This window comes from Sedimentitalea arenosa (genome assembly GCF_016428585.1).
Lineage (GTDB): Bacteria > Pseudomonadota > Alphaproteobacteria > Rhodobacterales > Rhodobacteraceae > Sedimentitalea > Sedimentitalea arenosa.
The window spans coordinates 1-49,657 of sequence record NZ_JAELVR010000015.1 but is presented as its reverse complement, the minus strand read 5'-3'; the positions used below and the strand labels follow the sequence as shown (position 1 = coordinate 49,657).

50 protein-coding genes and 3 tRNA genes are annotated in these 49,657 nt (G+C 62.9%); 34 read left to right on the top strand and 19 right to left on the bottom strand.

Features of this window, described 5'->3' with window-relative positions:
- Nucleotides 1-174: 174 nt before the first annotated feature.
- Entirely contained in the window at nucleotides 175-468 is a 294-nt protein-coding gene (locus JF290_RS19860; RefSeq protein WP_425503971.1) for a helix-turn-helix domain-containing protein, read from the top strand.
- Between the two features lie 816 nt (nucleotides 469-1,284).
- On the top strand, nucleotides 1,285-1,539 hold the full coding sequence (locus tag JF290_RS18785; protein ID WP_199026438.1) for a hypothetical protein: 255 nt from the start codon (nucleotides 1,285-1,287) through the stop codon (nucleotides 1,537-1,539).
- 130 nt (nucleotides 1,540-1,669) lie between these two features.
- Here the strand turns inward: JF290_RS18785 and JF290_RS18780 are convergent.
- A tRNA-Ser gene (locus tag JF290_RS18780) sits at nucleotides 1,670-1,759 on the bottom strand.
- A gap of 244 nt (nucleotides 1,760-2,003) precedes the next feature.
- Between JF290_RS18780 and JF290_RS18775 the strand changes: the two genes are divergently transcribed.
- The 7 genes from JF290_RS18775 (at nucleotide 2,004) to JF290_RS18745 (ending at nucleotide 8,541) form a co-directional block, all read left to right on the top strand.
- On the top strand, nucleotides 2,004-2,939 hold the full coding sequence (locus JF290_RS18775) for an SPOR domain-containing protein (protein ID WP_199026437.1): 936 nt from the start codon (nucleotides 2,004-2,006) through the stop codon (nucleotides 2,937-2,939).
- Between the two features lie 16 nt (nucleotides 2,940-2,955).
- Entirely contained in the window at nucleotides 2,956-4,116 is a 1,161-nt protein-coding gene (locus JF290_RS18770; protein WP_227364445.1) for a D-alanyl-D-alanine carboxypeptidase family protein, read from the top strand.
- Nucleotides 4,113-4,745 carry a dTMP kinase gene (gene tmk / locus JF290_RS18765; protein WP_328701299.1) on the top strand — a complete coding sequence of 211 codons (633 nt, stop codon included), beginning with the start codon at nucleotides 4,113-4,115 and terminating at the stop codon, nucleotides 4,743-4,745. The genes JF290_RS18770 and tmk overlap by 4 nt, the downstream gene beginning before the upstream one ends.
- Nucleotides 4,742-5,926 (top strand): DNA polymerase III subunit delta', encoded by a 1,185-nt coding sequence (locus tag JF290_RS18760; protein WP_199026435.1) that lies wholly within the window; start codon nucleotides 4,742-4,744, stop codon nucleotides 5,924-5,926. Before tmk ends, JF290_RS18760 begins: the two co-directional genes overlap by 4 nt.
- Nucleotides 5,923-6,732, top strand: coding sequence for a TatD family hydrolase (locus JF290_RS18755; protein WP_199026434.1), 810 nt, complete (start codon nucleotides 5,923-5,925; stop codon nucleotides 6,730-6,732). Before JF290_RS18760 ends, JF290_RS18755 begins: the two co-directional genes overlap by 4 nt.
- Complete coding sequence (locus JF290_RS18750; RefSeq protein WP_199026433.1) at nucleotides 6,729-7,526, top strand: MBL fold metallo-hydrolase; 798 nt, start codon at nucleotides 6,729-6,731, stop codon at nucleotides 7,524-7,526. The genes JF290_RS18755 and JF290_RS18750 overlap by 4 nt, the downstream gene beginning before the upstream one ends.
- A gap of 82 nt (nucleotides 7,527-7,608) precedes the next feature.
- Nucleotides 7,609-8,541, top strand: a complete 933-nt coding sequence (locus JF290_RS18745; RefSeq protein ID WP_199026432.1) for an AEC family transporter — start codon at nucleotides 7,609-7,611, stop codon at nucleotides 8,539-8,541.
- Here the strand turns inward: JF290_RS18745 and JF290_RS18740 are convergent.
- The 4 genes from JF290_RS18740 to JF290_RS18725 form a co-directional block, all read right to left on the bottom strand.
- Entirely contained in the window at nucleotides 8,538-9,224 is a 687-nt protein-coding gene (locus tag JF290_RS18740; RefSeq protein WP_233155577.1) for an aspartate/glutamate racemase family protein, read from the bottom strand. The genes JF290_RS18745 and JF290_RS18740 overlap by 4 nt on opposite strands.
- Nucleotides 9,225-9,409: 185 nt before the next feature.
- Nucleotides 9,410-9,670, bottom strand: a complete 261-nt coding sequence (locus JF290_RS18735) for a hypothetical protein (protein WP_199026430.1) — start codon at nucleotides 9,668-9,670, stop codon at nucleotides 9,410-9,412.
- 182 nt (nucleotides 9,671-9,852) lie between these two features.
- Entirely contained in the window at nucleotides 9,853-14,781 is a 4,929-nt protein-coding gene (locus JF290_RS18730; RefSeq protein ID WP_199026429.1) for a hypothetical protein, read from the bottom strand.
- A gap of 13 nt (nucleotides 14,782-14,794) precedes the next feature.
- On the bottom strand, nucleotides 14,795-15,535 hold the full coding sequence (locus tag JF290_RS18725) for a hypothetical protein (RefSeq protein ID WP_199026428.1): 741 nt from the start codon (nucleotides 15,533-15,535) through the stop codon (nucleotides 14,795-14,797).
- Between the two features lie 179 nt (nucleotides 15,536-15,714).
- Here JF290_RS18725 and JF290_RS18720 point away from each other — a divergent pair, with 179 nt between their 5' ends.
- Nucleotides 15,715-16,278, top strand: a complete 564-nt coding sequence (locus tag JF290_RS18720) for a histidine phosphatase family protein (RefSeq protein WP_199026427.1) — start codon at nucleotides 15,715-15,717, stop codon at nucleotides 16,276-16,278.
- Between the two features lie 53 nt (nucleotides 16,279-16,331).
- Nucleotides 16,332-16,407, top strand: a tRNA-Val gene (locus JF290_RS18715).
- 181 nt (nucleotides 16,408-16,588) lie between these two features.
- Here JF290_RS18715 and JF290_RS18710 read toward each other — a convergent pair.
- Nucleotides 16,589-17,614 (bottom strand): helix-turn-helix transcriptional regulator, encoded by a 1,026-nt coding sequence (locus JF290_RS18710; RefSeq protein WP_199026426.1) that lies wholly within the window; start codon nucleotides 17,612-17,614, stop codon nucleotides 16,589-16,591.
- 237 nt (nucleotides 17,615-17,851) lie between these two features.
- Here JF290_RS18710 and JF290_RS18705 point away from each other — a divergent pair, with 237 nt between their 5' ends.
- From JF290_RS18705 to JF290_RS18670, 8 genes are all read left to right on the top strand, one after another.
- Complete coding sequence (locus JF290_RS18705; RefSeq protein WP_199026425.1) at nucleotides 17,852-18,262, top strand: hypothetical protein; 411 nt, start codon at nucleotides 17,852-17,854, stop codon at nucleotides 18,260-18,262.
- Between the two features lie 141 nt (nucleotides 18,263-18,403).
- Nucleotides 18,404-19,342 carry a Hint domain-containing protein gene (locus JF290_RS18700; RefSeq protein ID WP_233155572.1) on the top strand — a complete coding sequence of 313 codons (939 nt, stop codon included), beginning with the start codon at nucleotides 18,404-18,406 and terminating at the stop codon, nucleotides 19,340-19,342.
- Nucleotides 19,343-19,619: 277 nt separating this feature from the next.
- The gene (locus tag JF290_RS18695) at nucleotides 19,620-19,919 is read left to right on the top strand and encodes a hypothetical protein (protein ID WP_199026424.1); all 300 of its coding nucleotides are present in this window, start codon (nucleotides 19,620-19,622) and stop codon (nucleotides 19,917-19,919) included.
- Nucleotides 19,920-20,012: 93 nt separating this feature from the next.
- Entirely contained in the window at nucleotides 20,013-20,339 is a 327-nt protein-coding gene (locus JF290_RS18690; protein WP_199026423.1) for a hypothetical protein, read from the top strand.
- A 135-nt stretch (nucleotides 20,340-20,474) separates the two neighbouring features.
- On the top strand, nucleotides 20,475-20,777 hold the full coding sequence (locus JF290_RS18685; RefSeq protein WP_199026422.1) for a hypothetical protein: 303 nt from the start codon (nucleotides 20,475-20,477) through the stop codon (nucleotides 20,775-20,777).
- 10 nt (nucleotides 20,778-20,787) lie between these two features.
- Complete coding sequence (locus JF290_RS18680; RefSeq protein WP_199026421.1) at nucleotides 20,788-21,051, top strand: hypothetical protein; 264 nt, start codon at nucleotides 20,788-20,790, stop codon at nucleotides 21,049-21,051.
- Nucleotides 21,052-21,064: 13 nt separating this feature from the next.
- Nucleotides 21,065-21,379 carry a hypothetical protein gene (locus tag JF290_RS18675; RefSeq protein WP_199026420.1) on the top strand — a complete coding sequence of 105 codons (315 nt, stop codon included), beginning with the start codon at nucleotides 21,065-21,067 and terminating at the stop codon, nucleotides 21,377-21,379.
- Nucleotides 21,380-21,485: 106 nt separating this feature from the next.
- On the top strand, nucleotides 21,486-23,831 hold the full coding sequence (locus tag JF290_RS18670) for a tetratricopeptide repeat protein (RefSeq protein ID WP_199026419.1): 2,346 nt from the start codon (nucleotides 21,486-21,488) through the stop codon (nucleotides 23,829-23,831).
- 174 nt (nucleotides 23,832-24,005) lie between these two features.
- Here JF290_RS18670 and JF290_RS18665 read toward each other — a convergent pair.
- The 3 genes from JF290_RS18665 to lon form a co-directional block, all read right to left on the bottom strand.
- A tRNA-Val gene (locus tag JF290_RS18665) sits at nucleotides 24,006-24,080 on the bottom strand.
- 19 nt (nucleotides 24,081-24,099) lie between these two features.
- Nucleotides 24,100-24,450 carry an HU family DNA-binding protein gene (locus JF290_RS18660; protein ID WP_233155571.1) on the bottom strand — a complete coding sequence of 117 codons (351 nt, stop codon included), beginning with the start codon at nucleotides 24,448-24,450 and terminating at the stop codon, nucleotides 24,100-24,102.
- Between the two features lie 144 nt (nucleotides 24,451-24,594).
- Entirely contained in the window at nucleotides 24,595-27,006 is a 2,412-nt protein-coding gene (gene lon / locus JF290_RS18655) for an endopeptidase La (RefSeq protein WP_199026418.1), read from the bottom strand.
- 478 nt (nucleotides 27,007-27,484) lie between these two features.
- On the opposite strand from lon, the gene JF290_RS18650 reads away from it, so the two are divergent.
- Entirely contained in the window at nucleotides 27,485-28,207 is a 723-nt protein-coding gene (locus JF290_RS18650; protein ID WP_199026417.1) for a VPLPA-CTERM sorting domain-containing protein, read from the top strand.
- 123 nt (nucleotides 28,208-28,330) lie between these two features.
- Nucleotides 28,331-28,984 (top strand): cysteine hydrolase family protein, encoded by a 654-nt coding sequence (locus tag JF290_RS18645; protein ID WP_199026416.1) that lies wholly within the window; start codon nucleotides 28,331-28,333, stop codon nucleotides 28,982-28,984.
- 53 nt (nucleotides 28,985-29,037) lie between these two features.
- On the opposite strand, the gene JF290_RS18640 is transcribed toward JF290_RS18645, so the two are convergent.
- Nucleotides 29,038-29,313, bottom strand: coding sequence for a YrhK family protein (locus tag JF290_RS18640; RefSeq protein WP_199026415.1), 276 nt, complete (start codon nucleotides 29,311-29,313; stop codon nucleotides 29,038-29,040).
- A gap of 32 nt (nucleotides 29,314-29,345) precedes the next feature.
- Nucleotides 29,346-30,476 carry a tRNA guanosine(34) transglycosylase Tgt gene (gene tgt, locus JF290_RS18635; protein ID WP_199026414.1) on the bottom strand — a complete coding sequence of 377 codons (1,131 nt, stop codon included), beginning with the start codon at nucleotides 30,474-30,476 and terminating at the stop codon, nucleotides 29,346-29,348.
- 63 nt (nucleotides 30,477-30,539) lie between these two features.
- On the opposite strand from tgt, the gene rimK reads away from it, so the two are divergent.
- The 5 genes from rimK to JF290_RS18610 all read left to right on the top strand — a co-directional run bounded on the left by rimK (nucleotide 30,540) and on the right by JF290_RS18610 (nucleotide 34,441).
- On the top strand, nucleotides 30,540-31,940 hold the full coding sequence (gene rimK, locus JF290_RS18630) for a 30S ribosomal protein S6--L-glutamate ligase (RefSeq protein ID WP_199026413.1): 1,401 nt from the start codon (nucleotides 30,540-30,542) through the stop codon (nucleotides 31,938-31,940).
- A gap of 105 nt (nucleotides 31,941-32,045) precedes the next feature.
- Nucleotides 32,046-32,936, top strand: a complete 891-nt coding sequence (locus JF290_RS18625; protein WP_199026412.1) for an SPFH domain-containing protein — start codon at nucleotides 32,046-32,048, stop codon at nucleotides 32,934-32,936.
- Nucleotides 32,936-33,208, top strand: a complete 273-nt coding sequence (locus JF290_RS18620; RefSeq protein WP_199026411.1) for a hypothetical protein — start codon at nucleotides 32,936-32,938, stop codon at nucleotides 33,206-33,208. The genes JF290_RS18625 and JF290_RS18620 overlap by 1 nt, the downstream gene beginning before the upstream one ends.
- A gap of 468 nt (nucleotides 33,209-33,676) precedes the next feature.
- Nucleotides 33,677-34,039 carry an SUF system Fe-S cluster assembly protein gene (locus JF290_RS18615; protein WP_199026410.1) on the top strand — a complete coding sequence of 121 codons (363 nt, stop codon included), beginning with the start codon at nucleotides 33,677-33,679 and terminating at the stop codon, nucleotides 34,037-34,039.
- Nucleotides 34,040-34,075: 36 nt separating this feature from the next.
- Nucleotides 34,076-34,441 (top strand): HesB/IscA family protein, encoded by a 366-nt coding sequence (locus tag JF290_RS18610; RefSeq protein WP_199026409.1) that lies wholly within the window; start codon nucleotides 34,076-34,078, stop codon nucleotides 34,439-34,441.
- A gap of 1 nt (nucleotide 34,442) precedes the next feature.
- Here JF290_RS18610 and JF290_RS18605 read toward each other — a convergent pair whose 3' ends face one another.
- Nucleotides 34,443-35,360, bottom strand: a complete 918-nt coding sequence (locus tag JF290_RS18605; protein ID WP_199026408.1) for an isopenicillin N synthase family dioxygenase — start codon at nucleotides 35,358-35,360, stop codon at nucleotides 34,443-34,445.
- An 82-nt stretch (nucleotides 35,361-35,442) separates the two neighbouring features.
- Here JF290_RS18605 and tpiA point away from each other — a divergent pair, with 82 nt between their 5' ends.
- Nucleotides 35,443-36,195, top strand: a complete 753-nt coding sequence (gene tpiA / locus JF290_RS18600; protein WP_199026407.1) for a triose-phosphate isomerase — start codon at nucleotides 35,443-35,445, stop codon at nucleotides 36,193-36,195.
- Nucleotides 36,196-36,263: 68 nt separating this feature from the next.
- Here the strand turns inward: tpiA and JF290_RS18595 are convergent, their stop codons facing one another.
- The 6 genes from JF290_RS18595 to JF290_RS18570 form a co-directional block, all read right to left on the bottom strand.
- Nucleotides 36,264-37,640, bottom strand: a complete 1,377-nt coding sequence (locus JF290_RS18595) for a TRAP transporter large permease (protein WP_199026406.1) — start codon at nucleotides 37,638-37,640, stop codon at nucleotides 36,264-36,266.
- A gap of 4 nt (nucleotides 37,641-37,644) precedes the next feature.
- Entirely contained in the window at nucleotides 37,645-38,325 is a 681-nt protein-coding gene (locus JF290_RS18590) for a TRAP transporter small permease (protein ID WP_199026405.1), read from the bottom strand.
- Nucleotides 38,326-38,404: 79 nt separating this feature from the next.
- Nucleotides 38,405-39,406 carry a DctP family TRAP transporter solute-binding subunit gene (locus tag JF290_RS18585; RefSeq protein ID WP_199026404.1) on the bottom strand — a complete coding sequence of 334 codons (1,002 nt, stop codon included), beginning with the start codon at nucleotides 39,404-39,406 and terminating at the stop codon, nucleotides 38,405-38,407.
- Nucleotides 39,407-39,666: 260 nt separating this feature from the next.
- Nucleotides 39,667-40,887 carry a sigma-54-dependent transcriptional regulator gene (locus JF290_RS18580; RefSeq protein WP_199026403.1) on the bottom strand — a complete coding sequence of 407 codons (1,221 nt, stop codon included), beginning with the start codon at nucleotides 40,885-40,887 and terminating at the stop codon, nucleotides 39,667-39,669.
- Nucleotides 40,884-42,635, bottom strand: a complete 1,752-nt coding sequence (locus JF290_RS18575; RefSeq protein WP_199026402.1) for a sensor histidine kinase — start codon at nucleotides 42,633-42,635, stop codon at nucleotides 40,884-40,886. Before JF290_RS18575 ends, JF290_RS18580 begins: the two co-directional genes overlap by 4 nt.
- Nucleotides 42,636-42,697: 62 nt before the next feature.
- A complete protein-coding gene (locus tag JF290_RS18570; RefSeq protein WP_199026401.1) occupies nucleotides 42,698-43,159 on the bottom strand; it encodes an Lrp/AsnC family transcriptional regulator in 462 nt (153 codons plus the stop codon).
- Nucleotides 43,160-43,309: 150 nt separating this feature from the next.
- Between JF290_RS18570 and cobA the strand changes: the two genes are divergently transcribed.
- The 7 genes from cobA to infC all read left to right on the top strand — a co-directional run bounded on the left by cobA (nucleotide 43,310) and on the right by infC (nucleotide 49,000).
- The gene (gene cobA / locus JF290_RS18565) at nucleotides 43,310-44,128 is read left to right on the top strand and encodes a uroporphyrinogen-III C-methyltransferase (RefSeq protein WP_328701296.1); all 819 of its coding nucleotides are present in this window, start codon (nucleotides 43,310-43,312) and stop codon (nucleotides 44,126-44,128) included.
- A complete protein-coding gene (locus tag JF290_RS18560; RefSeq protein WP_199026400.1) occupies nucleotides 44,128-44,442 on the top strand; it encodes a DUF2849 domain-containing protein in 315 nt (104 codons plus the stop codon). Before cobA ends, JF290_RS18560 begins: the two co-directional genes overlap by 1 nt.
- A gap of 62 nt (nucleotides 44,443-44,504) precedes the next feature.
- Nucleotides 44,505-46,169: a nitrite/sulfite reductase gene (locus tag JF290_RS18555; protein WP_199026399.1), complete on the top strand. Its 1,665-nt coding sequence runs from the start codon at nucleotides 44,505-44,507 to the stop codon at nucleotides 46,167-46,169.
- A 5-nt stretch (nucleotides 46,170-46,174) separates the two neighbouring features.
- Nucleotides 46,175-46,924, top strand: coding sequence for a phosphoadenylyl-sulfate reductase (locus JF290_RS18550; RefSeq protein WP_199026398.1), 750 nt, complete (start codon nucleotides 46,175-46,177; stop codon nucleotides 46,922-46,924).
- Nucleotides 46,921-47,325: a DUF934 domain-containing protein gene (locus JF290_RS18545; protein ID WP_199026397.1), complete on the top strand. Its 405-nt coding sequence runs from the start codon at nucleotides 46,921-46,923 to the stop codon at nucleotides 47,323-47,325. Before JF290_RS18550 ends, JF290_RS18545 begins: the two co-directional genes overlap by 4 nt.
- A gap of 69 nt (nucleotides 47,326-47,394) precedes the next feature.
- The gene (locus JF290_RS18540; protein WP_199026396.1) at nucleotides 47,395-48,237 is read left to right on the top strand and encodes a ferredoxin--NADP reductase; all 843 of its coding nucleotides are present in this window, start codon (nucleotides 47,395-47,397) and stop codon (nucleotides 48,235-48,237) included.
- A 265-nt stretch (nucleotides 48,238-48,502) separates the two neighbouring features.
- A complete protein-coding gene (infC, locus tag JF290_RS18535; RefSeq protein ID WP_328701294.1) occupies nucleotides 48,503-49,000 on the top strand; it encodes a translation initiation factor IF-3 in 498 nt (165 codons plus the stop codon).
- 95 nt (nucleotides 49,001-49,095) lie between these two features.
- Here infC and JF290_RS18530 read toward each other — a convergent pair whose 3' ends face one another.
- A complete protein-coding gene (locus tag JF290_RS18530) occupies nucleotides 49,096-49,425 on the bottom strand; it encodes a phasin family protein (RefSeq protein WP_199026395.1) in 330 nt (109 codons plus the stop codon).
- Between the last annotated feature and the right edge of the window lie 232 nt (nucleotides 49,426-49,657).

Below are 49,657 nucleotides of genomic sequence, written 5' to 3'. Positions count from 1 at the left end.
TCACTGCCAGGCGGATGATCTCAGGGCTGGTCTTGAAGTACTTGAAGGGGGAACGCTTGGTCATCTGGAAAGGCTACGAGAGCCCCCTGCCCGGCTCAAGCAAAGTTCCTCTGACAAGACCAGCGGCACAGTGCGGATCATAGTATCGCTCAGAAAGTAGCGGAGTACATTCGATTGCACCTCGGCGACGAACAACTTCGAATACTTGAAATATGCCAGCGCCTTGGCTACCCCGTGAAGAACGTAGAGCGATCCTTCAGACGCACATATGGGATGTCACCGAAGCGGTATCTCTCACTTCAAAGGCTGACCGTCCTTCGACAGCGCCTGAGGTCCAAAGCGGTGTTGCGAAGTCGTCTGACGGATTTATATTTTGATTGCGGGTTGACACATTCTGGCCGTACCGCTGGCGAATATCGCGCCTTATTCGGCGAATTGCCCTCCGAGACAACCGCGCGGTCCGGCTGAATCTCCAAGAGCCGGAGTATTATTTGCATACGCTTTCAGGCGGCCTCGGGAGACTCAGCGCGGAGCGTAAATTCGGCACTGAATTGAACTGGTTCTACGGCTGACGTGTGCTATTTTTCGTAACCTTGGCTCTAACACAAACAATGAGATCAGGAGGAACGCATCGGGCAGCGTCGAAGATGTAATGTTCGGGATACATGCGGTACGTAAGTCCGCTATAATAAAATCCAGGGTTGTGACCGCGCGGGCACCGAACGACCGGTATCCGCCCATCCTGCGAAAGCTCGACATGTGCTGCGCCGCAGCATTCAGAAGTTGCACAGAACCTGCGGGCCAGCGAACGTTCGATCACGGTTCCTTTCGCCAAGTGCGACCCAAATCGAAGTGTTCAGGTCGTCGCAGAGGAAAAACCATGCCTACCAATATCTTATCAAGCTATTCACCAAAATGGCGCAGTCATGAGGTCCGGAGAATATCGGCCCTGAGAGACGGCCTCCTGGCACCCGGGCCAGTGCTCAGCCACTCCCGCATAACCCTCGAAAACAACGGAAAAATCCGGCCGCAGCCGGATCGGGAGAACGCTTTCGCGGGGGCAAGTGGCGGAGGAAGTGCCCTTCCAACTGGACCGTCTCCTGTGACCCTTGAGGAAAATCCGGCAGGCTAACGTGTCTTACGATGTTCTGACGGAAATTGCGTGACCTGACATGGCCTCGGCCAGAAACTCGCTGCAGCATTCAGGCCGCCGTTGAGAAGGCTATCGAACTGCGCACCCGTCTGCGCTCCATCCCCATCCGGGACATCGGAGATGTGGATGCGATGGCCGCGCTCGATGCCGAGTCACGACGCGCGCTGCTCTTGCCGCAGGCTGTGGCCGATGCCTTCGTCGGGATCGTTCTGGCGGAAACGCGCGCGGCCGAACGGGCCGACCGACTGCAGGCCCTCGAGGCCTTGGCCGACGCGGCAGCAAATGGGACCGAGGCTGCGGTGGATCGGCTTCGTCGGGAAGGCGCGGCAGAAGATCCGAAACAGGGAAACACACTCGAAACCGGACCCCCGTCCCAGGCCACCTGAGACACCCGCCAATCTGACCCGGGACCTGAGCAGAAAGGCGCGTCTCCGACCGCGACCTCACCGCGCAACCGACGGAAATCACGCCGAAATTCGGCACAGTCTGGACATGGGAAATAGAGACGATTGTCGGTGGCGGGGAGACAGGGATTCGAACCCTGGGGACGCTCTCACGCCCAACGGTTTTCAAGACCGCCGCATTCGACCACTCTGCCACCTCCCCGCGCGGCCCGGACAAGGGCCGGGACGACCCCGAAGCGGGATGTCGTCGCTGGCACGGTTTAGGCGGACCAGCGCCGTCAGGCAAGCGGTTTCCGGAAAACCGGTACGGTCTATCGCGTGGACTTTCCTTGACGATACGGGCGCGTTATGGTGAGCGCGTTCAGGCGTTGCATGGCAGCCCATCGAGAGACCGGACAATCGGCACGTGACGGAGCTGGCGCCTGCATACAGGCAAGGAACGAGACATGATCCGAACATCCGATGGTCCTGCGAGACTTCGCACGTTGACAGCCATGGCCTTTGTCGTCGGCCTGCTGGGTGCCTGCGAGGAAGGCACCGGGGGGCTGAACACGAACGCGGCCAAGATGGAAAGCACGCGCACCAGCGGGCCGCTTGGCGAACGCGATGTCGAGGCGCCCGAGGTCTTCCAGGTTTCGGAAGCCGCGCTCTGGGACGGGCGGCCGTCTCTCGGCGGGGTCTGGGTGGCACATCCGGACGTGACCGAGCCTCAGCGGGTGATCATCCGCAACACCTCCAACGGCAAGTCGGTGGTCGGCGCGCTTTTCCGGCGCGAGCGCGACATTCCCGGTCCCCGTATCCAGGCGTCGTCGGACGCGGCAGACGCGTTGGCCATGCTGGCCGGCGCGCCGGTGCAGCTCGACGTGACGGCACTGGTCCGCACACCCGAGGAGGAGGCGCCCGAGCAAGAGCCCGACGCGGAGGCGACCGATAGCGCTGCCGTCCTGGCCGAGGAGGTCGACGCGACTGTCGACCAGGCGTCTGCCGAGACCGCTGCGGCGGTGGAAGAGCCGCGGCAAACCGGCTTCCGCTGGCCCTGGCAGCGCAAGGCAGCAGCAGCGACGGCGACCACCGTTGTCGCCTCCGACGCGCTGGATGGCACAGCGCCAACCTCGGTCGACGTCGAAACGCTGGAACCAGCGTCAAGTCTCGACAAGCCCTATATCCAGATCGGCATTTTTTCCGCAGAAGAGAACGCTGACCGCGCCGCGTCGAAAGTCCGAAGCGCCGGGCTGACACCGACGGTACGCGAGCAGGCCGGCAGCGGCACGACACTCTGGCGGGTGCTCGTCGGCCCGTCCCAAAATCGCTCCGAGCAATCCGACCTGCTGGCCAAGGTCAAGGATAGCGGGTTCTCGGATGCCTACCCCGTCACCAACTGACACAGGAGACATTCCCGTGCGTTTCTTCCCTCGCTTTCTCGCAGCCGCGCTGCTGATCTGCCACTTGCCGCTGGCGGCGGCGGCATTCGACACGACGGCCAAGGCCGCAATTGTCCTGGACCAGACCACCGGCACGGTGCTGCTGGAAAAGAACGCAGACGAACCGCTACCGCCCGCCTCGATGTCCAAGTTGATGACGCTCTACATGCTGTTCGATGCCCTGCGCGATGGTCGTGTCAGCCTCGGAGAGCAGTTCAGCGTCTCGACCAAGGCCAAGAACATGGGGGGCTCGACCATGTTCCTGAACGAGCTCGACCGCCCCACAGCGGACGAGCTGATCCAGGGCATCATCGTGTCCTCGGGCAATGACGCCACCGTTGTCGTCGCCGAAGGGCTCGCCGGCTCCGAGGAAGCCTTCGCCGAACAGATGACGGCGATGGCCAAAAAGATCGGCATGACCCAGTCGACATTCGCCAACGCCTCGGGCTGGCCGCATCCCTACCAGCGGATGAGCCTGCGGGATCTCGCGATCCTGGCGCAACACCTGGTCGAGGAATTCCCCGAGTTCTACCAGTATTTCAAGCAGTCCGAGTTCGACTACAAGAACCGCTCGCCGGCCAACCGGTTCAACCGCAACCCGCTTCTCGGACTGGGCATCGGGGCCGACGGCCTCAAGACCGGCCACACGCAGGAAGCCGGCTACGGCCTGGTCGGATCGGCCAAGCAGGGCGACCGCCGGGTGATCTTCGTGATCTCGGGGCTCGACACCCAGGAAGCGCGCACACAGGAAGCGGAGGCGATCGTCAACTGGTCTTTTCGCCACTTTGTCGAGAAAACCGTCGCCACGCATGACGCCCCCGTCGCCCAGGCCGAGGTCTGGATGGGAGCGGAACAGACCGTAGGACTGGTTCCGGCCGAGGACATCAAGCTGCTGCTGCCTGCCCTCAATGACGAAAAGGTCACGGCCGAAGTCGTCTATCAGGGCCCCGTCAACGCCCCTATCACAAAAGGCGACCGGCTGGCGGAACTGGTCATCACGCCCGAAGGGTTACCCGAGATCCGCCGTCCGCTGGTGGCCGCCCAGGACGTGGCCGCTGGCGGCTTCACCGTGAAAGTGCGCACTGCCGCCGAACATCTGATCGCGCGCTTCCTCGCGGGTCCCGCGGAGGCAATGTGACAACCCACCCAGCCGGCCTGTTCCTGAGTTTCGAGGGCATCGACGGCTCCGGCAAGTCCACCCAGGCGCGGCTCCTCGCCGACTCCTTGCGTGAGAGCGGCCAAGAGGTCGTGCTGACGCGCGAGCCCGGCGGCTCGCCCGGGGCGGAGGAGATCCGCCGCCTCGTGCTCGAGGGCGATCCTGACCGATGGTCGGCCGAAACAGAAATCCTGCTCTTCACCGCCGCGCGCCGAGACCACATGGAACGCCTGATCCTGCCCGCTCTCGCAGAGGGCAAGGTGGTCATCTGCGACCGGTTCGCCGATAGCACCCGGATGTATCAGGGCCTGTCGCGCGGTGACTTGCGGGCGTTGGTCGACACGCTCCACGACCTGATGATCGGGCGCGAACCCGATCTGACGGTGCTGATCGACATGGACCCGGACACCGGACTTGCCCGCGCGATCGGACGCGGGGGCGCCGAGGCGCGCTTCGAAGAATTCGGCCCCGACCTGCAACGGCGGATGCGCGACGGGTTCCTGGCGCTGGCGCAGGACAACGCCGCGCGGTTTCGCGTGATCGACGGCAACCGCCCGGTCGACACCGTGGCCAGCGACGTGCGTGCCACCGTGGACTCGGCGCTCCGATGAGCATCCCTGACGAGCCGCCCGTCCCGGATCAGGCCCCCGGCGCGCCGCATCCGCGCGAGACCTCGCGGCTCTACGGGCAGGATGAGGCCGAAGCCGCGTTTCTGACCGCCTTCGCGTCGGACAGGCTGCACCACGGCTGGCTGCTGACCGGCCCGCGCGGTGTCGGCAAGGCAACGCTGGCTTGGCGCATCGCCCGCTTCCTGCTGGCGACCCCGCCCAGGCAGGAGGCCGGGCTGTTCGGCGCCTCTCCCAAGCCGGACACGCTCGACATTCCCAACGATCATCCGGTCATGGCGCGCACTCTCGCCCTGTCCGATCCCGGTCTGTTTCTCGTGCGGCGCGGCTGGGCCGGAAGCACTGAAAGCGATCGCGACAAGGCGCGCAAGGAAGGCCGTCGCTCGGCCGAGATACGCGTGCACGAGATCCGCCAGCTGGCGCGCTTCCTAAACCTGTCGAGCTCCGACGGCGGGCGCCGCGTCGTCATCGTCGATTGCGCCGACGAGATGAATGGCGCCGCGGCCAACGCACTATTGAAGATGCTCGAAGAGCCGCCCGCGCGCACCACGATGCTGCTGGTCTCGCACCAGCCCTCGGGCCTCTTGCCGACCGTCCGCTCGCGCTGCCGCGTGCTGCGCCTCGCCCCGTTGGGCGCCGCCGACATGCAGGCCGCGCTGGCCGCGACCGGTGCCGCCCTGCCCGACACCGCAGACGCGGTCGAACAACTCGCGGCCCTGGCCAATGGTTCGGTCGGCGCGGCGCTGCGGCTGCTGACACTGGACGGGCTTGCCGTCTATCGCGAACTTGTCGCGATCCTCGAAAGCCTGCCCCGGCTCGATCGTCAGCGCGCACTTGCTCTGGCCAACGCCGCCGCGCAGCGCGGCGCGTCGGACCGGTTCGAACTGCTGCTGACTCTGGTCGACACCGTTCTCGTCCGGCTCGCCCGCACCGGCGTCGCCGGCGCCGCCCCAAACCCCGAGGCATGCCCGGGTGAAGCGCAGATCCTGCAACGGCTTGCCGCGACTCCTGCGATGGGTCGCGCCTGGGCCGACATCGCGGCCACGATCACCGCCCGCGCCCGGCACGGGCAGGCTGTCAACCTTGACCCCGCCGCGCTGGTCCTAGATACGGTTTTCAAGATGCAGGAAACCGCAGCACAGGCGCGCCCGAGCCCGATCCCATGACTGAACTGCCCGAGATCACCGACAGCCATTGCCACCTCGATTTTCCGGATTTCGAAGGCCGACTGGACAAGGTCGTGGCCGATGCCGCCGCCGCCGGCGTGACCCGAATGGTCACGATCTGCACCCGCCTGCGGCTGGAACCTTCCGTGCGTGCCATCGCCGAAATGCATGACCGCGTTTTCTACGCCGCTGGCACCCACCCGATGAGCGCTGCGGACGAACCCATGGCGACGGTCAAGCAACTCACCGATCTGGCGCGCCATCCCAAAATGGTCGGAATCGGCGAAACCGGGCTCGATTACCACTACACCGCCGACAGCGCCGCGCGGCAGCAGGAGAGCCTGCGGATCCACATTGCCGCGGCCCGCGAGACCGGCCTGCCCCTCATCATCCACGCTCGCGACGCCGATGACGACATGGCCCGCATCCTCACCGAGGAATACCGCAACGGCGCCTATGCCTGCGTCATGCACTGCTTCTCTTCGACCGCCACGCTTGCGCGCGCGGCGCTCGATCTGGATTTCTACCTGTCGATGTCCGGCATCGCGGCCTTCCCGAAAAGCCAAGAGCTGCGCGACATCTTCGCCGCGGCGCCTTTGGACCGGATCCTCGTCGAGACCGACGCACCTTACCTCGCGCCACCCCCGCATCGCGGCAAGCGCAACGAACCCGCCTTCGTCGCCCATACCGCGCGCAAAGGGGCCGAGGTATTCGGGCTCGAGTACGCCGAATTCGCGGCCCGCACCCAGGCCAATTTCGACCGGCTCTTCGCCAAGGCCGCCGCCTATGAAGCCAACGCCCGATGAGTGAGCTGCGCTTCACGATACTCGGCTGCGGCTCATCCGGCGGCGTCCCTCGCCTCGGCGGCCACTGGGGCGATTGCGACCCCGACAACCCCAGGAACACCCGCCGCCGCTGCTCACTTCTAGTCGAACGCGACGGGCCCGACGGCACCACGACCGTGCTGATCGACACGTCGCCAGACCTGCGCAGCCAGCTGCTCGACACGGGTACCGGGAGGCTCGACGGCGTGGTTTATACCCACGGCCACGCCGATCACGTACACGGTATCGACGATCTGCGCATGATCGTCTTCAACATGCGGGCGCGAATTCCCGTCTGGGCCGATGGCGATACCCAGAACGATCTGATCAGCAAGTTCGGCTATGCTTTCGTGCAACCGGAAGGGTCGCCCTACCCGCCGATCCTGAACCTCAGAAACATCGACGGTCCGTTCCAGATCGACGGCCCGGGCGGAGCGATCCCGTTTCGGCCCCTCCGGGTCGGCCACGGGTCCATCGACGCGCTCGGCTTCCGCATCGCAGGGCTTGCCTACCTGCCGGACGTGGCAGAAATCTACGACGACGCCTGGCAGGAACTCGAGGACCTCGACTGCTGGGTTCTCGACGCCCTGCGCCGCACTCCGCACCCGACCCATTCGCACTTGGCGCAATCGCTTGAATGGATTGAACGCGCCGCCCCGCGCAAGGCCGTTCTGACCAACATGCATATCGACATGGATTACGATACTGTCACGGCAGAGACACCCGACAACGTGATCTGCGCCCATGACGGCCTGGTCCTGCGACTGCCGATGTGAGACGCGCGCCCCCTTCCTTCATCTTCGGCGAAATACTCCCGCCGGAGGCTCCCTCCGCCGGCCAAAGTCGAAAGGGCGGATCATGCTCCAGACCCTGATCGACGTTATCCTCCCGGTCTTCCTCGTGATCGGCGCGGGCTACATCGCCACCCGCGCGCGCTACTTCAGTGACAGCCAGATCGACGCGCTGATGCGCTTTACCCAGCAATTCGCAATTCCCTGCCTGCTGTTTCGCGCCATCGCCACCATCGACCTTTCCGCTGGGTTCGACCCCCGGCTCCTCGTCAGCTTCTATTCCGGGGCCGCACTCTGCTTCCTCCTGGGCATCCTCGGCGCGCGGCTGCTGTTCAATCGCGATTGGGAAGACGCCATCGCCATCGGCTTCTGCTGCCTCTTTTCCAACTCGGTCCTGCTCGGTTTGCCGATCACCGAGCGCGCGTATGGCCCCGACAGCCTCACCGGCAACTACGCGATCATCGCCTTTCATGCGCCGTTCTGCTACGCACTCGGCATCACCTCGATGGAAATCGTTCGCAATCGCGGCGGCGGCGGCACAGCCACCTTGCGCGCCACGTTCCGGGCGATGTTCCGCAACGTCCTGATCCTCGGAATCGGGCTCGGGTTTCTCTTCAACATCACCGGCCTCGCTATTCCCGGCGTGATCGACGACGCACTCGCACTGATCATCCGCGCGGCCCTTCCTTGTGCGCTGTTCGCGCTCGGCGGTCTGCTGGTGCAATACCGTCCAGAGGGCGATCTGCGCACCATCGCCTATGTCTGCATGATCTCGCTGATGGTTCACCCGGCCCTCGTCTGGGGCTTCGGTACCGCACTCTCGCTGAAGCCGGACCTGTTCCGCTCCGCCGTGCTCAACGCCGCGATGGCGCCCGGCGTCAACGTCTACATCTTCGCCAACATGTATGGCCGCGCCAAACGCGTCGCGGCGTCCTCGGTGCTGATGGCGACGGGGAGTTGCGTTCTGACCGTCTGGATGTGGCTCACCCTGCTCGGTTAAAAGCGCACGCAGTTGTCGCGACAGGGAAAGCGTGGAGGGCACAATCCCGACTGGAACCAGCTGACGAAGCCAATGATTGAATGAACCGGCAGTCCCGTCGCCGCCGCGATATCGGCCGCATAGGGCCCCATGTTCGTACATTCCAGAACGATCGCGCCAAGGTCCGGGTGGGCCGCCTGCAGGGCCAGCGCGGCCTCCACGTTGTCCTGCCGGGCAAGCTCGATGTCCATCTCGGTTTCGTTGGACAGGATCGCGCGGGTGAATTCGCGCCCGCCTTCGGTCGACCCCACCGGTGTACCTTCGGGAACATGCGCGCGTGCCAGGTGCAGCGGCGTCAGGGTGGATCCTGAAATCGTCAATATGCCCGCCCGTCGTCCGGGGCCCAGCAGACGGTCGACCATCCCCACCTGCATCAACGAGGAGGTGACAACCGGCACCGGAACGGCCGCCGCCAGTTCGTCCTGAAACAACGACAGGAATCCGCAATTCGTGGTGATCCCATCGACGCCGTCCGTGACCAGCGCGCGCGCGGCGTCGATGAAGGCGTCCAAAAGGCCCTCGGCGCCTTGCCGGACCACCCGCTCGGGCGAGGCATCCCGCACCACCTTGTAATGCACCGGAAACGGCCAGGTCGTGGCATTGCCCATGTCGCCCGGAATCCGCGGAAATCGCGCCTCAAGCATCAGGATGCCGACCGAGGCGCCGTAGAGCGCCCGTCCTCCCCTCACTTTCACGTCACGCCCCTCGCTGATGCCCCGCCTGGGTTGCGGTGACCTGTGCAGGGTTGCCCTTTGGACCCGCCAAGATCAAGCCCGGCTGTCGCACCGAGGTCGGGCCGCCCGCATGTCGGCGGACGGCCATGCGCAGATCAGACCCCCAGCGAAGCGGTCGCGTTTTCACCGGCGAGCCAGATCCGTTCGCCATCCTTCAGCCTCATCGCGCGGCTCTGGAACGGCAAAACCGGGTGACCCTGTTTCACCGTGATCTGCGGCTTGGCATTGGTATCGGTCAGCGACCAGGTCACGATCCGTGCCCCGGTGTTGCTGAGAATGATGTCCGTGTCGCCGGACGCGGTATAGCGGTTCTGCGCGATCCAGTCCTCGACAAGCGAATAAGCGGTCGTGGCCATGTGATTTCCTCCGGTTCTGCGCCTCCAGGAAAGGCAAGTAGAGGCTCCGCCGCCAATGATTGCAGGCACGGCGCCGGGGGAGTCCCTATCAGGCCGAAGCTTTGCAAGGCGCTACTGCGCCGCGCTGCGGATTAACAAACCGATAACCTGCACACGCCGGAGCCGGCGAGGTCTCAAGGAGGCTATTTCGGCAATACGTCAAATCCGATCGCCGTCTCGATCTGCGTCCGAACGCCCGTTCTGAGCGCCTCCAGTTCCTCGGCCGTCATCGGTTCGAGCCCTTCGCGCTGCGGTGTCTGATCACCCGCGAAGAGGTTCGGGTTGCGCACTGGCGCCTGCGACGGGTCGCGTTTCTGCCGCGCCCCGGCTTCATCCAGACGCTGCTTCAGGATCACGGCGACCGACTGGGCCAGGGCTTTCTGCTCGGTCGTGCTCGCCGCCTGCCCCTTCACTTTCTTGGTCGGCTTGATCTCGACCTTGTCGGCCTTCTCCACCAGGCCGGGCAGCGCATCGGCGATCTCCGTCAGACTCATGCCTCGCGTCAAGGCCTTGGCGATCGCGAGGATCTTGTCCGGCGCGAAGGGGGCGGGCGCTGCCTCGGGCTTCTTCAACAGCGACTCCAGGTCCGTCCCGGTCAGCAAGCGCCCCGGCCCTTCGCCATAGGGGAAGGACTCGGCGATCCTGGCCAGCTTCTCCAGTTCCTCATCCGAAGAATCGACCTTCAGCCCCTTCAAGGCGATCTTGCCGCGCCGGTCCATCAGGCGCTCGCGCGTCTCGTTGCTCAACTGGTCCAGCCCGACATCGCGCAGGACGTCGAACAGATCGCAAAACGCGGTTTCGTCCTTCATCGCCGCGAGTTGCGTCGACGCGCAAGAGGCGACGATGTTCGGCAGGAACTGCGCCTCGACCCCGATCTCGGTGCCCTCGGGCAGGTCGAACCCGGCCTCGATCGCCCCGTGCATCCGCGTCGCATCATCAAGCTCGGCCAGCGCGAGACGCAGTTCGGCATCATAGTCCGACATCTTCCGCGCGTGTGCCTTGAGCTCCTCGCCTGTGTCGCCCTTGGGCGGCGCGGGCGCTTTCGGCGGCGGACGGTCATTGGCCTTCAACAGTTCGACCGATGCCAACCGCCAACCGGTCTTTGCACTCTCCAGCGCCTCCAGATACTCGGTATCGTCAGCCTCCTCGGCAGGCGCCTTTGACCCCAGAGTCCGCCGTATCGTCTCACGCCACGCCTGACGGTCGGATTCCTCTTTCGGCACACGCGCGCGCGGAAAGCTTTGCCGCGACAGGGCGAGGCTCTCGACCTGGATATCGACCTTGCGCATCGACACGACCACGGCCAGCTTTCTTCGCAATCCCTCAGGCGTCGTCGCATCCGCCGAGGCGATTTCCTGCATCTTGGCGTCCAGTTCAGCATCCGACGGCGCAAGCACCGCCTTTTCTGCCCGCACGATCTCGTCCGGTTTCAGAACCCCGGCCCGCAGCAGCGCGGTGATCGTCTTCTCGCGCCAGGCTGCGTTGGCCGGCTCCGCGATTGCCAGCTCGCGCAGCGTCCTGCCCTGCGCCGTGTCGAGCCGCGCAACCAGCGTTTGCAGATCGGCAAGGCTCCGCACGTCCAAATCGTCCAGTTCGCCGCTTTCGAACACGCCCTTCGGCGCCGCCTTCAGCGCCTTCAACGCAGCCTCACGCGCCGCCCCCCCGCGGCTTTCCGCGATCTTGGCCAGCCGCATCTTCATCTCCGCTGGGTCCAAAGTGGGGCTCAGCCGGTCCAGCGCCTCTCCCGCCTCCCGTGTCGTCTTGGGCAAGTCCAGGCTCGGGTCGACTTCGCCCACCGGCAGGGGCATGGCTAGCTCCCTCAGCAGCTTCGCGTTTCCCGCCAGCATCGACCGCGCGCGGCGCGTCGTATCGGCCTTGCGCGCCTCGGCCAGAAGGCCCAGCAACCGCCGCAATTCCCCGGTGTCCGGCTCAACCAGATGGTCCTGGGTCTGCGGATCGTTCCATTTCAGCGCCGGCAGGTCCGGCAGCAGGTCTGCATTGTCCAAAAGGCACAGCCCGACCTTGCGGCGCCACTTGTCCTCCTCGTCTTCGCCGAAACTTTCGACCGCCGCGAGATCGCGTTCCTCCTGCGGCACCGGTTGATCCAGCAGCGCCGCCAGCGCCTCAGCCTCGCCCGACAGACGCAACTCCGACAGGGTCCGCTGCGACTCCTTGCGGGCCGCGGACATCTCGCGCACCTGTCCCGTCAGCAGCGCGGTCTTCTCGGTGATCGTCTCGTGGTCGGGCACCTCGATCACGCCGCCTTCGCCGCGTTTCACCTCCTCCTCCTGCAACAATCCGGCCTTGAGCAGTCGTGCGACCGCCACCTTGTCCGCCGCCGCCGGGGCGCGCTCGGCAGAAAGCCCCTTCGCGATCTGCGAGAATCCCTTGTCGGTCGCAACACCCGCCACCTTGCGCACGCTGTCCGCGGTCGCCCGGCCCTCGGGCAGGTAACCGACCTGGTCCTTGTCGTGCTTGGTGTGATCCGCCGACATCCCCGTGGTCGCCAGCATCAGCGTGCCATACAGCTTTTCGACCAGTTCCGCCTCGCTCTCCTGCCCGATCCCGATCCGCATCATCCCGGGCGATGTCGGCAAACCGCTGGTGTTCTGAAACCCGAAGCTCATCCGCGGCTCGACGCCCTGGTTGATCAGCAATTCGTCCAGCAGCCGGTCACCCTGCCCCGACGTGCCGACCGCGACGTTCGAATTGGGCATGGCAATGAATGGCAGCCCCGCGTCATAGGCCATCGGGCTGTCCTTGGGCAGCACGTCCGCCCCCGGCAGGAACGAGCGCACGAAACTCGCGTTCTTCGCCGCGCGGGCCAGCATCTTGCGTTCGACGTCGGATTCATGGGTCAGGAAATGCGTGACGATCTGAGCCTCGTCATTGGCCATGATGTTCTCGTCGGTCTCGGAGGCCTGCGCCGAGGCCCAGGGCTCGCCGGCAAAGGGCTCGCCCGCCTCGGGCCGGTTGCCGATTACCGTCAGCCCGCCCGCCATTGCCTTGCCGGCGCCGAGGCTGGGGTATTTCTGATAGCTCTTGATGAAGATGATTTCGAGGATGCCCTCGTTCACCTCACCCGCGAAGGCGCTGACGACCTGGTTCATCTCCTGCTCCTCGCCGCTGCCGTCGCGTTCCACCGTGGCGTCGATCACCAGAACTGCCGGCTTGGTGCAGCTTTCATGGCGCAGCCGCTCCCCGTGAAAGGTCAGCACCTTGCCGACATTCTTGATCAGCGCCTCGATGGTCCAGGCGGTCTTGCCGGTGTCGACCTCGGGGTTGGTCGGGGTCGACGGGTTCAGCGTCGCCATGATGACCGGCGGGGTGTAATCCTCTTCCGCGACCGCCTCTTTCTTGGTCATGTCGCCGGTGACGGATTCTCCGATCAAGTGACCTTCGACCTCGAAGTAATTGGCGGAATGCGAGTTTTTCTTGTTGCTGTCCACAAGGTGCAGCTTGCGCGAGCCGGTGCGCGCATAGGCCGCCTCGACCGCCGCCGACATCGCGCCCATGCCCGTCGAGACCAGAAAGGTCTTGTGCTGCGCCTTCGGCATGTCGTCCTTGCGGGTGAGGATCGGAATCCGCTCCTCGGTGACCTTGTCGGTGGTCTCGCGGTAGCTGTCGATCGAGTAGGGCTTGCAGGTCGCCAGCACCAGGTACACCTCGTCGACCAGCAGATCGAACAGCTTGGAAAAACGCGGCGTGTCCTCGGCATAGCTGGGCATCACCTGCATCAGCCGCTCGATCTTGTCGAGCGCGCTCTTCACCAGCTTGTTCTGCTTGAACTGCGTCGCCTTGGGGTCGGTCAGCTTGGACAGCGCGTCCTGCATCCCAGACACCATCTTGGCCGAGGCCAGCGCGGTCTGTTTCATCGGGTGCGTGTCGGGCAGATCCGCAAGCCGTGTCGCGCCCTTGCTCTTGGCAATCCGCTCCAGCGCGCTGTCGTTGGGCGGCGCGGTGTCATCCAGCAACTCGGGCTTTGACAGCAGGTCGGTGGCCCGGCTCGGGCTCTCGGCCCGCTCGATCGCATAGGCCGAGGGCGTCGATCCCGAGCCGCTCAGCAGAACATGCTGGAACGCCTGCAACTGCTTGTCGTTCAGACCCTGCTTTTTCATCAGCAAGACGTGGATGTTCTGATCCAGCGTCACGGTCTCGATGTAGTTGGCCTTGAATTTCAGCGCCGTGTCCTCGGGGTGAACCCACTGATCCGTATAGATTTTGTCGAGCCGCCTATCGACTTTGGCACTGTTGACGAAAAACGTCGCTTCCTGCTTGTTCTTCTTCAGCTTGGGCAGGTCGCCGCCCGTGTAGGTGACCTTTGGGCGGTCCTTGCCCTCCTTGCAGTCGTTGTAGATCTTCTTGAGTTTGTCGTTCAGGTCCGATTTCAGAGAATCGCGCTGATAGACCGAGCTTTCGTCATGCACGTTGCGGATACCGCTCAGATTAGCGGTGCCGCCCATATCGGGCGCATCCGACATGTCCTTGATCGTGCGCAGACCATACGATTCAGCGATGTAATGACCACCGGTCAGCGCGACGAGCTCCTGCCGGCGGTCGGTCGAATAGATCCGGTTGGCCACCTGGTCGATCGCCGCGGTCCGGTCCACCGTGCCGCGGTCGCGCACCCGGTTCAGGATCGACACCGCCAGTTCGGTCTGCATCGGATCGTAGGGCCGGGTCAGGTCGTCCTGCCATTCCTTCAACGCTTCGGCCTTGGGATGCTCGCTCCCCAGCGCCTTGGCGATCCGCCCGATCAGGTCGGGCGTCGGCGACGCCGTGTTGAAGCGGATGCGCTCGGCAACCTCCCCGACCTCGCGGACCAGTTCCTCCTGATCCGAAATCGCCTCCAGCAGCGCCTTCAAACCGTCAAGGTTGACCGCTTCGGGATTCTCGAACCTGGCCCGGAACTTCGCCGCCGCTCCGGGGTCCAGCGCGAACAGCGTCTTGGCCACGCGGTCGCGCAGCGCGTCGTCGACGCCGAAGGCCTCCATCTTGCCGCCGGAGCCGACATGGAAATCGTCATAGCCCCATTTCCGCTTGAACTTGCGAAGCTTTTCCAGACGTCCCATCGTGCGTCTCCGTTCAGACCTTTTGCAACGATTGCTCGACCGCGCCGATCGCGTCCGATACCGCCGCCACCGCATCCACCTCGATGCCATAGGGATTGTCTTCGCACTTGCGCAGGTCGGCTGCGTTGTCTTTGATATAGCGCGCCGCCTCGGCCAGCGCCTGTTCCGCCGTCGCGCGCGCCTGCGCGATCTGCCCCTCGTCGCCTGCCCCGACGGCCCGGCGCACCTCGCGCAACGCCGCCTCCAGCGCGTTGGGAATGTCGCGTCCGAGCGCGGCGATCTTGGTACCGATCTCCACCAGATCCGGATCGTCCTCCAGCATCAGTTCCGACACCAGCGCGCCCAGCCCGTCGATCGCCTCCAGCCGTCCGATCCGCCACTCAGACAGGGCCAGTTCGATGGCGCGAACCCTCGTTTTGACCAGGCCCTCCGGGATGTCTTCCGCAGCCTGCGCCGCGCGCGCGGCACCCTTCTCCCCGGCAAGCCGCTCGGCACAGGCTTCAAGCCCAAGCAACGCATCGGCCAGGCCGCCCTCCTCACGCAGGGCGCGTGCCCTCGCCACCTCCTCGAGAAGCGACTCCGCCAGAACCGGGTTGGACCGGGCCAGCGCCTTGATGTCAGCGGGCAAGGTCGACAGGTATCCTTCGACCGCTCCGTCGAGGTCCGCTGCATCTGTCCCCACCGATGGCAGGCGCAGTCCCAGGAAGCGGGTCAGGAAATCGATTTGTCTGGCGTCCAGACTCCACTCTGTCATGCGCGGTCCTGAAAAAGGCAGAAACGATGCCCGACGATACCCGATCCACGCCATCAATGACACCGATAGTTGTGCGCGCGGCCAATCGACTCGCCTCGAACCATCCGTGTTGCCCCTGTCCGAGACGGCTGCTATCCGGGATCGACGCCACGCCGACCCGTCCTGACCCAAGGCCCGTGATGACCCTGCCCGACCTGCTGATCCTGCGCCACGGCGAAACCGAGTGGAACCGCGCAGGCCGCCTCCAGGGCAAGCTCGATTCTCCGCTGACCGAAGAGGGATTGCGGCAGGCCGACAGGCAGGCCGAAATCCTCGCCGCGCTCGACCTGACAGGTTGGAGTGCGCTGAGCAGCCCGCAGGGGCGTGCATTGGCCACAGCCGCGCGCGCCCTGCCCGGCCGATCCGTTCTGCAGGACGCGCGGCTGCGCGAGATCGGGCTTGGCGACTGGACCGGACGCTTGCGCAGCGACCTGGCGGCCGAGCATCCGCATCTCTTTCAGGGCGAGGGTCTCGGCTGGTACGATCACGCCCCCGGCGGCGAGGGGCTGTTGGCGCTCGAAAGCCGCCTGCGCGCCTTTCTAGGCGCCCTGAACGGTCCTGTGGTGATCGTGACCCACGGCATCACCTCGCGCGTGCTGCGCTGCCTAGCACAGGGTTTACCGGTAAAGGCGTTCGAGACCGTGGGCGGTGGGCAAGGCGTGGTCTATCGCGTCAGTGGCGGTCAGAGCGAATTGCTGCGATAATCGCTTGCACGGCCGCACGAGTTTCCTTAAATCGCGCACACGCACCGAAGGTCGGGTGATTAGCTCAGTTGGTAGAGCGCTTCGTTTACACCGAAGATGTCGGGAGTTCGAGTCTCTCATCACCCACCACACTAAGCCGTCGGAATCGAGAAAGAACCGAGACCCCCAGAGCTTTCTGGTGCGCCTGCAAACACTTGCTTGAAGAAACGGTGGCTGGGTGACCGAAACATCCCGAGCGCGTGAACCTGCGTCTCCCGGCTTGTGACCCTTCCGGTCTTGCACCCGCAACCCTTTCTGAAAGAGCGCGTAGCTACTCGATCAGTTCGTCGACCTCGTGACCCACTCCTCTTGCGTGACCGTTCCTTGTGGCGGAGGGCAGTTCACCGAAGCGGAGCCGATAGTTCCGGGAAAACCGTCCTAGGTGCAGGATGCCGCAGGACATCGCGATCTCGGTCACGCTTTGCTCGGACTCCGGATCGATGAGTCGGCGCCGGGCCGCGTCCAGCCGTATCTCCGTGATGGCCTGATGCGGCGTGATCCCAATGGCCTGACGAAAGGCCAACTCGAGGGTTCTGCTCGATACTCCGCATGCATCCGAAACGTCCGCAACGCTGGCAATCGAGTCCAGATGGGCGCGGATATAGCAGAGCGCCCGGTCGACATGCATGTTGCTCGCCGACACGTCCACGCTGGCCTGGGTCTGGGCCCCCATGGCCTGTTCGAGCACTTCGGACAGTTTGTCGACGAGCAGCCTGGCCCACGCCCTGCGCGTGCCCTGCGATTGAATCGCCGGGCCGCCCCGGCAGATCTCTCCATGAAGCAGCGTGGCCAGCGACCGCAATCCGCGCACTTCGGGCAATGCCTCGCCATCCAACCACACCGGCACATCGTTCAACCGGTTCAGGTCACGCGGCGAAGCATCGACCCGAAGCAGGGCCTCGCGGATTTCAGACTGCGGAACCAGGATGGTGATCGCGTCGAACGGGCTGGCTCCGTCCGGAACCACGCGCGTCTGTCGCCTGTTCGGTGGAAAGACCAGTATCCCACCCGTATGCGCCTGCACTTCTGCCGAGCTGGCAGAAGAGATGAGTCGCCCGCTCAGCGGAACGATCACTGTTGTATGGGACACTTCCGAAACGGCCACATCGTGACCCGTCGACCGCACATTCGCCACGGTCAACCGCTCGAGTCCGAACCGACTCACCCGGGCTTCGGCGTTCGGATGGTCGGCGAGTTGAAGCGCATTTCGGCTGCTGAACAGGTGGCCGCGAAACACCGTACGGTTCGACGACCGGTGATGAGCGATCTCGCTGTAGAGACCTTGGGAACGGTCCAAGACGTGGCCGGGTTGAGTGTGCATCGAATTGTGCCAGCCGATTAACCTGCGATTGCGACCAGTCTAGTGAATTCAGCTTGGGCGTCCAGCCTTGATCGGCTGCATGTGAAACAGCGCATCCTCCGGGCAAGCCACAAAAAAATTGGTGGCCTTGCGGAAATCGGACAGGGGTTTCGGTATTCGGATTGCGGCAGCACCCGTCCCCGCTGTCAATAGATGCAAATGGGGGACACCTATATGAAACTCGTCTCAGCACCCGCAGCCGCAGTTGCGCTGGCCCTGCTGTCACAGCCCGTTCTGGCGCAGACCAAGTCCGACGTGCACTTCGAAGCAGGCAACTACGGCACCATGGTCACCGGCACTGTCGTCGGCGACGCATATGTCGACTACATGCTCGGTGCTAAGGCGGGACAGGAAATGTTCGTCGAACTGACCGTGGCAGACACCAACGGCAGCGGCACGGTCTATTTCAACATCCTGCCACCCGGGTCCACCGGAGAGGCGATCTACAACAGCTCGATGGATGGCAACAGCACGGTGGTCGATCTGCCGGCTGACGGTGAATACGCCATCCGCGTCTACCAGATGGGCAACGACAAGGATGCCGGAAAGACCTCGGATTTCCGGATGGATCTGTCGATTCAATGAGGATGGGCATTTGCAGACCCAATGATCGGCCTGTCCGGGAACTGAGCGGCGTGCCACCTGCGGTCAATAAATGCGTTGGACTTACCGCTGAACTCTCGAATGGTTTACTCTTGAGCTAGTCTTTAAAAGGAGCCGGACACTATGGCAGCTTTCACTTACAACGTCACCTTTGATCTGGTCTACAACACACTTTCAGATACTTTGACGGTCGCGAATGTGACCAAGCCAACCGGTACGCTGATCGACGGCGACATGGATGCGCCCGACACCGGCACATTTGCAACCGGAGAAACGCTGAGCGGGCCCGGCACGCAACCGGGCGATGAGTATCTGGGAACCGTCGACATCAACGGTGAGACGGTCATCGTTGTCGGCAATCCCAACGCCTGGGCCAATGATCTAGCTGGTAGTTCATTCACAGGCTTCGTCGCCGCAGCCGATCCCGGAACCTACGATCCGGTGAACCCCGTTAACAACTTTCCAAAGGACAACGTTACTTCGGCCTCGTTCACCGTCTGCTTCGCCGCTGGCACGCTGATCGCCACACCGGACGGCGAAACGAAGGTCGAGGCGTTGAAGATCGGCGATCTGATCACCTGTGAAGATGGCCGCGCCGTCCCGGTCAAGTGGATCGGGCGGCAAACCGTGCACAAGATCTTTACCCCGGCGGAACGTTTCGTACCCGTTCGTGTCTCTGCCGGAGCGCTCGGCAACGGCCAGCCGCACTGCGATCTCGTCCTCACCGCCGATCACGCGCTGATCCTCGACGGCCTGGCGATCAACGCCAGCGCCTTGGTGAATGGCACCACCATCGCTTACGAGCCGATCGACAGCCTGCCGGATCGGGTGACCTACTATCATATCGAAACCGAGAACCACGACGTGATCTTGGCCAACGGCGCGCCGGCAGAAACCTATGTCGACTACATCGCGCGACGGGCCTTCGACAATCACGCCGAGTACCTGGCCCTGTACGGGGAAGAAAACCCGATCCGCGAGATGCCCCTGCCCCGCGTTTCGGCGGCCCGACTGGTGCCGCCAGCGATCCGGGCGCGGCTTGTTGATCGCAGCGCGGCATAGGGACAGGACACCTGCGCGATGGGAGACACGAACATGACAAGGTGCATCGCATCCATCCTACAGACCGGGTGCGGCCACCGAAAACAATCGGCGTTAACCGGGGAATGGCGAAACCACGTCCGGCCAGCCTTTCCCGTGCTCGTTCCACGTGTCGGGCACGCGGGTGGTGAGCTGGTATCACGCCGCGCCAACGGGCTGTCCCATCGATGTGTCGCAAGCCGATCGGTACAAATACCCGGATTGCGACCGAGATTTCATGCCAAGAAGGAGAATACACATGGCATTTCCAAAACTGACCCTCGTGGGCGTCGTGGCACTCACCGCGCTTGCCGGATGTGACGAGGATACCGGAAGCGCAGGAACCCCGGCGGTCGGCAGTTCCTCGGACCTGAGTTCGTTCCAGGGCGCAAGGGCGGGCCAGGCCGAAATGGGCATCCAGTCGCTCGGCTACACGGCCGTCCGCTCGGAGGGCCTGACCACCTGGTGGTTCAACCGCGACACCGGTGCCTGCGCCCGGATCACCACGTCGGACGGACGGTATTCCGATGTCACCATGCTGCCCGCTGGTGACTGCTGACCAATAGTCTTTCCCGCGGAGGGGGGGCCGGATGTCATTTCGATACCTGGCCTCCCCGACATATGAGAGTTTGCGACCAATGAGCCCAAGAACATGAAAACCCACCTTCTCGCCATCGCGACACTAACGATTTCATCCGTATTTCCAGCTCATGCTCAAAGCCCTGAATGGATGGCAGAAGATTGCGCCGTTGCCGTTCAGTCATTTTTCCAGGAGTTCGAGACGCGAACGGAAATGAAGTACGAAGGCCAACGCACGGATGGCACGCATGCCATGAACGGCACAATCTACCTGGAGAACCGCAGCGACGATATACAATGTTCTTATGATGCTGCAGGGACAACGATGGTCGACTTCTTTGCAGATGGGAAGTCCTGGCCGGAATTCGCAAAGGGCGGCAAAAGCCCGTACATGGACTGATGCGACGCAGCAATCGAAGTGATCAGCATCGAAACCCCAAAAACAGAAACGGCGCCGTCCCGGGGTTCTCGAACAGAATTTGAATATCGCGCCTGCGGGCCGAGCCGAACCTTCATCCCGAAGAGGAGAGTAAAGATGGCAGTTCCCAAACTTGTTGTTGCCGGTCTTGTCGCCGCCACGGCGCTCGCCGGATGCGTCGAGGACACCGGGAGCACCGCATCCTCCGGCGCGCCGACCGCGGCTCAACAGAGCTGCCTGCGCGATGTGTCGCGCACGACGGGCAACCCGGACGTGGTCGTCCTCGGCTCGGAATTCTCCGAGGCGGGCACGCTGGTGCGGGTCGGTGTCGGACCGGACCGGGCGCCCTGGCAATGCATCGCCTATCGAGACGGCACGACTGCCGGCATCCAATCCCTCGTCGATGAAGGCTTCCTCTGAGGGCGGATGAATGGCGCGGCTGCTCACCATCGTGTTCTGGACTCTGATCGGACTCTACCTTTTCGCACTCCTGATTTTGGCCGTCGGCACCTTTGGGTGGTTCGGGCAGGAGCGCGACCCGCTGTCGGCTGTGTTTCTCGTTCCACTGGGACTGCCGTGGACCATGCTTCTTGACTTTGAAAGCGAGGCGGCCCGCCCTTGGCTGGCCATCCTCGCCCCCATTTTGAACATCGCGATCGTGGGCGGGCTTGCCCGGCTTCTCGCGCGATCCTGAGAAAGGAAAAACCGTGGGAAAAGCCATCCTTGCCATCCTCTGTCTTGTTGTCGGCCTCGTCATCGGAACCATGTTCGGCGGTATGCTCATCGGCGGCAGTGCCGCCGGGATCGGCATCGCGACCGGTCTTGGTGCCGGTATCTGCTCGACCGTTCAAGCCGCGCAGGAAGAAGGACTCATGACGGCTGAGCAGGTCGATCAGGTTCTCAACCGCGCCGCTGCGGATCTGGCCGAGCTGTCCGGGGCCGGCACACCGGACGCAGTGGTCGGAAGTGCAGCCGAATGTGACGACGTCCTGCAAAGGCTGAAAGCGGCCTCGGAGGAGTAGGAGTGAGAACGGGCGCTCGTACCGCTCGCGCCCGGCCAAAGCGACGGCCAGCTGCAATCCCTGAAGCAGGTGGTTTCCTTGTTTCGATCCGGATACCGAGTTGAAAATGGGCTACAAGAAACACGATCCCGCCCTGCACGCTGCGGACCTTCACCCGCTCGCCGATGAAACCCGGATCCTGCCGAGTCCTCGCACCTCGTTTCCGGAGCCCAATACGTCTTTGTCGGATGACATCGGCACGATCCCAGAGCGCCCAACTGCTCGGACCAGGATCGGACAGGCCCGCGTCCATCTTGCTCAGGGCCGATTGTCCGCTGCCCGGAGGGTCGCAAGACAGCTTCTCAGGAAATCGCCGTCAAGCAAAAGCGCCCACCTGCTGAAAATCGACGCGGCCAAGGCAGAAGGCGATCTGGACAAGATGCTGCGCTGCTGCAGGATCGCGTTGCGGCATCATCCGGATGACAGGACCTTTCTGAAACGACACGTCTATGCCCTGATGCAATCCGCTCGCCCGCAGAAAGCGCTGGCTGTTCTCGAACGCCTTTGTGCCGAGGCGCCGGGGGATGTGTCTCTCATGATCAGGAAAGCGGGCGCCTGTCGTGCGGTCGGCAAGGTCAAGACGGCGCGGCAAATTCTGGACCAGGCCCCACAGACGACTCCTGTGATCCTCGCGCAGGCCAATCTTGAAGAACAGGAGGGCAATAGGACGCTCGCATTGGAACGGCTCGCAAAGATCGTAGAGGCACCTGCCGAAAAGGTTGGCAAATCGGATCTGGCCGTCGTTTTGAAATTCTGCAGCCTCTGCCTGCTGACCGGTAAGGCAGAAAGAGGACGTCGCGCCCTGAATGACGCCGCGATCAAACCCCAGACCCTGGCATCAGTTGATCTCGAAAGGACGCTGCACCCGGCACTCAAGCTGGGCGCCAATGATCTTGCCGCCGCGGCACTGGGTGCCGCGTTCTCTACCGATGTGATCTCTCTGTCCCTTGCGGTTTATATTCTCAGGACAGTGCATTTCATGGGTCGACCTGATGTCACGGAACGCACGCGAAAGAGGCTGGAGCCGCAGGTCTTCCCTGCCCATCGGGCCGCGTTCCGAATAAGATCCGATCTTCTTGCGATGAATGCCGACGCCGCAACAGTGCGCGCGCGCTCCACGCAAACGGCTCAGCGCACGTCCGCCGCCGCACGAGCCTTGGCCGGAGCCCTTCTGCAAGCCGGGACGTATGACCTTCTCCTGAGATACCTTGCTTTCTGCCGGCGCCGTTGGCGTTCGGACCCGAAATTCGCGATCCTCCATGCAGAGGCACTTGCTGAATTCGGGCAGCCGCAAGCTGCTTTGGACTTGATCGAAAGGACGCACGCAAAAAATTCCATGCGAATGGTCAGCCTGAAGCTGAAAATCCTGTACAACAGTGGGAGACTGGCGGAGGCAAGCCGTCTGCTTCGTGAAACGAAGTTCGATCCGCATTCCTTGGCTCCGCCAAAAATGAGGCTCTTCCTGGCCATCGGTGAAGACAGGATGGATGATGCCCTGGACATGGCGCCGGACATCGCGTCCGAGATCAGCAAGGATCATTCCGTCTTGTCTCGGTTCAGTACCACACATGTCGGCGCCGTGCTCAACGAGGCGAAGATCCACCGGTTTGCGAGCCGGCACAACCAGGTCTCTTCGGTTGTGGACCCGCAATCTCTGGACCGATCGTTCTTTGTCCCTGCAAAACAGACGCTTGATCGTCTTTGGCCACAGATCGCGGACAGTATTCCAACCACCGATCACAGCCAAATCCCGAAACAGATTTGGCAATACTGGGACAGAGTTCCCGTTCCCGATGCGGTGTCCGAAACGATGGCCAGTTGGAGGAAATCGTCGGGGTATCGCCACTGTGTTCTGAGCCGAAAGGACGCACGCGATTTCCTTCGGACAGAGTTCGGATCGGCACACGTGAAAGCCTTCAACATGGCGAACAGTGTCACGGAGGAATGCGATTTCCTGCGTCTTTGTCTATTGTTCGCCAAGGGTGGGGTCTACGCGGACGCGGATGACAGGCTGATCGGCGATCTCGAACGTCTGCGCCGGGCCGGGCGCGGACTCCTCCTGTTCCGCGAACCGTTTGGCGCCATCGCCAACAACCTGATGCTGTCCAGACCGGGCCATCCGCTGATGCAGATCGCCGTTAACATGGCGTTGGACTCGCTGCTTGCGCGGGAAAACGACAGCACATGGTCAAAAACAGGCCCCGGGTTGATGACCCGGGCCGCGGCCATCTACCTCAAAGGAACCGGATCCGAAGAGGCCGCATGTGATTTCACCTTGCTGCCCCAGTACCTGGGGCGCCGCGTCGTCCAGTTCCACGTCGATCTGCCTTACAAATCGACCGGGTCATACTGGAACAGCACCAAGGGCGCGCTGCCATCTATCGTCACACAGACGCTCGACCGACATATCTGACGACCTGCTCCGCGGTTTATGTCGTCACCCGAGAGCGCCGCAGAAACAGGCCGCGCACATGGAAGCAGTGGCTTGAATTGAGCTTCGCGCCCAACACTCCGTGGCTACATGCAGACACGCTATCCAGCAATCTTGCCCGAGCGGTCGGGTCGTGGGTCAAACGGGTGTTGAGAATGGTGGGTGATAAGAGATTTGAACTCCTGACATCTTCGATGTGAACGAAGCGCTCTACCACTGAGCTAATCACCCATGCCGCGGGGTTCTAACGTCACTCCTCGGGTTCTGCAAGAGGCTCTTTCGCCCCGGATCGGCCCGTGTTCTGGCGCAGTTTGCAGACGGTCACGCGGGCGTTCGACTTGTCGATGCTGCGGTTGATGCTGAGCTTTCCCATCGGCGGCAGGTTGAACTCACGACCGCTTGCGATGGTTTCTCCCAGAACCGCCAGAACCGCTTCGACCACCGGCTTGGCCGATTTCTTCTTGATGCCCGAACGGGTGACCACCTGATCGATCAGGTCCTTCTTCTTCATCATCTGCACGCCCGAGAGCGCATCCTCCGGCACCGCGGGCATCTCGGCGGCCGTTTTCTGCGTGGACATCGGATCTGCTGGATCGGTCATCGTATCGCCTCACTGTGTTGACTTTCCATGCCTACAGGCTTTGCCCGAACCTGACCAGCGCACAAGTCAGCGCAGTCCAAGGCGCGCAACGAAACAGGCGGCCCGTTGCCGGACCGCCTGCATGTTCAGCACCTGGCCAAAGCCTCAGTGGGTGGTCGCGCCCGAGGCATCCTCGGTCTTGGACAGCGCCGCTTTCGCCGCTGCCGCCTCCTCGGCTGCCTCGTCCCATTCGATCGCTTCAGGCTTGCGCACCAGTGCCTTCTCCAGAACCTCCGATACGTGCTTGACCGGTACGATCGTCAATCCGTCCTTCACGTTGTCCGGGATGTCCGCCAGGTCCTTCTCGTTCTCCTCGGGGATCAGCACCGTCTTGATCCCGCCCCTGAGGGCCGCCAGAAGTTTCTCCTTGAGGCCACCGATCGGCATCGCGTTGCCGCGCAGGGAGACTTCGCCCGTCATGGCGATGTCCTTTCTAACCGGGATCTGCGTCAGAACCGACACGATCGAGGTGACCATCGCCAGACCCGCGCTCGGTCCATCCTTGGGGGTCGCGCCATCGGGCACGTGGACGTGAATGTCCAGCGTGTCGAATTTCGGCGGTTTCACCCCGATCTGCGGGCTGATCGAGCGCACATAGGAACTGGCCGCGTCGATGCTTTCCTTCATCACGTCGCCCAGCTTGCCGGTCGTCTTCATCCGGCCCTTGCCCGGCAAGCGCAGCGCTTCGATCTGCAAGAGCTCGCCCCCGACGCTGGTATAGGCCAGTCCGGTGACGACACCGATCTGGTCTTCCTGTTCGGCAAGACCATAGCGGTACTTGGGCACGCCCAGAAACTCGCTCAGGTTCTCCGGAGTGACGACGACCGAGCTCGCCTCGCCCTTGATGATCCGAGTCAGGCTCTTGCGGGCCACCTTGGCGATTTCGCGTTCGAGGTTCCGCACCCCCGCCTCGCGCGTATAGGTGCGGATGATCGCGGTCAGAGCCTCGTCGGTCAGCTCGAATTCCTTCGCTTTCAGCCCATGATTCTTGATCTGCTTCTCGATCAGGTGCTGTTTCGCGATCTCGCGCTTCTCGTCCTCGGTGTAGCCGGCCAGCGGAATGATCTCCATCCGGTCCAGAAGCGGGCCCGGCATGTTGTAGGAGTTCGACGTGGTCAAGAACATCACGTTGGACAGGTCGTATTCGACCTCGAGGTAATGGTCCATGAAGGTGTTGTTCTGTTCCGGGTCCAGCACCTCGAGCATCGCGCTCGCCGGGTCGCCCCGGAAATCCTGGCCCATCTTGTCGATCTCATCCAGCAGGATCAACGGATTGGTGGTCTTGGCCTTCTTGAGCGCCTGGATGATCTTGCCCGGCATCGACCCAATATAGGTCCGCCGGTGACCGCGAATCTCGCTTTCATCGCGCACCCCGCCAAGGCTGATACGGATGAATTCGCGCCCCGTCGCCTTGGCGACCGATTTGCCCAAGGATGTCTTGCCCACGCCCGGAGGGCCGACGAGGCACATGATCGGGCCTTTCATCTTCTTGCTGCGCTGCTGCACGGCAAGATATTCGACGATCCGTTCCTTGACCTTCTCAAGCCCGTAGTGGTCGTCATCCAGCACCTTCTGCGCCTTGCCCAGATCCTTCTTGACGCGGCTCTTCACGCCCCACGGGATCGACAGCATCCAGTCGAGATAATTGCGCACCACCGTCGCTTCGGCGCTCATCGGGCTCATGTTCTTGAGCTTCTTGAGCTCCGCCTCGGCCTTCTCGCGCGCTTCCTTGCTCAGCTTGGTCGCCTCGATCCGCGCTTCCAGCTCGGCGATCTCGCCCTCGCCTTCCTCGCCATCGCCCAGCTCCTTCTGAATGGCCTTCATCTGCTCATTCAGGTAGTATTCCCGCTGGGTCTTCTCCATCTGGCTTTTCACGCGGGTCTTGATCTTCTTCTCGACCTGCAGGACCGACAATTCGCCCTGCATCAGACCATAGACCTTTTCGAGCCGCTCGCTCACGCTCAGCGTCTCCAGCAGGTCCTGTTTCTGGCCGACCTCGATGCCGAGATGGCCCGCTACCAGATCGGCCAGCTTGGCCGGATCGGTGCTTTCTCCGACAGCGGCCAGGGCCTCCTCGGGGATGTTCTTGCGCACCTTGGCGTAGCGTTCGAACTCGCCCGCCACCGTGCGCACCAGCGCCTCGGTGGTGGTCACGTCGCCCGGCATCTCGGTCAGGTATTCGGCGCGCGCCTCGAAGAAACTGTCATTGTCCAGAAACTCGCTGATGCGCACCCGCGCCTGCCCCTCGACCAGCACTTTCACAGTGCCGTCGGGCAATTTCAGCAGTTGCAGCACACTGGCCAGGACACCGGCCTTGTAGATGCCGTCGGTCTCCGGATCGTCGACGCTGGGGTCGATCTGGCTCGACAGCAGGATCTGCTTGTCGTCCGCCATCACCTCTTCCAGCGCGCGAACCGACTTCTCCCGTCCCACGAAGAGCGGCACGATCATGTGGGGAAAGACCACGATATCGCGCAGCGGCAGCACGGGATAAGACGAATTGAGGGGCTCTTGCATGCTCTATCCTTGTTGTTGGCAAGATGGCTCCAGTCCCGCTAGGCGGCAACGCCGGCCATCTCCGTTCATCGACCTGTAAAGTGGGGCACACAGGGGCCCAATTCAACCTCGCGCAGGCCGAGCTTGGTCAGAATGACCTGCCACTCCCACGAGAGCAAGGTCACAAATACCCTGAAATCATCGCATCGAGGAGTTCGCCGCACGCCCGCTTTCAGTCAACCTTTCGGAATCACCATGCCGCGCCGAGATTGAGACTCACACAATCAAAAGTGGAATCGACCTTGGGCGATCTCTGAAAAAGCAGAACACGCACGCACAAATCCTCATGATATTCGAGGTTTACGCGGCAACTCTCGATTTTCCCCTATCGCAAACGACCAAAAAAAGATAAACTTTAGATGGGAAGACACGGAAACAGATGATGATGCAGCGCTGGTGGTGAAGCTGCTGGCGCAGCGGTAAAGGGAATGGGTAACTCATGAAATTTTCAACGATCCTGGTTTCGGCCGTCTTTGCCGTAACTGCGAATATCGTGCTTGCAGCGCCGGTTGCATTCAGCATCGGCGGCAAGTCCACACAGGGTGTCGGCAACACGGCCGATCAGTACGCGGGGCATTACGACGGTACGACACCGACCGGCGCTGCCTGGTTCGACGGAGGCTTTTCTCCGCTCGGCAATGGCACTTTGACGCCCGCATCGGCCCCGCTGGTCACACCGCCTCCGGGCAGCATCAGCGGCCGCTTCCAGTCGCCGTTCAACAACACCGGTTTGGCAGACACCCAAACCTATTTTTCGATCGGCGGATCGAGCAACGGCAACGGTGGCGGTTCGCCGATGACCCTGGAGTTCGGGACGGCAGTCACGGAATTCTCGTTTCTCTGGGGATCGATCGATTCCTACAACGAGATCGAATTCTTTGACGCCGCCCAAAACAGCTTGGGCTTCGTTACCGGTGCAGGTGTGTTGGGCCAGAGTAAGCCGTCCAACCCGACCAATTTTGAAGAAGTCGTTTTGCTGAACGTTTTCGCTGACCAGACGGTAGGGGACTCGATCAAGTACATCACCTTTGCCTCGATTGACCAGGCGGCCCTCGAAGTCGCCTTCGTGAACCCCACGGCGATTCCGCTGCCAGCCTCGGGTTTCCTGCTGATCGGCGGTTTGGGCGCTCTTTACGCCGCCCGACGCAAGCGCAAGGACTGACACATGGCGCATCGACGCCGGGAAACGGCCGCTGCCCCTGTGCAGCGGCCGTTTTCGTTTGACAGCCGTTGACGGCAGATGCACCACGCTTTCCCGCGACACAGGACACGGAGGCTGCTTCAGATGATCGAAAGCTTTGAGAACGACACGGCACTCCTGCTGATCGACACCCAGAAGGGTGTGCATGACCTCACTCATTGGGGTGGCCCCACCGGCCGCATGAACAACCCCGCGTGCGTCGACAACCTCGTCGCGCTGCTTGAGGGGTTCCGCGCTGCAGGGCGCGCCGTCGCCTTCACCCGCCATGACAGCAACGAACCCGACAGCCCGCTGAAGTTCGCTCTACCCGGCGGCGATCAGCTTCCCGGCCTCGCCCCCCAACCGGGCGACATCGTGGTCGAGAAGAGCGTGAACAGCGGCTTCATCGGCACCCCTCTCGATGACCGTCTTCGCGGCGCATGCCTGCGGCGTCTGGTGATCGCGGGTTTCTTCACCAACTTCTGCGTCGAAACCACGACCCGCATGGCGGGCAACATGGGATACGATACCTACCTCGTGCACGATGCCTGCGCGACCACCAACCGGATTGACCTGCACGGGATCGATCACGACCCCGAACTGGTCCACGACATGGCGGTCGCCTCGATGAACGGCGAGTTCTGCACGGCGATCACGACGGCCCAGGCGCTCGGCCTGCTTCAGGGCGACAACCCCGCGCTCCAGCGTCTTCAAGGCAACGAACCCACTTCGGCCCGGCCTGAAAAACGCCGCGCCTGACGGGACGGCGGGCGGGGCGCCTCGGCCGCGAGGCCGACAGCGCCGTCCCGCCGTCAATCCAGCTTGCGCGCCAGATCCTGGTAATCGCCCATCCGCAGATAGGCCACCTCGCGCACCAGTTTGAGACTGGGCCTGACCCCGAACAGCACCGACCCGACGACGAACAACCACGTCGCCGCATAGGTGGTTTCCTCGCTGAAGAACAGCAGGCTGCCCACCACGAACAGCGCAGCCGCGCAGAAATCCGTCAGTGTATAGGCCAGCTCGAAATAGGCATAGAGCTTCAGGTGCCGCGCGCTGCGGCCACGGTTTTCCGGGTGAAAGAACATCCTTGCCTCCTCTGTCCTCAGCTGCGCCTCGTTCATATCGGCGCAATGTCGCCCTGTGATCGCGCGGCATGAAACCCTTCCTGCCAGGCGGCAAACCGCCCCTCTGCGATTGCCGCGCGCATTTCCCCCATCAGATCCTGATAATAGTGCAGGTTGTGCCAAGTCAGCAGCATCGCGCTGATGATCTCCTGGCTGCGGAACACGTGATGCAGATAGGCGCGGCTGTACCCACGGCAGGCCGGGCAGCCGCAGGCCTCGTCCAGGGGGCGCGGATCGTCCTGGTGCCTGGCGTTCTTGATGTTCAGCACCCCATGCCGTGTGAAAACCTGCCCGGTGCGGCCGCTGCGCGACGGCAGGACGCAATCCATCATGTCGATGCCGCGCGACACGGCGCCGACGATATCGTCGGGCTTGCCCACCCCCATCAGATAGCGCGGCTTGTCCTCGGGCAGCTGAGCAGGCGCGAAATCCAGCACCGAGAACATCGCCTCCTGCCCCTCGCCCACCGCCAGCCCGCCGACCGCGTAGCCGTCGAACCCGATCTCGCGCAGCGCCTCGGCACTTTCAGCACGCAGGTCCTCCTCCAGTCCCCCCTGCTGGATACCGAACAGCGCATGCCCCGGCCGATCTCCGAACGCCTCGCGCGAGCGCGCTGCCCAGCGCATCGACAGGCGCATGCTGGCTTCGATCCGTTCCCGGTCTGCCGGCAGGGCTGGGCATTCGTCGAAACACATGACGATGTCGCTGCCCAGAAGCCGCTGGATCTCCATGCTCCGCTCTGGTGTCAACTCGTGCCGTGAACCATCGATATGGCTTTTGAACGTCACGCCCCGTTCGGTCAGCTTGCGCAGACCGGCAAGGCTCATCACCTGAAACCCACCGCTGTCCGTCAGGATCGGCCGGTCCCAGTTCATGAACCGGTGCAGGCCGCCCAGCCGGTCGATGCGTTCCGCCGTGGGGCGCAGCATCAGGTGATAGGTGTTGCCCAACAGGATATCGGCACCGGTGGCGCGCACGCTTTCAGGCAGCATCGCCTTGACCGTCGCCGCCGTGCCGACGGGCATGAAGGCCGGCGTGCGGATCTCGCCCCGCGGAGTCGCGATCACCCCGGTACGGGCCGCCCCATCGGTCGCGTCCAACGTGAATGAAAAACTCTGTGTCATGCGATGCCCTTTTGCATATCGCCGCCTTCTGCGTCATTCAGACGGAATTGCCAAGGAGAGACCATGACCGATTCAACCCCGAAACCATTGCACTTCGGATGGGAGGAATGGGTGTCCCTGCCCGAACTCGGCCTTCCCGCGATCAGCGCCAAGGTCGATACCGGTGCGCGCACCTCGGCGTTGCATGCCTCCGAAATCGAGGCGTTCGGCGCCAAGTCCAGCCCCAAGGTGCGCTTCTACGTCCATCCGGTGCCCGGACGCGAGGACATGGCGATTCCCTGCTCTGCCGACCTGGTGGATCGGCGCGAAGTCACCTCCTCCAACGGCGAGACCGAGATGCGTTGCGTCATCCGTACCAAGCTCGAGGTCGCCGGACAGAGCTGGCCGATCGAGGTCACCCTGACCAACCGCGCCAGCATGTCGAGCCGCATGTTGTTGGGTCGCCAGGCTTTGACAGATCATATCTCGATCTCGCCGACGGAACGCCATTTGCAACCGGAACTGGGCTATGACGTCTACTCCTCGCGCAAGATGCGCAGCCATGCGCCCAACCGGGCGTTGCGCGTCGCCGTGCTCAGCCGCGAAAACAACTATTCCACCCGCCGGCTTGTCGAAGCAGGCGAGGCGCGCGGCCACGCGGTCGAGGTGATCGACACCACGCGCTGCTACATGGCGATCAACGCACTGGCGCCCGAAGTGCATTACGACGGCAAGCGCCTGCCCCGCTACGACGCGGTGATCCCGCGCATCGGCGCGTCGATCACGCCCTACGGCACTGCCGTGATCCGCCAGTTCGAAACCATCGGAACCTGGTGCGTCAACGGCAGCGCGGGCATCACCGCCAGCCGTGACAAGCTGCACGCCCACCAGGTGCTTGCGCGCCATCGCATCGGCATGCCGACCACGGCCTTTGCCGCCTCTCCCAAGGACACCGGAAACTTGATCGGGCTCGTCGGCTCGGCCCCACTGATCGTCAAGCTGCTGGAAAGCACCCAGGGCAAGGGCGTGGTTCTGGCCGAAACCCGCAAGGCCGCGGAAAGCGTGATTTCGGCCTTCCGCGGCCTCAAGGCGAATTTCCTGGTACAGCATTTCGTCAAGGAAGCCGCCGGAGAGGATATCCGCTGTCTCGTGATCGGTGGCAAGGTCGTGGCCGCGATCAAACGCACGGGGGCCGAGGGAGATTTCCGCTCCAACCTCCACCAGGGCGGTACCGCCAGCGTCACCCGCATCACCAAGACCGAACGCGACACGGCGCTACGCGCCGCCCGCGCCTTCGGCCTGAACATGGCCGGCGTTGACCTCTTGCGCTCCGAGGACGGACCCAAGGTGCTCGAGGTGAACTCCTCCCCGGGTTTCGAGGGCATCGAAGTCGCCACCGGCAAGGACATCGTCGGGCGCCTGTTCGACGAAATCGAACTCCACGTACGTCCCAAACCCGCGCGCAAGCGTCCGGCCACGAGCTGATCACGCGCCCCGTCTCAACCTTGCCCGCGGCCGGTTGGCCCAACGAAATCCTTGATCGCGCCGCGCTTTGACGCCACATGAAGTCAAAGCGCACAGGAGCCCACGATGACCGAAGATCAGCTATTCGTTCTGCTCGGAGACACCGGTCTCTACATTCTCGGCGCGATCCTGTTGATCGTCGTCATCCTCAAGGGCATCAAGATCGTCCCCCAATCCGAAAAATACGTGGTCGAACGCTTTGGGCGGCTGCACTCGGTGCTCGGTCCCGGCATCAACTTCATAGTCCCGTTCCTCGACGTGGTGCGTCACAAGATCTCGATCCTGGAGCGCCAGCTTCCCAATGCCAGCCAGGACGCGATCACGCGCGACAACGTGTTGGTGCAGATCGACACGTCGGTCTTCTATCGCATCCTGCAACCGGAAAAGACCGTCTACCGGATTCGCGACGTGGACGGGGCGATCTCGACCACAGTGGCAGGGATCGTCCGCGCCGAGATCGGCAAGATGGATCTGGACGAGGTGCAATCCAACCGCTCCCAATTGATCGGCCAGATCAAGACCAGCGTCGAGGACGCGGTCGACAACTGGGGCATCGAGGTCACCCGGGCCGAGATCCTCGACGTCAATCTCGACCAGGCCACCCGCGACGCGATGCTGCAACAGCTGAACGCCGAACGCGAACGCCGCGCCCAGGTCACCCGCGCCGAGGGGGCGAAGCGCGCCGTCGAACTCAACGCCGATGCCGAGCTGTACGCCGCAGAACAAACCGCCAAGGCGCGCCGTATCCAGGCGGATGCCGAGGCTTACGCCACCGGCGTCGTCGCCCAGGCGATCAAGGAGAACGGGCTCGAGGCGGCGCAATATCAGGTCGCGCTGAAACAGGTCGAGGCGCTCAACACCCTCGGCAATGGCACCGGCACCCAGACCATCGTGCTGCCCGCCAATGCACTCGAAGCCTTCGGAGATGCCTTCAAGATGCTGAAGGGCGGCCGCTGATGGCGATCTGGACCCTCTGGTGGGGCTGGCTGGGCCTCGCGCTGTTGCTTGCCATCGCCGAGATCCTTGCGCCAGGCTTCATGTTCCTTGGCTTCGCGATCGGTGCGCTGGCGGTCTCGATGCTGCTTCTGAATACCGGCCTGTCCCTCGGCCTGCCCCTGTTGCTGCTGATCTTCGCCGCCCTGTCGCTGGTCAGTTGGCTGATCCTGCGCCGCGTCTTCGCCCTGCGAAAAGGGCAAGTGAAACGCTTCGAGGACGACATCAACGACTGATCGCCCCCAAAGTTGCGTTTGCCCGGTCTGGCACACGCACCGGATTGACAGCAAAGCGATTTCCGATCTTCCGCGCCTCCGGCCACGCATCAACGCGATCGGCACGAAGACCCGAAAACTGTAGTTCGTGCTGATGCTGCTCGGCATCTCTCGGATGGGCGTCAAGGGCTGCTTGGTGGTCGCCAGTCAGTGCTGATGTGCAGACACGGCGGTTCTTCCGCGCGACAGCTCTGCTCGTGACAGCCGCAAGCGCAAATTCAACCTCAGCCTCGCAACCTCGGCTGGAAGAGCGACTTGCAGCCCAGCATGAGACTGGAACGACCTGACAACAAACTCCTTGGTCTAGAAAATCGAACGACGACTTTCCCGCAAGCCGGTCCAAAATGGAAGAAACCGATTGATGCCGCCCACTGGACGCGGCGGCCTATAAAACCTATATAAATCGTCAGGAACAAAGCCGAGGGTCCGATGAACAACGCTTCCCAGCCGCTCGAAGGCACGCCGCTGATCGCGCCGTCCTCAACCGATCATCCGCTGTATGACCAGGTGGTCGAGGCCTGCCGCAGCGTCTATGACCCGGAGATCCCGGTCAACATCTACGAGTTGGGCCTGATTTATACCATTGATATCACGCCCGAAAACGAAGTGAACATCATCATGTCCCTGACCGCTCCGGGGTGTCCCGTTGCCGGCGAGATGCCCGGCTGGGTGGCCGACGCGGTCGAGCCGATCCCCGGGGTCAAGCAGGTCGACGTGCAACTGACCTGGGAGCCGCCTTGGGGCATGGACATGATGAGCGACGAGGCCCGGCTCGAACTGGGTTTCATGTGAAGACCAGATCGTAGAGCATTCAGGAGACACGGAAAGATGTTCGGAATACCCGGCAAGCAAGCCGTCACCCTGACCCCGAGGGCCGCAGCCCGGATAACCCGGTTGATGGCCGACAAGGGCCACTCCGGCCTACGCATCGGCGTCAAGAAGGGCGGCTGCGCGGGCATGGAATATACTATGGAATACGTCCAAACCCCTGACCCCAATGACGAGGTCGTCGAACAGGACGGCGCGCGAGTGATGATCGCCCCGATGGCGCAGATGTTTCTGTTCGGGACCGAGATCGATTACGAAACCAGCCTTTTGGAATCCGGTTTCAAGTTCAACAACCCGAACGTCTCCGAGGCCTGTGGCTGCGGAGAATCCATCAAGTTCAACGAAATGCCGGCCAAGTCGGGCTGATTTAGCCCGCTGGCTTCAAATGCAGATAGGTCTCGTTGAACCGGCGCGACAAGTGATCCCCAGCGAAGATCACCTGATCCGACCCGGCAGGCGCCACGTTCGTATGATAGGACGGGTTCAGGAACAGCGGAACGGAAATTCTCTCCTGCGGTCCACCGACAACCCTGTGCAGCGTCGCCTTGACCCGCCCGCCGGTCCACATCTCGAGCATCTCTCCGAAATTGATGACAAAAGTTCCCGGCGGAGCCGTAATCGCTTGCCATGATCCGTCTGGCATACGCACCTCGAGTCCCGGTGCCCCATCCATTGCCAACAAGGTCAGACAGCCATAATCCGTATGCGCGGCGATGCCAAAGTCGCGCTCGCCCGCCCAGTCCGGCCTCTGCGGATAGTAGTTTCCCCGCAACAGCGCCATTGGTGGGACGAAAGCCTCGGCGAAACTCCCGGCGCTTGCGCCCAAAGCCTCTGATATCGCGGCTAGAATCTGCCGCCCCACGTCTATCGCATCGATGTAGTAGCCCTTGATCTCGTCGCGAAACCCAACGGGTGACTCGGGCCACAGGTTTGGCGCGTAGACTCCCAGGCCGTGCCGCGCGAGAGGATGGCCAACTGGCAATTCGAAACCGCAATCGAAGACTTCCTTGAAATCCGGGTTCGCCGTCGAATCGACCTGCTCGGAGCCCGGCGCCCCCCATCCCCGGTTTGCCCCTGTCACCGCCATATCGACCGCCCGTTTCTGCTCGGCTGAAAGAACGAAGAAAGCCCGGTACATGTCCAGAACGCGCTCCACGCGCTCCGGCGTCAAGGGCGTACCGGTGACGGTCAGGAAGCCGATGTCGTGCACCGCTCGCGCCAAGCGCGTCATTTCGTCCGGCATGCGCTCCAGCAGCCTTGCATGGTCAAGTTGGGGTATCCTCATGGCACGCGCTCCCCATGCCGTCGATTGTCGGCCCCCTCTGTGGATGCTACCACAAGCGCAGTTCGGGGCACAGGAGCAGATGATGCGCAGGAAAATCGCGGCTGGAAACTGGAAAATGAACGGGACTGGAGCGGATATCGCCATGCTCACACACTTGGCCCAGCGCCATTCCGATCCGAGCGTCGACATCCTGATCTGTCCCCCGGCGACCCTGATCGAACGCGCCGCGCGCGCGGTGGAGGGCAGTTCGATCCGGATCGGCGGTCAGGACTGCCACGCCGCCGAGAGCGGCGCCCATACCGGTGACATCGCCGCCCCGATGCTGCGGGATGCGGGGGCCGGCGCCGTGATCGTCGGCCATTCCGAACGCCGACACGACCATCGCGAAACCGACGGCATCGTGCGCGCCAAGGCCGAAGCCGCTCTCACATCTGGCCTCGCCACGATCATCTGCGTGGGGGAGACCCTGGCCGAGCGCGAGGCCGGGACCACGCTCGACGTGATCGGAGGACAGATGGCCAGCTCGCTCCCCGACACGCTCGACGGGAGCGCCACAATGTTGGCATACGAGCCGATCTGGGCCATAGGCACCGGGCGCGTTCCCGATGCAGCACAAATCGCCGAGGTCCATGCCTTCATGCGCAACCGCCTGCGCGAGCGGTTCGGACAGGAAACCGCCGAGGCGATGCGCCTGCTCTATGGCGGGTCGGTCAAGGGTGCCAACGCGGCCGAGATCTTCGCGATCCCCAACGTCGACGGCGCGCTGGTCGGCGGTGCGAGCCTTGCAGCAGACGACTTCTCCCCGATCATCGCGGCCCTGGAAGCGGCCCGCTAAAACAAGCGCCGCCCCGGGAACGGAGCGGCGCCTGCCTGATTTCAATGTCTGGAATACGCGGTAGCGCGCTACCTGACTATGATTTCCGGGCCCATGAAGGTGTTGGGCAGGAAGGTGCTGATGATCGGCACGTAGGTCACGATAATCAGGAACACGAACAGGACAGCGAGGAACGGCAGTGCGGCGCGCACGACCCGCATCATCGGCATGCCCGCGACACCCGACGTCACGAAGAGGTTCAGCCCCACGGGCGGCGTGATCATCCCGATCTCCATGTTGACCACCATGATGATCCCGAGGTGAATCGGATCGATCCCCAGCTCGATGGCGATCGGAAAGACCAAAGGCGCGACGATCACGATCAGACCCGAGGGCTCCATGAATTGCCCGCCGATCAGCAGGATCACGTTGACGATCATCAGGAACACCACCGGGCCGAACCCTGCGGCCAGCATGGAACTGGCGATCTGCTGCGGAATCTGCTCGTCGGTCAGCACGTGCTTGAGGATCAGCGCGTTGGCGATGATGAACATCAGCGTGACCGTCAGTTTCCCGGCCTCGAACAGCGTGTGGCGCGTGTCGCGGTGAAAGAAGGCCGTGATCAGCGCGATGGGCTTGTCCAAAAGCGTCAGGTTGCGCTCGCCCTCCTTGGTCGCGAGCGGGCCCATGTCGCGATAGACGAAACTCGAGATCAGGAACGCATAAACCGCCGCCACCGCCGCCGCTTCGGTCGGGGTGAAGATACCGCCATAGATACCGCCCAGGATGATGACGATGAGGAACAGACCCCAGGCCGCGTCACGGCTGGAGGCGAAGACCTCGCCCCAGCCCAGCCAATCGCCCTTGGGCAGGTTCTTGACACGGGCGATCAGGTAAATCGTCACCATCAGCATCGTGCCGGCCATGATCCCGGGGATGACGCCAGCCAAAAACATCCGACCAACCGACACGTCGGTCGCGCTGGCATAGACCACCATCACGATCGAGGGCGGGATCAGGATGCCGAGCGTGCCGGCGTTGGCGATCACCCCGGCGGCAAAATCCTTGGAGTAGCCGACCTGCCGCATCCCGGCGATCACGATTGATCCGATGGCGACGACGGTGGCCGGAGATGACCCCGAAAGCGCGGCAAAGAGCATACAGGCGAAAACGCCCGCAATGGCCAGGCCGCCCGGGAAATGTCCCACGATCGCAATGGCGAACCGAATGATCCGTTTCGCCACCCCGCCCGTCGACATGAACGAGGACGCGAGAATGAAGAACGGGATGGCCAGCAGAGTGTAATGCCCCGCCATCGCTTGGAACAACGTCTGAGCGATCGAGGCGAGCGACGTGTCGCTGAGGACCAGCAGGAAGATGATCGAGGACATGCCAAGACTGATCGCGATCGGCACCCCGATCAGCATCAGGCCAATGACCATCAGGAAAAGAACGGCAACTTCCATGCGATCAATCTCCCGCGTTCATGTGGCGCACGTCGGCGACCGCTTCTTCGGCTTCATGGCTGACGATCAGGCCCGTGGCGTCACCGCGTGCGATCCGGACCGTGGCCTGGATCAGCCGGAACAGCAGCAAGGCCACGCCGAACGGCAGAATCGCGTAAGGTATGAACCGGGGCAACTTCTCGTAATGCTCGCCCTCGTTCATGATCGGCTCGATCCAGCGCAGCCATTCCGGGAACGGGATGTCGACCACCTCGTACCAGGCCTGGTCGCGCGAGTCCGCGAACCCGGTCGGGAACCAGCGCCCGGTGGTCGCATCAAGCCCGGCGAACGGCGCCCAGTAGTCCCAGGCCCCTTTCATGACGAGCATCGCGTAGATCACGCAAACGCCCGCCGCGATCAGAGCCAGCACTTTCCGTGTTGGCGGCGAGAGAAGGTTCAGAACGGCGTCCACGCCCAGGTGGGCGGTGACCTTGACCGCGTAGCTGACCCCGAAAAGCACCAGCCAGGCGAACAGGAACGACGTGGCTTCGAGGCCCCAGATCAGTCCCGTGTTGAAACCGTAGCGCAAGACGACGTTGATGAAGGTGATCAGGGTCATCAGTCCGAGGATCACCGCGATCACGGTTTCCTCGAGTTCGTTGACCACACGACCAAGCAGGCTGTCCGGCTCGTATCGAGACGACATGGCAAACGGCCCCCAGTCCGGAAATGTGATGAAAGGATGGGGCGATCCGAAAGGGACCGCCCCGGCGCGAGTACCGCGCTCAGTTGGTGGCGTTGAAGGACTGGGCGACGGCGATGTTGTCCGCTCCCACGTCTCCTTCGAACTCGGCCCAGACCGGCTTCATGGCTTCGACCCATGCGGCGCGTTGCTCGGCCGTCAGTTGGCGCACTTCGCCGCCTGCCGCGATGATCGCCGCCTTGGCTTCTTCGTTCACCTTGAAGCTCTCGGCGTTGCGGGCTTCGGTGACTTCGGTGACGATGGTTGCCAACTGGTCGCGTACCGCGCCGTCCAGGCTGTCCCACCAGTCGGTCGAGGTCACGACCATGTAGTCGATGATGCCGTGGTTGGTCTCGGTGATGCCATCCTGCACTTCAAAGAACTTCTGTCCGTAGATGTTGGACCATGTGTTCTCCTGACCGTCCACGACACCTGTCTGCAGCGCGCCATAGACTTCCGAGAACGCCATAGGCTGGGGCGAACCGCCAAGTGCGGCCATCTGCGCCTTGAGAACATCCGAGTTCTGCACCCGGAACTTGAGGCCATTGGCATCCGACGGCAGCAGCAGCGGCTTGTTGGCCGACATCTGTTTCATGCCGTTGTGCCAGAAGGCCAGACCCAGCAGGCCGCGGCGGGTCATCGACTCCTTCATCGCCTGCCCGGTTTCGGAGTTTTGGAACGCATCCACCGCCGCGATGTCCTTGAACATGAACGGCAGGTCGAAGATGCGGAACACCTTGGTGAACTGTTCGAACTTCGACAGCGAGGGCGCCGCCATCTGCACGTCGCCCTGCAGCATCGCCTCGAGCACCTGATCGTCGTTGTAGAGCGTCGAGTTGGGGAACACCTCCATGCACATCACGCCGTTCATCTCGTCGTTGACGCGCTGCTGCAACAGCGATGCGGCGATGCCCTTGGGGTGCTTGTCGGTGTTGGTCACATGCGCGAATTTGACGACGATCTCTCCATCGTCACAGGCCGCGAAGCCAGCGGTTGCGCTTAGAGCCAGAGCCATGGAAGTGGCGGCTGCGGTGATCAGTTTCATCGGTCTCTCCTCCCGATTTGGTCATGATTGACGAGGTCGCGCCCCGAAGTCCGCGCCCTGTCGAGCGCGTTGGCCGGAGTGAAGCCGAACCGGATCGAGTTCTCAACTCTTTGTGATGGCGCAAGGCAACAGAAAGAATAATCTATAAATACCAGAAAGTTGAAATCAAAAGCTTAAGCGATACGATACCTAACCCTTGGCATCTGTGCGAGTTTTCGCACGAGCCTTGGACGTATTGTGCGGAAATCCGCACAGATCACCTAGCGGAATTCATCCGGGCGAATCCCGTGTTTGGTCAGTTTGTCATAGAAAGTCTTGCGCGGCAGTTTCAACGCCCGCGCAGCCTCGCTCGCCCGTCCCCCATGCCTGGCCAGTGCGGCGACAAGCAGCGAGCGCTCGACGCGGGCCATCTGTTCGGCAAGGCCCAAGTCGGTTGCTCCACCCAAATCCTCGGGCACGCCCAGCACGAAGCGCATTGCCGCGCTCATCAAGGCGCGTGCATTGCCGGGCCATTCCTGTGCCATCAGGCCGGCGATATGGTCCGGCGTGATGTCGGGCGGCGTCAGCCCCGCCTGTTCGCTGGCCTGGTCGACATAGCGGCGAAACAGGATCGGGATATCCTCCGGCCGCTCGGAGACCGCCGGAATGCGCAACGACGTTGTCTGCAGCCGATAGAACAGCTCGCTGTTTATGCCCTCCGGGTTCAGCAACACGGTGCTTCCCGCCATCACGCGTGTTTCAGGCCGTGCGTCGAGCACCTCGATCAGTGCCAGCTGCGTGTCCGCCGGAAGATGAGAGATCTCGTCGAGAAACAGAGACCCCTTTTTCGCCGCCGCGAGTGCCTCGGCAAGCGCATCCCGCTGCAACCCGTCGGCTGCGCGTTTCACGAATGCGTTGCGGGCGCGGGGCGAACACAAATGGATGACCTCGGCCACCTTGGACACGCCGCTGCCCGGCGGGCCGGACACCAGCACCGCGGTTTCCGTCTGCGCAAAGCGCCGAACGCGTTCCCGCAATGACTCGGCGAGGTCAGAGACGCCAAAGATCATCCTGGCGGCCGGGTCGCCGGCTTCGGCCTGCCGCCGTTCCGTTCGCGTCTGAAGCACCGACTGCCTCGCCGAGAGGGCGCGCTGCAGCACCGCGACAAGGTCGGCGGGCGCGCAGGGTTTCTCGAGAAAATCGAACGCCCCCTGCTCCATCGCGGCCACCGCCATTGGGATGTCACCTTCCCCGGTCAGCAGAACAACCGGCAGGTTCTCGTCCACATCGCGCGCATGACGCAGGAGGTGAAAGCCGTCGCGCCCCGGCATTCGGATGTCGGACAGGATCACCCCCTCGAAGTCCCGGGTGATGTGATCCTTGGCTGCAACGAACGAACCGGTCGTGATGACCGAGAGGTCGGCCAATTCTAGCGTCTGCGCCAGCGCCTCTCGCACCGCCACGTCATCCTCGACCAAGAGCACCCGCTTAAGGCCAGTCATGCGGCACGTTCCTCCTGCCAGGCCTCAAGTTGAACCGTGAAGACGGCTCCGCCATCGGGGGCGTTCTCTCCGCGGATGACCCCGCCGAAACTCTGCACGATGCCATAGGAAATCGACAGGCCAAGCCCCATGCCTTCGGACGCTCCGACAGCCTTGGTCGTATAGAACGGGTCAAAGACCTTGTCGGGCAGATCGAGTCCCGGACCCGTGTCGCGCACCGTGACGGTGACCGGGACTTCGGTGGACAGCTCGATCTGGATATCGCGGTGCTCAGCGCCGTCCATCGCATCCGCCGCATTGGTGATCAGGTTGACGAAGACCTGCCCCAGGCGGACCTCGCCCCCGCGCACCCAGACCGGGTGGGCGGGGGGCGTGAAATGCAACCGGACACCGTCGCGTTGCAAGCGCGTTTCGGTCAGCTCGATGGCACTTGTCAGCACGCCGATGAGATCAACGCGGGCCGCGGCCTCGCTCTCCTGCCGGGCGAAGGCGCGCAGATTGCGGATGATGCGGCCCATACGCCGAGCAAGGTCCGAGATCCGCGCGAGGTTCTCGGCCGCCTTGTCCGCGCGCCCACGGTCGAGATATTGCGTACCGTTTTCCGCAAACGACCGAATGGCCATCAGAGGCTGGTTCAGTTCGTGGCTGATGCCCGCGCTCATCTGACCCAGCGCGCTCAGCTTGCCGGCCTGCACCAGGTCCGCTTGGGCCTGTTTCAGGGCGGCTTCGGCCTCCTGCCGCTCGGCCACCTCACGTAGCAAGCGGGTGTTCGTGGCCGACAGGGCGCGGGTGCGTTCAGCCACGCGGCTTTCCAGCACGGCATTGGCGGTGGCGAGGGCGCGGCGGCGCTCGGTCGCGAGAAACAGCAAGGCTCCGAACGCCAGGCAGATCGCAGTCAACGCGCCTGCCTGCAAACCGGCAAGCCGCAGCGCCGGAGCCGCGTCGACAAGGATCTCTCCGGTCAGGCCGATCACAGGGAGATCCCGTTTCAGATGCAATGCATGGCGCGGCAGGTAAGGGCCCCAATCCAGTGACCAGATCTCGTGCGATCCGACCATGTCGGCCGAGAAGGGCCGAGCCGCACCGGCCGGTGGAACCAGGCCCTGTCCCGCAGCCGGACGTTTCCAGAACAGCAGCTCGGAGCGGTTCGTGAAGAACACCTCGTCATTCACATCGGTGAAAAAGACCGCCGGAGTACTGCCCGGCCAGGACTGCTCGATGCCCTCCACATCCGCCACGACAATCACCGCCCCGTCGACCCGGCCCGACCGAGCAAAGACCGGCGCCGCGTAGAAATAGGCGCGGCGGCTGAGCGGAGTTCGGATACCGTGATCGCTGCCGAGTGCACCCTGCATGGCCCGCCGGAAATAAGGCGCATCGGACAGGTTTGCCGGGGTCAGCCCGTTCGCCGACGCAAGCACCTCGCCCCGTGCATTGGCGAAGGCGACATCCAGCGCCGAGGTCTTGTCGGCGATTTCAAGAAGCACTGCGCTCAGGTCGGCCATGTCGGCGGAGGTGGTCGCCGCCTCGATCATCGGGTGGTCGGACACCAGCACCGCAAGTTCTTGGTAGACCTTCAACTGGGTGTCGAGCCGATCGCTGGCGAGCGCCAGGTCCGCTTCGGCGCGGCGCGCCAACTGCTCCAACGCCTGCAGATAACCATAACGCCAAACGCCACCCGCCAGGGCCGCCACCGCGAGGATGAAGCCCAGGACGATCCACCGGCGTTTCAGGCGCGACGCTGTCATGTCGACCGTCCTAGCAAATCGATCAGCGCCTTGACCATAGAACATCGCCGCGGCGCCCGAGCCTAAAGCGGCAACATGCTGGTGGACTTGATCTCCTCCATCGACAGGAGCGCCGTGACGTTGTGGACCCGCACCTCCGAGATCAACGCCTGATAGAAGGCATCATAGGCGCGGGCGTTTCGCACCCGCACCTTGAGGATATAGTCGATGTCACCGGCGAGCCGATGCGCCTCCTGCACCTCTGGTCGGTCCCGCAGCGCCTTCAAAAACATCGCCTGCCACGCTGCATCATGCTCCGAGGTTCGGATCAGCACGAAGAAGCAGGCCTCGAACCCCAACGCTTCGGCATCCAGGATCACCGTCTGCTGTCCAATGATCCCGGCCTCGCGCATCTTGCGAATCCGGTTCCAGACCGGCGTCTTGGAACTGCCGACCGATTTCGCGATCTCGTCCAGGGACTGGCTGGCGTCCTTTTGCAGCTCGACCAGAATTTTCCGGTCCGTTTCATCAATCCGCACCGACATTCCGATACGCGCCTCCACCACATGATTTCGTTCCAAAACCGCCATCAGATGGAACACTTTTCCTTTTCTTGCAAGGCATATGGTCAAATGACGGGAAGATTTCCTATGTTGGCAAAGAACCCAAGACCAAAGTCGAAATCCGAGTCACCCATGAAACCGCTTCGACCCCTGTTCAAACGTGCCCGGCGCTCGCCAGCGCCGCAGGCAGGTCATGTCGTCTTCGTCGGCGCCGGCCCGGGTGCCGCCGACTTATTGACCGTGCGCGCGACAGACGCCCTGAAATCCGCCGAGGTCATTTTATACGATCGCCTGATCAGCAGCGATGTTCTCGCCCTCGCGCCCAGACATGCGCTTCAGATCGACGTAGGCAAGACCGCGTTCGGGCCGTCGACGCCGCAGGCGGAAATCAACGACCTCATCGTGAACCATGCTCGCGAAGGCGCCCGCGTAATCCGGTTGAAATCGGGCGATAGCACGGTCTTCGGTCGGCTCGACGAGGAAATCGAAGCCTGCGACGCTGCCGGCATCGCCTGGAGCATCGTGCCCGGCATCACGGCGGCTTCGGCTGCGGTCGCCACCATCGGGCAGAGCCTGACCCGGCGGGGGCGCAATGCCTCGGTGCGACTGCTCACCGGTCACGACACACGCGGGTTCGCCGATCACGACTGGGCGGCATTGGCGCGTCCGGGCGAGGTCGCCGCGATCTACATGGGCAAATCGTCGGCTCGATTCATTCGGGGGCGGTTGATGATGCACGGTGCATCGGGCGCAACGCCGGTTTCGCTTGTGGAAAACGCCTCCCGGCCGGATCAGCGTGTCATCGCGACCACCCTCGCGGACTTGTCCGAATCGCTTGACGCAGCGGCGCTGAAAGGTCCGGTCCTGACCCTGTTCGGGCTCTCGCCGCGCGCGGCGCAGCGCCCCGCCCATCCGACCACCCACCCCGTGCAGAGCAAGGAAATCGCCTGATGCCTCGTGAATTTACCCCCAAGGTCGTCACCGCTTCGGACCTTATGGATGGCGACGTGATCTATCAGACTGCAGATGACGACTGGACTCGCGACCTCGCGAAGGCCGAACTGATCACCGACGAGGCTCACGCACAGTTGCGCCTGCTGAATGCCGAGCGCCAGCCCGGTAAGATCGTCGGAGCCTACCTCGCCGATGTCGCCGCCACCCGCGCTGGGATCGAGCCGGTTCACTTCCGCGAGGATTTCCGGCGCCGAGGTCCCTCGAACTATCCGCACGGAAAACAGGCTGAGCGCCCGGCCGCGTCGACCTGACACAACCAGCGTTTCACCGTTGACAGACCGCCGGCAACGGCGGCCTCCGAAAGGGACTGCTCATGTACACCTATTCCGAATTCGACCACGCCTTTCTTGCAGAACGTAACGCCCAGTTCCGCGCCCAGGTGGAACGGCGCATCGACGGATCGTTGACCGAGGACGAGTTCAAGCCGCTGCGGCTGATGAACGGGGTCTATCTGCAACTGCACGCCTACATGCTACGGGTGGCCATCCCCTATGGAACGCTGAACAGCGCCCAGATGCGCCAACTGGCCTATCTTGCCGAACGTTGGGACAAGGGTTACGGCCATTTCACCACCCGCCAGAACATCCAGTACAACTGGCCAAAGCTGCGCGACATTCCGGACATGCTGGATGCGCTGGCCGAGGTCGGGCTGCACGCGATCCAGACCAGCGGCAACACCATCCGCAACGTGACGGCGGACCATTTCGCTGCCGCCGCGGCGGATGAAATCATCGACCCGCGCCCGGTGGCCGAGTTGATCCGGCAATGGTCGACCGACCATCCGGAATTCCAGTTCCTGGGTCGCAAGTTCAAGATCGCCGTGACCGGCAGCGCGACCGATCGCGCCGTGATCAAGGCGCATGACATCGGACTTCAGATCGTGCGGCAGGAAGACGAGATCGGCTTTCGCGTGATCGTCGGCGGTGGCCTCGGGCGCACGCCGATGATCGGCAAGGTGATACGCGACTTCCTGCCCCGTGCCGACCTCCTACCTTATCTCGAGGCTGTGCTGGGCGTCTACAACCTGCTTGGTCGGCGCGACAACAAGTACAAGGCCCGCATCAAGATCACCGTTCATGAACATGGCATCGACACGATCCGCGACCGGGTCGAACGGCTGTTCGAGCGCATCCGCCCCACCTTCACCGGGTTGGACCAGGCCAAGCTTGCAGAGATCGAGGCGGCATTCGCGCCACCCACCCTGCGAAAGGCTTCGATCACTGCCTACGACGCCGCCTACAGCACCGATCCGCTTTTCCGCAGTTGGGCCGACACCAATCTCGACGCTCATCGCGATCCGGATCACGCCATCGTTTCGATCAGCCTGAAGGCGCATGGGGCGACACCTGGAGACGCCACGGCAGAGCAGATGCGCGTGATGGCCGATCTGGCAGAAACCTACGGCCATGACGAACTGCGCATCAGCCACGAGCAGAACGTGGTGCTGCCTCACGTGCATAAATCCGACCTGCCCGCGCTGCATGCGGCGCTGAAATCGGCCGGGCTGGCGACCGCAAACATCGGGCTTATCAGCGACATCATCGCGTGCCCCGGCATGGATTACTGCGCCCTTGCCACTGCCCGGTCAATTCCTATCGCGCAGCAAATCGCCACGCGGTTCGACGAACTCAGGATCGAGCATGAGATCGGTGCGCTCAAGATCAAGATCTCGGGCTGCATCAACGCCTGCGGGCACCATCATGTCGGCCATATCGGAATTCTCGGACTGGATCGGGCCGGTGTCGAGAACTACCAGATCACTCTGGGCGGCGACGGGTCCGAAGACGCAACGCTCGGCGAGCGCGCCGGGCCCGGGTTTTCGGCAGAAGAGATCATCCCGGCGATCGAGCGGCTGGTCTATGCCTATCTCGACCTGCGCGACGACGCTGAGGAGACATTTCTGCAAACCTATCGCCGGGTTGGTCTGGCGCCGTTCAAGACGGCGCTCTACCCCCCGGAAGCGGTGGCGGCGGAGTAGTGCAGATGCTGGACCTGTCGGACAAAGCACCGGTCGAAAGTGCCGCGCTGCGCAGCCGCGTGGACGCTCTGAACGCCCGATTTCGCCACCACAGTGCAACCTCGGTCCTGCAAGGAGCGCTGCAGGGGTCGGAGCGGATAGCGCTGGTGTCGAGTTTCGGGGCGGAATCCGTGGTGCTGCTGCACATGGCGGCGGTGATTGACCGCGCGACACCGATCCTCTTCATCGACACCGAGATGCTGTTTACCGAGACGCTGGTCTATCAGACGGAGCTGGCCGAACGGCTTGACCTTCGCAATCTGCGCATCATCCGCAGCCAGGAGATCATCACGCGCGATCCTGATGGAACCCTGCACCGGAGCGATCCCGATGCCTGCTGCGCCCTGCGAAAGACCGAACCATTGAACCACGCCCTCGGCGACTTTGACGGCTGGATCACCGGGCGCAAGCGGTTCCAGTCGGGCAGCCGCGCGGCGCTCCAGTTCTTCGAGATCGAGGACGGCACCGGGCGGATCAAGATCAACCCGCTGGCGCATTGGGCGCCCGAGGACGTGCAGGCCTACATGGACGAGAACCGCCTACCACGGCATCCCCTGGTGGCGCGGGGATATCCTTCGATCGGGTGCGCCCCCTGCACCTCGCAGGTCGCCCCAGGCGAAGACGCCCGCGCCGGGCGTTGGCGGAACCAGGACAAGGACGAATGCGGCATTCATTTCGTGAACGGACGCATGGTCCGCACAGGAGCAGAGACATGACAGTGATCGTAACCGACACCGGGTTCGGCAAGGACGACTGGACCCGCGGCTATTCCACCCTCGGCGAGACGGCGAACGACGTTCTGTCTCTCGACCTTGCACCGGATACCGACCCGGCGGAGGTGCCACTCGCCCCGAGTCTCGCGATGATCCGCGTCAGGTTCCCCGGTTTCGCCGACGGGCGCGGCTTTACCATCGCGCGACAACTGCGCCTGAGAGGGTACACGGGCCGCCTGCGCGCCGCAGGACACGTTCTGGCCGACCAGTACGCGATGGCACGCCGGTCAGGCTTTGACGAGGTCGAGATCGAAGACGATCTCGCCGCCCGTCAGCCCGAAGAGCAATGGCTGGACCGCGCCAATTGGCGAGACCACGATTATCAGGCACGCCTGCGCGGCTAAGTCCCCTTTCCCTGACCTGAGTCAAAGATTAACCAGAGGTGTCGGTTTATCTGACCGGCAGAGAAATAGATGACAGAGATGACACCCGTGACCCGAGCCGCGACCGACGCCACCCCCGTCAAGACGCCCACCCTGCCCGACGCCCAGACCGTGACTGAGGTCAAACACTGGACGGACCGGCTGTTTTCCTTTCGAGTGACGCGCCCGCAGAGCCTGCGTTTCCGTTCGGGTGAGTTCGTGATGATCGGGCTTCTGGGCGACAACGGCAAGCCGCTGCTGCGTGCCTATTCCATCGCAAGTCCCGCTTGGGATGACGAACTGGAGTTCTACTCGATCAAGGTGCAGGACGGCCCCTTGACCAGCAAGCTGCAGCATATCCAGCCCGGGGATCAGATCATCTTACGCCCAAAGCCGGTCGGAACGCTCGTGCATGATGCCCTGCTGCCGGGCAAACGGATCTGGTTCTTCGCGACCGGCACGGGCTTTGCGCCCTTCGCCTCGCTTTTGCGCGAACCCCAGACCTACGAGGATTACGACGAGGTCATCATCACCCACACTTGCCGCGAGGTGGCGGAACTCGAATATGGCCGCCAACTGATCGAGGATCTCAAGTCCGACGAGATGATGATCGAATTGCTGGGGCAGGAGAATCTCGACAAGATCCGCTATTACCCGACCACGACCCGCGAAGAGAGTCCCGTCATGGGCCGGATCACCGACCTGATGCGCTCGGGCAGGGTCTATGCCGATCTCGGGGTAGAGCCCATCAACCCGGACACCGATCGCGCCATGGTTTGCGGCAACCTTGCTTTCAACCTCGAGATCAAGGAGCTTCTGGAAGGCTATGGGCTCGAGGAAGGCGCAAATTCCAAGCCTGCGCAATACGTGGTTGAAAAGGCGTTCCTGGATTGAGCAGCGCGTGGGTCGGAGCGTCGGTTTTTCGCCGCTTCCGACGCGTGGCTTGGCCGGACCGGACTGAATGACATCGCTCCTCCCCGGTCTACAGCCCGATCACAGCCAACCAGATGCCAAAACCCGCGATTCACAGTGCATATCGCTTGAATCGCCGACTGCGCCGGTCTACGGTCCGGCGTCAAAACCCTGAAACAGCCAAAGGATCAAAACCATAGCCCGCAGACCCCACAACGCGCCGCCGACCCGCGATACCGGCCCGCGCGTGAACGAGAATATCCGCGCCCCGGAGATCCGACTGATCGGTGCCGATGGCGAAAACGTCGGTGTCGTATCACCCGCCCGTGCAATGGACCTCGCCGAAGAAGCCGGCCTCGACCTTGTCGAGATCTCGCCCAACGCCAATCCGCCGGTGTGCAAGATCATGGATTTCGGCAAGTTCAAGTACGAGACCCAGAAGCGCGAGGCCGAAGCACGCAAGAAGCAGAAGATCATCGAGATCAAGGAAGTGAAGTTCCGGCCGAACACCGACGTGAACGACTACAACGTCAAGATGCGCAACGTCTTCAAGTTTCTCGAGAACGGAGACAAGGTCAAAGTCACGCTGCGCTTCCGGGGCCGCGAGATGGCACACCAGAATCTGGGCCGTGAATTGCTCGAACGAGTTGCGGAAGACACAAAGGAAATCGGCCGCGTCGAGAACTTCCCCAAAATGGAAGGTCGCCAGATGATCATGCTGATCGGCCCGCTACCGAACAAGTAGACCACCCGGCTCACGGTACGTGAAACCACACGCCCGACCGACAGGCCGGGCGTTTCGTTTTTTTGGTTCTAACAGACGGTGCGGGACGACCGCTTCTACTCGTCCGGTTGCGCCTGCAGGCCCGCCATGTCGATCATCTTGCCGGTTTCCTCGGTGTACTGGTCGATCGCCGTCTGCAGGAACTCGGCCTGAACGTGCTGCATTTCCTCGATGGTCTTGCAATGCAGCAGCCTGTGCTGAAGCTCGACATCCTGCTTCACACGTTCCGACAGAAACGCAAGCGCCTCGCTGTTCAGATCGCTCATGCGTTCGACCCAACCGGCGCCCATCCAGTTCATAGATTGCAGTCCAAAGCGCTGCATCTGCGCGATCGCGTCTGCGATGGTGGCGGCGGTTTGCGGTGTCTGTCTCTTGTATTCGGCCATCACGTTCTCCCCAAGTTGATACTCATGGGGAGTCTGAGTGATGGCGGGATGCCTGTCCTTGACCCGCATCAACATCCCCGCCCGAGTCCGAGCGGGGATGATCTTTACACCGCGCTCACGAGATATTTTTGACGGCGCGTTGTGTCATGACTTTGACGATATGTGCGCGGTAGTCCTTGGTGCCGTGCAGGTCGGCGATCATGGTGTCGGGCGCGATGGCGAGGCCGGTGAG

Bases quoted from the DNA above. Each gene is read 5' to 3' on its own strand.
- JF290_RS18785 (WP_199026438.1), top strand. From the start codon at position 1,285: ATGGCCGCGCTCGATGCCGAGTCACGACGCGCGCTGCTCTTGCCGCAG.
- JF290_RS18775 (WP_199026437.1), top strand. From the start codon at position 2,004: ATGATCCGAACATCCGATGGTCCTGCGAGACTTCGCACGTTGACAGCC.
- JF290_RS18760 (WP_199026435.1), top strand. From the start codon at position 4,742: ATGAGCATCCCTGACGAGCCGCCCGTCCCGGATCAGGCCCCCGGCGCG.
- JF290_RS18755 (WP_199026434.1), top strand. From the start codon at position 5,923: ATGACTGAACTGCCCGAGATCACCGACAGCCATTGCCACCTCGATTTT.
- JF290_RS18750 (WP_199026433.1), top strand. From the start codon at position 6,729: ATGAGTGAGCTGCGCTTCACGATACTCGGCTGCGGCTCATCCGGCGGC.
- JF290_RS18745 (WP_199026432.1), top strand. From the start codon at position 7,609: ATGCTCCAGACCCTGATCGACGTTATCCTCCCGGTCTTCCTCGTGATC.
- JF290_RS18740 (WP_233155577.1), bottom strand. From the start codon at position 9,224: ATGCTTGAGGCGCGATTTCCGCGGATTCCGGGCGACATGGGCAATGCC.
- JF290_RS18735 (WP_199026430.1), bottom strand. From the start codon at position 9,670: ATGGCCACGACCGCTTATTCGCTTGTCGAGGACTGGATCGCGCAGAAC.
- JF290_RS18730 (WP_199026429.1), bottom strand. From the start codon at position 14,781: ATGGGACGTCTGGAAAAGCTTCGCAAGTTCAAGCGGAAATGGGGCTAT.
- JF290_RS18725 (WP_199026428.1), bottom strand. From the start codon at position 15,535: ATGACAGAGTGGAGTCTGGACGCCAGACAAATCGATTTCCTGACCCGC.
- JF290_RS18720 (WP_199026427.1), top strand. From the start codon at position 15,715: ATGACCCTGCCCGACCTGCTGATCCTGCGCCACGGCGAAACCGAGTGG.
- JF290_RS18705 (WP_199026425.1), top strand. From the start codon at position 17,852: ATGAAACTCGTCTCAGCACCCGCAGCCGCAGTTGCGCTGGCCCTGCTG.
- JF290_RS18700 (WP_233155572.1), top strand. From the start codon at position 18,404: ATGGCAGCTTTCACTTACAACGTCACCTTTGATCTGGTCTACAACACA.
- JF290_RS18695 (WP_199026424.1), top strand. From the start codon at position 19,620: ATGGCATTTCCAAAACTGACCCTCGTGGGCGTCGTGGCACTCACCGCG.
- JF290_RS18690 (WP_199026423.1), top strand. From the start codon at position 20,013: ATGAAAACCCACCTTCTCGCCATCGCGACACTAACGATTTCATCCGTA.
- JF290_RS18685 (WP_199026422.1), top strand. From the start codon at position 20,475: ATGGCAGTTCCCAAACTTGTTGTTGCCGGTCTTGTCGCCGCCACGGCG.
- JF290_RS18680 (WP_199026421.1), top strand. From the start codon at position 20,788: ATGGCGCGGCTGCTCACCATCGTGTTCTGGACTCTGATCGGACTCTAC.
- JF290_RS18670 (WP_199026419.1), top strand. From the start codon at position 21,486: ATGGGCTACAAGAAACACGATCCCGCCCTGCACGCTGCGGACCTTCAC.
- JF290_RS18660 (WP_233155571.1), bottom strand. From the start codon at position 24,450: ATGACCGATCCAGCAGATCCGATGTCCACGCAGAAAACGGCCGCCGAG.
- lon (WP_199026418.1), bottom strand. From the start codon at position 27,006: ATGCAAGAGCCCCTCAATTCGTCTTATCCCGTGCTGCCGCTGCGCGAT.
- JF290_RS18650 (WP_199026417.1), top strand. From the start codon at position 27,485: ATGAAATTTTCAACGATCCTGGTTTCGGCCGTCTTTGCCGTAACTGCG.
- JF290_RS18645 (WP_199026416.1), top strand. From the start codon at position 28,331: ATGATCGAAAGCTTTGAGAACGACACGGCACTCCTGCTGATCGACACC.
- JF290_RS18640 (WP_199026415.1), bottom strand. From the start codon at position 29,313: ATGTTCTTTCACCCGGAAAACCGTGGCCGCAGCGCGCGGCACCTGAAG.
- tgt (WP_199026414.1), bottom strand. From the start codon at position 30,476: ATGACACAGAGTTTTTCATTCACGTTGGACGCGACCGATGGGGCGGCC.
- rimK (WP_199026413.1), top strand. From the start codon at position 30,540: ATGACCGATTCAACCCCGAAACCATTGCACTTCGGATGGGAGGAATGG.
- JF290_RS18625 (WP_199026412.1), top strand. From the start codon at position 32,046: ATGACCGAAGATCAGCTATTCGTTCTGCTCGGAGACACCGGTCTCTAC.
- JF290_RS18620 (WP_199026411.1), top strand. From the start codon at position 32,936: ATGGCGATCTGGACCCTCTGGTGGGGCTGGCTGGGCCTCGCGCTGTTG.
- JF290_RS18615 (WP_199026410.1), top strand. From the start codon at position 33,677: ATGAACAACGCTTCCCAGCCGCTCGAAGGCACGCCGCTGATCGCGCCG.
- JF290_RS18610 (WP_199026409.1), top strand. From the start codon at position 34,076: ATGTTCGGAATACCCGGCAAGCAAGCCGTCACCCTGACCCCGAGGGCC.
- JF290_RS18605 (WP_199026408.1), bottom strand. From the start codon at position 35,360: ATGAGGATACCCCAACTTGACCATGCAAGGCTGCTGGAGCGCATGCCG.
- tpiA (WP_199026407.1), top strand. From the start codon at position 35,443: ATGCGCAGGAAAATCGCGGCTGGAAACTGGAAAATGAACGGGACTGGA.
- JF290_RS18595 (WP_199026406.1), bottom strand. From the start codon at position 37,640: ATGGAAGTTGCCGTTCTTTTCCTGATGGTCATTGGCCTGATGCTGATC.
- JF290_RS18590 (WP_199026405.1), bottom strand. From the start codon at position 38,325: ATGTCGTCTCGATACGAGCCGGACAGCCTGCTTGGTCGTGTGGTCAAC.
- JF290_RS18585 (WP_199026404.1), bottom strand. From the start codon at position 39,406: ATGAAACTGATCACCGCAGCCGCCACTTCCATGGCTCTGGCTCTAAGC.
- JF290_RS18580 (WP_199026403.1), bottom strand. From the start codon at position 40,887: ATGACTGGCCTTAAGCGGGTGCTCTTGGTCGAGGATGACGTGGCGGTG.
- JF290_RS18575 (WP_199026402.1), bottom strand. From the start codon at position 42,635: ATGACAGCGTCGCGCCTGAAACGCCGGTGGATCGTCCTGGGCTTCATC.
- JF290_RS18570 (WP_199026401.1), bottom strand. From the start codon at position 43,159: ATGTCGGTGCGGATTGATGAAACGGACCGGAAAATTCTGGTCGAGCTG.
- cobA (WP_328701296.1), top strand. From the start codon at position 43,310: ATGAAACCGCTTCGACCCCTGTTCAAACGTGCCCGGCGCTCGCCAGCG.
- JF290_RS18560 (WP_199026400.1), top strand. From the start codon at position 44,128: ATGCCTCGTGAATTTACCCCCAAGGTCGTCACCGCTTCGGACCTTATG.
- JF290_RS18555 (WP_199026399.1), top strand. From the start codon at position 44,505: ATGTACACCTATTCCGAATTCGACCACGCCTTTCTTGCAGAACGTAAC.
- JF290_RS18550 (WP_199026398.1), top strand. From the start codon at position 46,175: ATGCTGGACCTGTCGGACAAAGCACCGGTCGAAAGTGCCGCGCTGCGC.
- JF290_RS18545 (WP_199026397.1), top strand. From the start codon at position 46,921: ATGACAGTGATCGTAACCGACACCGGGTTCGGCAAGGACGACTGGACC.
- JF290_RS18540 (WP_199026396.1), top strand. From the start codon at position 47,395: ATGACAGAGATGACACCCGTGACCCGAGCCGCGACCGACGCCACCCCC.
- JF290_RS18530 (WP_199026395.1), bottom strand. From the start codon at position 49,425: ATGGCCGAATACAAGAGACAGACACCGCAAACCGCCGCCACCATCGCA.